Below are 44,836 nucleotides of genomic sequence, written 5' to 3'. Positions count from 1 at the left end.
CTCCCAGTTGCGCTGCGGCTCCAGACGCAGCCGCGCCCCGTTGGCGCCACCGCGCTTGTCGGTGTTGCGGTAGCTGCCCGCCGCCGACCAGGCCGTCTTCACCAGTTGCGGAACCGACAGCCCCGACTCGAGCACCTTGCCCTTCAGCGCCGCGATGTCCTGCTCGTCGACCAGTTCGTGGTCGACCGCCGGCACCGGGTCCTGCCACAGCTGCGGCTCGGCAACCCAGGGTCCGAGGTAGCGGCTGATCGGGCCCATGTCGCGATGCAGGAGCTTGTACCAGGCCTTGGCGAACGCCTCGGTCAGCTCCTCCGGGTGGTCCAGCCAGCGCCGCGTGATGTCGCGATAGATCGGCGACTCGCGCATCGAGATGTCGGTGACCAGCATCGTCGGGGCGCGGCCGGGCCCGCCGAACGGGTCGGGAATGGTGCCCGCGCCCGCGCCGTCCTTGGCGACGAACTGCCACGCATCGCCGGGGCTCTTCTGGAGCTCCCACTCGTAGCCGTACAGCGTCTCGAGGAAGGTGTTGTCCCACTTCGTCGGGGTGGGCGTCCAGACCACCTCCAGGCCGCTGGTGATGGCGTCCTTGCCGACCCCGGTGCCGTACGAGCTCTTCCAGCCCAGCCCCTGCTGTTCGATCGGGGCGGCCTCCGGCTCGGGGCCGACCAAGTCACCGCTGCCGGCGCCGTGGGTCTTGCCGAAGCTGTGCCCACCGACAATCAGCGCGGCGGTCTCCTCGTCGTTCATCGCCATGCGGCCGAACGTCTCCCGGATGTCGATCGCCGCGGCGATCGGGTCCGGCTTGCCCTCGGGGCCCTCGGGGTTCACGTAGATCAGCCCCATGGTGGTCGCCCCGTAGGGCTGGGCGAGGTCACGCTCGCCGGAGTAGCGCTTGTCGGTGCCCAGCCAGGTGTCCTCCTCGCCCCACAGGATCTCCTCGGGCTCCCAGACGTCCTCGCGGCCGAAGGCGAAGCCAAACGTCTTGAATCCCATGGACTCCAGCGCGCAGTTACCGGCGAAGATGATCAGGTCGGCCCAGGAGATCTTGTTGCCGTACTTCTTCTTGACCGGCCACAGCAGCCGGCGCGCCTTGTCCAGGCTCACGTTGTCCGGCCAGCTGTTCAGCGGGGCGAACCGCTGCATGCCCTGGCCGCCGCCACCCCGGCCGTCGAAGATGCGGTAGGTGCCGGCCGCGTGCCAGCTCATCCGGATGAACAGGCCGCCGTAGTGGCCGTAGTCGGCGGGCCACCAGTCCTGCGAGGTCGTCATCACGTCGATGACGTCTCGCTTGAGCGCCTCGACGTCGAGCTTGGCGAACTCCTCGGCGTAGTTCCAGTCTGCGCCGTACGGGGTCGATTTCGGATTGTGCGGCTGCAGCATCGAGGGGTCGACCTGGTCGGGCCACCAGTCCCGGTTCGTCAGGGGCGCATTCGATTTCGGTGTCGGCGCCGAGATTGTGGGGTTTTCGCTTTCGCTCACAGCGTTCCTTTCGGGGTGGTGGATAAATGGGGCTGCGATCTAGGAACCAGCAGTCGAACAATCGGGGCACACGCCCCAGTAGATGACCTCGGCCTCGTCCAGGACGAAGCCGTCGAGGACGTTGTCTACGTCCGCCGGGGTGAGGCAGGGCGCCTCGCCGACCGCGCAGTCGATGTCGGCGATCACTCCGCAGGATCGGCAGACGACGTGGTGGTGGTTGTCGCCGACGCGTGACTCGTAGCGGGCGACCGAACCCGAAGGCTGGATGCGGCGGATCAATCCGACCGTGCTCAGCGCATTGAGGACGTCGTATACGGCCTGGCGGGAGACATCGGGCAGGCCGACGCGCACCGCCGAGAAGATGGTTTCCGTGTCGGAATGCGGGTGGGCGTCCACCGCCTCCAGCACCGCGACCCTGGGACGGGTCACCCGGAGATCGGCCATCCGCAATCGTTCCGCGTAATCGGCCGTCGATGACACCGCACCAATATGACGCACTTATCTGGAACGAGTCAAGACTTTACTGTGAAGTGGGGCACAACTTCCGCCGACGAATGAGCTGCGTCACGTCGGCTTCAGGGCGCTGCCCTTGCGCCAGTCGTCCCAGCTGAGCGTCCAGTCGCCGTTCTGCGCCAGCGTCAGCGGCGGGCCGCCGCTGTTGCGGACCTCGACCACGTCGCCGGGCACCGAGAAGTCGTAGAACCATTTCGCGTTGTCGGCGTTGAGGTTCAGGCAGCCGTGCGACGTGTCCTGATGCCCCTGGGCCCACACCGTGGCGTCCAGCTCGTGCAGGTAGATGCCGTCGGTGCTGATCTTGGTGGCCCAGTTGATCGTCTCCCGATACCCGAGGCGCGAATTTTTGGGCAACCCGAACGTCGAAGAATCCATCACCACCGGGTTGCCCTTGTCCAGGACGGTGTAGACGCCCGGTGGCGTCCACAGCGAGATGCTCTTGCCGCCGACGTTCTCGGTGCCGCCCATCCCCATCGAGGTCGGCATCGTGCGCACCAGGGCGCCGTTGTTGAAGACGCTCACTTGATGGGTCGCGTCGTCCGCGATCGAGACGTGCGCGTCGCCGATCCGGAACGACACCTTGGCGTCGTCTTGGCCGAATAGGCCGTCGCCCAACGCGATTCCGTAGATCTTGGCTTCGGCGGTGACGGTGGTGCCGGGCGCGTAGTAGTGCTCCGGCCGCCAGTGGGCGGTTTGGCCGTCCACCCAGTACCACGACCCCTGCACCTTGGGGTCGGTGGTCACCGCCAGGTGCCGCTCGGCCTCGGCCCGGTCGGCGATCTGCTCGTCGAAGTGGGCCACGACCACCGTGCCGACGCCGTAGGTGCCGCCGTCTTTGAGGGCGGCCTCCGCCGTGGTGGTGAACGAAACCTTGGTCTGGTTGGACGGCTTCAGCGTCGAGAACGACGAAACTTGCGTCGCCGCAACACCGTTGGGGCCGCGGCTGGTGACCGTCAGGGTATACGTGCGGCCGTAGCCCAGGGGGACCGTGGGCTTCCATACGGTGTTGTCCGGGGTCATGACGCCCTGCACGGGCTTGCCGCTCTCGTTGACCATGCGGACCTCGGTCAACGTCCCCGTGTCGGCCTTGACCATGACGTGGGCTACCGGATCGATGTCACGCGCGTCGGGGCCGGGCGTGATGGTGACGTGCGCGGGCCCCGGGGTGTTTGACGAGGCACTGCGGTGACCGCAGCCGGCAAGCGATGCCGCGACGACGACGACCGCCAGCACGGCGAGCAGTATCCGGCGGGCGCTGCGGTCCCGGAAGATCCGGCGGACGGGCCGATCGCTGGTCGTGGGCATCATTGAGCTGACGGATCCTTGCGTTCTGTTAGCTGCCGGGGCGCGGTCGCCGCCGGCGGGACGATGTTGTCCATCAGGTGCCACGGACGTGCGGTTTCTAAACCGACGGGCCACGGCGCGGGGATCATGGCCTCATGGCCGACGACGAACTCGACAGTCTGTATTGGGCGGCGCCGAAGGATTTCACCGGGGAGCGCACCCGATTGGCCGCCGCGGCCAAGCGCCGCGGGGACGACGCCGCCGCCAAGCGGATCTCCGCGGCCAACAAGCCGACCACCGCGGCATGGGTCGTCAACCGGCTCGCCCTCGCGCGCGGGGACACCCGACAACGGCTCGCGGACCTGGGCGACGAACTGCGCGCCGCACACGCGGCGATGGACGGCGCGCGCATTCGGGACTTGTCCGCCGAGCAGCATCGGCTCATCGGGGAGCTCACGCGGGCAGCGCTCGAGGCGGCCGACATCAGCCGGCCGTCCGCGGCGGTGCGCGACGACATCACCAGCACGCTGCAAGCGGCGATCGCCGACCCCGATGTCCGGCGGCGACTCGGCCGGCTGGCCCGGCCCGAGCAGTGGTCGGGTTTCGGCGATTTCGGGGGCGCGGCCCCGGTGTCGGCGGGCCGGGTCCGGACCGCGAAGGCGACGGCGCCGGCGCCGGCGGCGAAACCGGGGGCACAACCCGCCAAGCCGTCCGCGCGCGACGCGGCCGCGCGGCGGCGGCTCGAAAAGCTGACCGCCGCCGTGGCCGCCGCCGAGCGCAACAAGGCCGACGCCGACGCCGAGCTGTCGGAGCGTCAGGCCGAGCGTGACACGGCTCGCCAGCGCCGTGACGACGCGCTCGCGGCCCTGCGCACGGCCGAACGCGACGCCGACCGCGCCGAGGCGAGGTACGACAAGGCCCAGCAAGCCAGCCGCGCCGCCGCGGATTTGGTTGCGGAGGCGAAAGCGCAGTTGAAGCGGGCGTGACGGCGGCCACCGCGCCGCCGCGGTGTTTCCCCGGGTTCGGGAGGGGTATTAGCCCACGCGTGACGTCTTTATGGTTGGCCAATCGGGCCGAACAGCCTTGGGCCGCAAGCCAGCTTGACGAGGGCTCCCATTCCGCGGACGTGATCGTCGTCGGCGCCGGCATCACCGGGCTGATGACGGCGGTCCTGTTGGCCCGCGCGGGCAAGGATGTGTTGGTGCTCGAGGCGCGCACCGTCGGGGCCTGCGCCACCGGCAACACCACCGCGAAGATCAGCCTGCTGCAAAGCACCCACCTGTCGAAGATCCTGCCCAGGCATGGCCGGGAATTGGCGCGCGCCTATGTGGACGGGAACCGCGAGGGCCAGGACTGGGTCATCGATTACTGCGAGTCCCATGACATACCGGTGCAGCGCGAGGACGCCTACACCTATGCCCAATCCGCCAAGGGAGTGCCGTCCACGCGCCTGGAACTCAAGGCGTGCCAAGCGGTCGGGCTGCCCGCCGTCTGGGAGGACGAGGCCGCCGTGCCGTTCCCGTACCACGGCGGGGTCCGGCTCGGCGACCAGGCGCAGTTCGATCCGATGCCGTTCCTGGATGCGCTGGCCAAGGAACTGCTCGACCGGGGCGGCCGACTGGTCGAGCACACGCGGGTCCGGCGGGTGTCCAGCCGGGGCGGACGGGTGCGCGTGCACGCCAACGACGCGGCGCAGCAAGACGTCGAGCTGCAAGCCGGGCAACTGGTGCTCGCCACCGGTATCCCGATCCTGGATCGCGGCGGGTATTTCGCACGCGTGAAGCCGAGCCGGTCCTACTGCATGGCCTTCAAGGTTCCCGGCGACATCACCAGGCCGATGATGATCTCCAGCGACTCGCCGACCCGTTCGGTGCGCTACGCCCCCGTCGCGGACGGGGAGCTGCTGATCGTCGGCGGGGGCGGCCACACCGTGGGCCGCAAGAAGAGCCCGACCAAGGCGCTCGAGGAACTGGCGTCATGGACCCGCAAGCACTACCCGGGTGCCAAGCAGACGCATTTCTGGTCCGCACAGGACTACACGCCGATCGATCAGCTGCCCTACGTCGGGCCCATCCTGCCGAACACCGAAACCATCTTCGTTGCAACGGGATTCAACAAGTGGGGGATGACCAACGGCGCGGCCGCCGCGTTGGCGCTGTCGAGCCGCATCCTGGGTGGCCGGATGGACTGGGCCAGAGCGTTCGCCAGCTGGAGCCCCCACGAGTTGACGGGGCTGCCGACGGCCATGCAAGCCAACCTCGAAGTGGGCTTCGATCTGGCCAAGGGCTGGATCACCCCGCTGCTGCGCACCGGCAAGCGGAGCCCCGGCCCCGACGAGGGCGGCGTGGTGAGCGGGCCGCCGTGGCGGCTGGAGGCGCGCTGCCGTGTCGACGGCACGGAGCACCGCGTCTCGCCGGTGTGCCCGCATCTCGGCGGGATCGTGAACTGGAACGACGCCGACAAGGCGTGGGAGTGCCCACTGCACGGGTCGCGCTTCGCGCCGGACGGCACCCTGCTGGAGGGGCCGGCCACCCGCGATCTGACGGCCTGAGGCGGTCAGCCGGCCTTTCGGTAGACGAGCCAGCGCAACTCGATCGGCGAGTGCTCGCGTTGCACGTCGAACACGTCGAGGCCGCTGGCCCACCCCTCGAACCAACCCGTGGGTGGCCAGGCGCCCTCGGGCAGGTGCGCCTTCTCGTATTCGTACGCCGAATCGTCGGCGACCAGCTCGAGCGGCAGCCCGGACACCGCGCTCGCCAGCTGATCGCGCGTGTAGATCATCGTGTTGCACTGCTGGCCGAGTTCCACCGCGGACGCGTCGGGCACGTAGCCTTCCCGGGGCAGGAAGGCGTTGAACACCAGGCGGCCCCCGGCGGCCAGGCAGTCGGCGGCAAGTTCGAACACGCCCCGCAACTCGTGGGTGGTCCGAAAGTCGGGCACGACTTCGGCGAGCACCATCAGCTGGTATTCGTCGTGGACGCTTTCCATCGCGGTGAAGACATCGCTCTGGATCACGCGCACGCCCAGCGATTCGCTCTGGGCCTCCGAGCGCATGATGTCGGCGAGCTTCGCCGCCATCTCGACCGCGTCCACCGGGTGGCCGCGGCGGGCCAGGGCCAGGGCGTTGCGTCCGGTTCCCGCTCCGACGTCCAACACCCGGTGGGCCGTCGGGTCGGCCGCCTCGGCGGCCAACGCCAGCACCCGCGCGTCGGGCTCGGTGCCGAACAGCGGCGGCGGACGCACGGCCACCCATTCGTCGTAGTCGGCCTCGACCGTGCGCCATTCGGCTTTGACGCGGATGTTCACGCTCGTCCCGAAGGAGGAGTTGAACGAGATGAGGATGTCCGAACGGGGAGAGGCCTTGAAACCCTTCGCCAGCTCCGCCGCCAGCGCGGTCCTGAGCTGGGCGGACTGTTCCGGCGTGTGCCAGACGCCCAGGGTGGCGCAGATGTTGCCGCACAACAGGACGTACTCGTCGAGCATGCTGGGCACGGCCGGCACCCGGATGTGACCCTCGGACGACGAACGGCGATACAACCGCCTGACCATCGCTTCATGCAGCATCGACGGATCGAAAGGGCTGGGCGGCGGATCTTGCACCAGAACCTTCTACCCGACCCGGCCGCTTTGCACCACCGCGTCTTCCAGAAGATCGGCGGCCCTGCCGACGCTTTCGGCGGGTTTGGTCAGCTGCGCGGCCACCTCGCGGGCCCGGACGGCACATTCCGGAGCAAGGACCGAGCGCAGGTCGGTGACGAGTGAATCGTAGGTCGATTCCGAAAACGCCCTGGCGATACCGACTTTCAGCCGGCTGACGGCGGAGGCCCAGATCGGCTGATCGAGCCAGAGCCAGAGCACCAACATGGGGACTCCGGCCCGCATGCCCGCCGCGGTGGTGCCCGAACCGCCGTGGTGCACGATCGCGCGGCAGGCCGGAAAAATGGCCGCATGGTTGACCGCGTCCACGATCTTCGTATGGTCCGCCCGCGCCACCTCGGAAAAGTCGTTGAGGCCGCTGCAAATCAGCGCCCGTGCGCCCAACTGCTCACACGCCCCGCTGATCACCGCGACCGTCTCGGCGGGCGAGGTGACCGGCGTGCTGCCGAAACCGAAGTAGATGGGCGGCGGCGCTTCGGCGATCCACGACAACACCTCGTCGTCGACGTCGGTCGGCATTTCCAGGGTCAGCGACCCGACGAACGGCCGCCGAAGCCCGGACCCCGCCCACTCGGCGGCCAGCTCCGGGACACACAGCTCCTCGTAGGCCTGGATCTCCAACGCCGGCGAGGCCGGTGAGCCGCCGGCCGCCGGCAAACCCAGCGTCAGCCGCTGGGTGCCTTCGGCGGCGTTCGTCACGTGCGCCTGGAGCCCGCCCAGTTCGAGCGCCTTGGCGGGGAAAAAGTGCAGGGCGGCGAACGGCAGGCCGTAGGCCTCCGCGACGTTGGCGGCCAGCCGCTGTTCGTTCATGCCGGCCACCAGCAGGTCGGCGTCCTGCGCCAACGACGACAGCGTCGTGGTCTTCTCCGCCCACACGCCGGTGACCCGCTCCGCGATCTGCGGTAGCGCACCGATCGGATCCTGGACGCGCTGAACGAAACTCGTTGCGGCGGCTATCTGTTCACGCGTGTCCGGCCCGTAGGCGACCGCGGTGAGCCCGGCCGATTCGACCAAGCGCAGCCGATCGGGGGGGACCGCCAAGCGCACGTCGTGACCCCGGCCGAGCAACTCGCGGCCGACAGCCGCGCACGGCTCGACGTCGCCCCGGCTTCCGTAGGCGGCCAGCACAATCTTCATCAAGACCTAACTCGCGGTGGTGATACCGATCCAAGCAGACCGGCCGTTGATCGCCCGGTCCGCTTATACCGCATGCGGGGCGAGGCCGCCCGCGCCGTTGCCGGGCTCCGCGGGAACCCCGGGGTTGCTTATCGGTGATCGGCGCCACTCACCGTCGTTGCATCGCTGGTCACCGGCCCCACTCGCGCCTCTGCGCCGCCTCGCGCGCCGTCCGGCGGCAGGACTCGGTTTCAAGTCATGGTGAAATCTTTATTGCGGGAAGGATCTAGATTTGTTCGCTGTCCGTTGGGCAATCCCACTACGGCCAGCTACGAACCGTTAAGACTGTGGCCACCTACCGTCCGGAGGAGACGACCATGGATTTCGCAGCGCTGCCTCCGGAAATCAATTCCGCGCGGATGTACACCGGGCCGGGGGCGGCACCGCTGCTCGGCGCGGCCATCGCCTGGGACGCGCTGGCCGTCGCGCTGCATGCCGCGGCGACGTCTTACCAGTCCGAGATCACGGCCCTGACCGGTGGGCCCTGGATGGGTCCGTCGGCGGAGGCGATGGCGGCCGCCGCGGCTCCCTATGTGAGCTGGACCCGAACGGCCGCCGCACAGGCCGAAGAGACCGCCAACCAGGCCAAAGCGGCCGCCGCCGCGTACGAGGCGGCGTTCGCGGAAACGGTGCCGCCGCCGGTCATCGCGGCCAACCGCAGCCAGCTGATGTCCCTGATCGCGACGAACGTCTTCGGGCAGAACACCCCGGCGATCGCGACCACCGAGGCGCAGTACTCCGAGATGTGGGCCCAGGACGCCGGGGCCATGTACGGCTACGCGGCGTCCGCGGCGGCGGCGACCAGGCTGACGCCCTTCACCCCGCCACAGCAGAGCACCGATTCGGGCGGCTCGGTGCGGCAGGCGGCTGCCCTCAACCAGGCCGCGGCCACGTCGGCCGGAAAGGTGCAGAGCGCGGTCACCTCGACGCAGCAGGCCCTGGCCGCGACGCCCGACGCACTGAACAACCTCGCGGGCCCGCTCCTCCCGGGCTTCGGCGGGCGGGACCTGTTGGGCCTGGCGGCGGACCTCAGCGCGGTCTTCGTCGACCCGGAGATCGGCGCGGCGGGCCTCGCCGCCGCCGTCGTGGCCCTTCCCTACGACGTTTCCGGTGCTTTGACCGGTTTCCACACCGATGACATCGTCAGCGGCTGGGCCGGGGTGCAGTCCTGGCCGGGCTTCGCCCCGGTTCCCCCGACGCCCTTCCCGGTGATCACCAACCTGGCGGGCGGGTCGGCCGCGACGGCGGGTCTGGCCCAGGCGAACACCGTCGGCGGTCTGTCGGTCCCGCCGGCCTGGACCGCGGCCGCCCCGGAGATACGGCCGGCCGCCCTGGCGCTGCCCGCCACCAGCGTGGGCGCCGCGCCGGCCTCGTCCGGCACCTCCGGCAGCCTGTTCGGTGAGATGGCCGCGGCGGGCATGGCCGGGCGCGCCATGGCCGGCACGGGCGGCGCGGGCCGCGCCGAAAGGGTCAGGGGGGCAACGCAAAAGCCGACGAAGGACGGCACGACGGCACCTCAGGTGCCGGCTGGCGGGCCGATCACCAGCATCGCCGCCGAGTTGCGCGAGCTCGCTTCCCTGCGCGATGCGGGGATCATCACCGAGGACGAGTTCCTCGAGCAAAAGCAGCGCCTGCTCCCGCACTGACCTCGCGCGCGCCGACATGGGCCGCATTTTCCATAACCGGCGCCCAATACCGCCAGATGGCTCGGGCAATTGCTACCGGGGTCAATGAATTCCCGGGTGGCCTCGCCGTGTCGCCGGCCGACCGGCAAACCTGATAGCAGTCGATCGCCGTTTGCGCAACTCCGGGCGCAGCGCAGCCATCCGGGCGACTGAGCCGGTGCAACCACGGCTCGCACCAAGCCCGCAGAAATGTTGTCACCGCGGTTACCGAAGGGCCGCAGCAATTTTCTTATTTTTAATATTGGCCGGCATCCCTCGCTCATATACTTGCCCCACCTCGATACCGACAACAAAAGAAGGGCACAAAATGCTTACATCGCGTTGGCTGGCCAAACTGACAATTCCCGTCATGGTTGGCGCTGCCCTCACCGCAACGACCGCGATTGCGTCGGCCGACAGCACCGACGACGCATACCTGGCGAAATTGCACAACCTCGGATTCACGTGGCCCTCGTCGAGTGACTCCGACATGATCGCGCTGGGGCACGCGGTCTGCGCGGACCGGATGGCCGGCAAGACGCCGGACGCCATCGCCGCCGACCTGCATTCCGGCATGAGCGCGAAGGGCTTCAGCTTCGCCGACATGACCGGCTGGGTGAGCGCGGCGGAGTCGACCTACTGCCCGGGCTGATCGATTTCTGACCCCCCAGTGGGTTTGGCGTCCTGCCCGCATAGTCTGATCCGGACGGTGCGGGCAGGATCGCTGAGTGGGGACGGGCAGTGACGGAGCCGACGGGGTTTTCGGGTCAGGCCGCTGCTGAGCTGCGGGTCCAAACCCTGTTGCGCTATCCGGTGAAATCGATGCTCGGCGAAGCCGTGTCGCACCTGTTCGTCGACGAGCACGGCGCCCAGGGCGACCGGCGGCTGGCGCTGCTCGACGCCGACACCGGCCATGTGGCCAGCGCCAAGAATGCCCGGCTGTGGCGTGGTTTGTTGAAGTGCACCGCCAACGCAGACGCCGGCCGGGTGAGCATCGAACTGCCCGACGGATCCAGCGTGGCGGCCGACGACCCCGGCGTCGACGCTCTGCTCTCGCAGCTGTTGGGGCGGCCGGTCCGACTGATCGCCCAGCGCCCGCAGGGCGCCTCGTTGGTGCGCCCCGATCCGGAGAAGTTGCTGGAGCTGGGCCTGGATGCCGACGTCGGTGGCCGCATCCTTCAGATCGCCCAGGCGACGCCGGGTGACGCGTTCACCGATGAGGCGCCGCTGCATGCGATTACGACGGCCACGCTCGAACACATCGGTGTGGAGGCGCTTCGGTATCGACCCAACTTGGTGATCGAGACGCCGCCCGGCTACCCGCCGTACGCCGAAAACGATTGGGTCGGCCGCGACATCGCCGTCGGCGACGCACGACTGCGCGTCCTCACGGCCACATCCCGCTGCGTCGTACCGACGCTCGAACACGGTTCGCTGCCACGCGCCCCGCATGCTCTGCGCACACCGGCGGCTGAAAACCGTTGGGACACAGGCGGTCACGGCGCCCAGCCGTGCGCGGGCGTGTATCTCGCGGTGGCGGCGGAGGGCATCATCCGCGTCGGCGACCGCGTCACCATCGGCGGGTAGGGGGATTCACCCGGTGATCGCCGCGAAGTCCACCCAGAGCTGGCGGGGCCCGCGGAACACCTGATTGTGCCGGTAGGGCGGCGGGTCGACCACCAGCTTGGGAGATTCGAGGCGGCGGACGAAGATCTCCAGCGTCAGGTTGACCTCCAACCGCGCCAGCGGGCCGCCCATGCAGGTGTGAATGCCGCTGCCCCAACCGAAATGCTCGTTATCCGGGCGCAGCGGGTCGAAGCGGTCGGGATTGTCGAAGCGACGCGGATCCCGGTTGGCGGCGGCGTAGATCAGATACACGGCCGAGCCCGCGGGGATCAGCGTCCCGGCGATCTCGATGTCCGCGGTGGCGCTGCGGCTGGGGAAGAACTGAACCGCCGACTGCAGCCGCTGCACCTCTTCGATGACGCGCGGAATCAGCTCCGGACGCTGCCTGATCAAATCCCAGCTGCCGGGGTTGCGCAGCAGCGTCATCACGCAATTGCTGATGGTGTTGACCGTGGAATCGTGTCCGGCGACGAGAAGCAGCATGGCGTTGGACGTCGCCTCCTGCACCGACATCGGGCCGTCGGGGCCGTCGTCGTGCAGCAGCCTGGACAGCAGGCCCTCGCCGGGGGTTGCCGCGTATGCCTGCACCAGCTCACCCAGGTAGGCCAGCAGGGCAGCGGTTCCGGCGCGGCCCTTCTCCGCCAGGGCCCGCCCCTCCTCGGTGGCGCCCTCGGGCCCGAGATCCAGGCCCATCATGAAGTCGAAGATCCAGGCGTGAAACCTCGATTCGTCTTCGACGGGCACGCCGAGGATCTTGCAGATGACGGAGACGGGTATCGGATAGGCGAACTCCGCCACCACGTCCAGACGGCCGGTGCCGCGCGCCTTGATCTCGTCGAGCAGGTCGTTGGCCAGCCGGACCACCAGCGGTTCCATGCCGGGGATCACGTCGGGGGAGTGCGGCGGCCCGAAGTGGCGCATCACCTGGCGCCGCGCCCGGTCGTGCTCGGGCGGGTCGGAGACGATGATGCTCGGCTCCCGGCCGTAGGCCTGCAGGTGTCCGCTGCCGGGCTCGGGTTCGGGCTTATCGACACCGAAATCCGAAGGGCTGCGGCGAATGTCGGAGCTGATTCGCGGGTCGTGGGCCAGCGCGAGTAACTCCGGGTAGCCGGTGACGACGTAGGTCTTGTCGGCGACCTTGGCCACCGGTGTTTTGCGCAGCTCCTCGAAGAACGGGTAGGGGTTCGGCCGGTTATCGAACTTCATCGCTTCGGCCCAGGCGGTCGCGGCGTTCATGTCGTCTCCTGCCGTCAGCGGATCCGGGGTCGGAATTCGGCGCCACGCGAGGTCGGGTCGTGTCCGGTGAGCACGACGTCGGGAATGTCGGTGCGTTCGCGCGGGTCGGGGAATCGGGCCGGCATCGGCTCGAAGAGGAGGGGCCGGTCGTAGCCGGGCGGGGGCGGCGGGAACGGTGCGGACCGCTCGATCAGGGAAGCGTAGTACGGCAGCCATTTTCCGTGATTGAACGTGACCGCCCCGACGATGCGGCCCCGGTGTCCGTAGGCGGCCGCGAAGCGGCGCTGCTCGACCGAGCCCTGGGTGAAGACGATCTCGTCGCCGAACGAGCACACGCCGACGCTCTTGATGTTGACGCCGAATTGTCCTGACCAGAACGAGGGGAGCGGCAGGTGCGGCCGTCGTCCCGTCTCCACACTGATCATGTTGTTGGCCGCCACCTCGGCGCCGAAAACCGCATTGTCCCAATGTTCTTGCGACATGAACTGGTATTCGTAGAGGACGTGCGGGGCGCGCGCCACATCGCCGGCGACGAAGATGTTGTCGGTCACCACGCCGTTGATGTCGAACGCGCGGCAGCCGGCGTCACAGGCCACTCCCCAAAACCCGCTCGCCAGCCGGGCACCCTCGAGCCACTCCACGTTGCGGATCGAGCCCAGCGAGGCCACCACGACGTCGACCTCGAGCACGGTGCCGTCCGACAGGTGGGCCGCGCGGACCTTGCCGCCGGCGTCGCCTTCGAGCCGATCGACCGCCACGCCGGTGCGCAGATCGACCCCGGCCTCGATCTGCATTTGCGCGGCGATGTCACCGATCACCCCGCCCAGCGCACCGGTCAGCGGCGCCTTGCCCCGCTCGGCGACGGTCACCGGAAGGTCGAGATCGCGGCACACCGAGGCGATCTCCGATCCCACGAACCCCGAGCCGACGATCAGCACCCGGCGGGGCCGTGCCTTGAGCGCCGCGGCCAGCTTGGCCGCGTCGTCGCATGTGCGCACGCTGAACAGCCCCGCCAGAGCCGCCTCTTCGGGGTTGAACCAGGGGCGCGCCCTGGTGCCCGTGGCGATCAGCAGCCGGTCGTAGTCCACCTTCTCGCCGTTGGCGAGCAGCACCTGGCGGTTGGGCCGGTCCAGGCCCACCGCCGCGACACCCAGCCGCCATTGCGCGTTCACGGGTCGCAGGCGGGGGAGTTTGGTGTGGTCGGCGGGCACCCAGCCCTTCAAGACCTGCTTGGACAGTGGTGGCCGGTCGTAGGGTTCATGGGGCTCGTCGCCAATGATGGTAAGCGGGCCCTGAAACCCTTTCTCGCGCAGCGCTTCCGCCGCGCGCAAACCGGCCAGGGACGCGCCGACGATGACGATTCGGCCCTGGGCTCTGAAGGTGTCGACCAGCTGGCTGACCAACGACCGCGTGGTCATGGGGCGTGCCGGTCGGTCGGTGGGTCCACTTCGAGGATGATCGCCTGGACGGGGCAGGAAGCCGCGGCGCGCAACACCCGCTGTCGCTGGGAGTCGTCAGGATTGGGATCGTAGGCCAGCGCTTCTTCGCCGACGAGTTGCAGCACGTCGGGCGCCAGCGGGACGCATTGCGCATAGCCCTGGCACTTGTTGAGATCCACGACCAGCCGCATGTTCCGACCTTCCGCCCGGCGATTAGCCCCTTAGCGGGCAGATTACTTCGCCGCGGTCGCCCGCTACAGGGTTCGCGAGGATTCGCGCACCCGGGGGGTAGGTCAGGCGCCCAGATTGCGGAATGCCGTGTCGAGTTCCTCGGCCTGCTCGGCCAGTTCGCGTTCCGAGAGCTGCGCACCGCCGGTGCGCTGCAGCACCTCCTGGCGCGTGGCGATCTGCAGGGCGCCGCGGTAATCCGGGCTTTCCAACTGCGCCGGCGAAGCGACGTCGATGCGGCCCTCGATCGCGACCAGCGCGGCCTGCTCGTCCGGGCAGTCCAACAACCGCCGGATATCGTCGGCGTTCACGGTCGAAGAGAATCCGGCCATGTTAGTGCGCCCCAACCATTTTCATGACGAGTAGCACCGCCACCGCGAGGAACACCACGGCGAAGACGCACACGGCGATCACCGTGAGCATTGAGCTGGGGGTGAATCGCCGGGTCGCGGGTGGTTGATGCCCTGCCACGCCCGAGGTCTGCGCCGCGGCGGGGGGAGTGGTCCCCGGCGCGGTGCCACCACCCGGCTCGAGCCCGGGCGTTCGTAGGGGGTCCGGATTGGGGGGTTGCGCGGTCATCGTCGGCACCGGTCCTTTCGTGGGCTTCCGGGCGGCAGCGGCGCTTTCCACCGAGCCGCATCGCCACTCGGTCCGTTGCGGCTGCATTCCCGCCCAGCACGCGCCCAAACGGACCGCCGCAAATCGCGCACCGGCGATCGCGTCGCCAATCGGCAGGGCGGTGCGGGGACGGGCGCCCTACGCTTCGGCCTGCGGGGTGGGGCTTTGCGCAGATTCCCACTTCGACGCGAGCGCCCTCGTGACCGTGGTGCCCGCGGCCAGGTCGAGCTGGAAGGTCTCCCCGCCGTCACCTTCGAACGTGATGCGGTAGCCGCCGTCGGTGGCGTCTTTGAACACCACCTTGTAGGGCCGGTCACCAGAGCCGCGGTTCACGCTGATGATGTCGCCCGGGGCGACGTCGTCGATCGGGTCGTTACCGGAGACTTTGGACATACCGTCGACGGTAGCCGATCGGGCTCCGCACGCCCCACACGCCGTCGGCCGTGATGCCGTCTCGGTTGCGATCGGTGACTTCCCTTGCAGCTGTTGATAATTCACCAACCGACGGCCTCATCGCGGCGCACCAGAAGCGGGTGACGCAGATCACACGCGTGTTTGATCGGCCGCATCGGTGGAACCACTGACCGTGACACCAACGAACGAACGCAATTCTTGGCTAACGCCGCAAGGAGACTTTCGATGAGCGAGCACAACAAAGCCGACGAAGCGCGACGGGGCCTGATCGATTCGGTCAAGGGCAAAGCCAAAGAGGTCTTCGGGGCCGTCACCGGCAACGAATCACTGACCGCCGAGGGGCAACTCGAACAGACCCAGGCGCACGAGCGCAAGGAAGCCAACGCCATGGAGGCCGTCGCCGAGGCCCAGGCCGAACGCGCGCAAGACGATGCGGCCCAGGCCAAGGCGGAAGGCGCCCGGCAGCGGGTCGCCGCCAACGCGCAAGCCGTCACGGCCGAGGAATCGATCGAAGCCCAAGCGGCGGCTTCCGAGCGCGCCGCCGAGCAGGCCGCGCGGCAGCGCGCGACCGCCGAGAAGACCCGGGCCGAGCTGGACGCGCAGCACGAGATGCAGCGGGCGAAGGCCGAGGAGCGGGCCGAAATCCGCGACGCGTCCGAGGACATCGTCGACGCCGCCGCCGAGCACCAGAGCTCCGTGCAGGTCGCCCGGAACGAGGAGTCGGAGGCCGACCGTCTTCGACGCCAGGCCCAGAACGTGACCAACGACGCCGACCTGCCCTGACGGCGGCCCACAGACAGGAGAAGTTGATGAAGATATCCGAAGTCCCGTTGGCCGTTCTGCGGTTTCACTACCAACTGGCCCGTTTCCCGTTGCAGGTCATCGAGGACCGGGTGGTCACCCGGATCCCCAGCGAGGCGTCCGCGCGCCTGATCTTCGAGCGCTCGCTTGGCCTGCTGGACACCACCGTCGGCAATGCGCTCGACGACCCGCAGCTCGTCGAGCGGGGGACCGCGCTCGTCCAGCGCAGCGACGCGCTGGGCCGCGCCGCCCAACTGGACGCGAAGGCCGCGGCCCGCCGCGAGCAGGCCGACGCGAAGCTGCGGGGCGCCCGAGACCAGGCGATCGAGGACCGCCAGGAGGCTCAGGCGGCGACGCAACAGGAGATCAAAGAGGCGCGCACCACCGCCGAGCAACGCAAACGCGAAGCGGCGCAGGCGGCCAACCAGCAGAGCGCCGCGGCGAAGCGGCGCGCCGACGAGGCGGCTGACCGGCAAAAGCAGACGGTCGAATCAGCCAAGCGCCAGGTGGAGACCCGGACCAAGGCGGCCGAGAAGGCCGCCGCCAAGGCCGCGGCCGCGGAAATCGACGAGGCCGAGGACAAGCTGGGCGACGCCGCCGAGAGGCGCTCCGAAGCGGACCGGGTCGCCCAACTGGCGGCCGCCGAGAAGCAACAGCGGCAGGACGACTGACGCGTCAGGCGCGCGGCGCCGCGGCCTGGTTGACCTTGTTGGCCGCGAACGTCGCCGCCTGCGCGGTCATTCCCGCGTCGATGTAGGAGACGTGCGCCATGATGTTGCCGCCCGGGGAGCAGATCGGATCGTCCGGGGCGCACAGGCTGATCACCTTGGAACCATAGGCCGGGCTGATGGTCGGTAGCGGTTGACCGCCCCACAGCATGGACGAAAACCCGCTGCTGGGCTCGCCGAAGAGGGCGACGGCGGCGACGTGATCGGCGACCGACGGAGGCATCGCGTTGGTCGCCAAGTCGATCACCGTCGAGCCCTGGGAGTATCCGCCGAGCACGATCCTCGAGTTCGGGCAGCTGGCGACGGTGTCTTGGATGTGAGTGCTCGCGTCGTTCGACCCGGCGTTCGCGCTGTTGTGGTAGTCGTCGTTGGCCGGGTAGTTGACCGCATAGACGTCGACGGACTTCCCGCCGAGTTGCGAGGTGAGCGAGTCCACGAAGGCCTGGCCGATGTTGCCCAGCCCGGGCTCCTGGTGGGTGCCGCGGGCGAAGACCACCGACACGTCGGCGCAGGCATCGGCGCCGGCGGTGGGCAGGGCCGACGCCCCCCAGAGCGGGCTGCTCAAGGCCGCCCACGTCGTCGCCACCGAAACACCCACAATGCGAGCAAGTCTGCGTGAACTCATGCCGAAATCCTGTCACATCACCGGCCACGCCCGTCCCGGCGGGCAGGTACCCGTGCGGGCACGGCCGAGTCGGCTTGCCGCACAGGTCAATCCGAGGTGGTTCGGATGCGGATGGGTCCGGCCCACTCAGCGTCGGGGTCGACGACGGCGCCGCGCTGCGTGATGTGGACGTCGCCCGCGTTGGCCAGGTCCCGGGCGACCTGCCGGGCGTCGGCCATCAACGCGCGCCAGTCGTCGCCGCCCACAGCCCGGGCGGCGTCCGACGGGCAGATGCTGCTGCGCCGGCCGCGCTGCCCGGCCAGCGCACGGATCGCCGATTCCAGCCGCTGCCCGACCGGCCCGTCCCCGAGGGCGCGCGCGGCGTGGTCGGCCCCGCGCCCGCCGCCGTCAAGGATCCGCGCCAGCTCGGCCCGCAATCGCTCACCCGCCCGACCGGTCAAGGCCACCGCGCAACTAACGGCCGCGCCACTGCGGCTTGCGCTTTTCGGCCCACGCCCGTAGCCCCTCGCCGACGTCCTCGGTCGCGCCGGCCACCTTGCGCATGGTCTCGCCGAAGCGGACCGACTCGATCCAGCCCATGTCCGCGGTTCGCCACGCCACCTCCTTGGTGGCCCGTTGGGCCAAGGGGGCCGCCTCGGTGAGCGTGCGGGCCCACGCCTTGGCCTCGGCCTGCAGCTGATCGGGTTCCACCAGCCGCCACACCAGACCGACCTCCTTTGCCCGCTCGGCACTCATCGGCTTGCCGGTCAGGAGCAGCTCCATAGCGTTCGCCCAGCCCACCCGCTGCGGAAGCCGGATGGCCCCGACGATGGTCGGCACCCCGATCGCGACCTCGGGAAAGCAGAACGTGGCCTCGGTGCTGGCGATGACGAAATCGCAGAACAGTACCCCGGTCACCCCGTAGCCGATGCAGGGCCCGTGCACGGCGGCGATGGTCGGCTTGAACAGCTCCATCCCGGATTCGAAGGAGTTGATCGTCGGCTTCTCCCAGAACGTGCCGCCGAAGGTGCCGACCGAGCCCTCGCCGTCCTTGAGGTCACCGCCGGCGCAGAAGACGCTGCCGTTGGCCGTCAGGATCCCGACCCAAGCGTCCAGGTCGTCGCGGAAGCGATCCCAGGCCGCGTTCAGATCCTGGCGCAGGGCGCCGTTGATGGCGTTGCGAGCCTCGGGGCGGTTGAGGGTGATGGTGGCGACGTGGTCGTCCAGCTCATAGGTGACGAGGCTCATGGGTTCACCCTAGGGCGGCGGACGTCGTCGACGGCACGCCTATCCTGGCCAAAGTGCCCAAACTGTCCGTCGCGGATCTGCGCAGCCGCCTTGACGGTCTGACCATCCGCGACGCGTCCCGCCTCGGCAGGCGCCTGAAAAACCTCCGCGGCGCGAAACCAGACCAACTGCGCCAGCTCGCGGAGCAGATCGCGAGGGCCGAAGCGCTCGTCGCCGCGCGGCACGCCGCCGTGCCGGCCATCGCCTACCCCGACCTGCCGGTGAGCGAGCGGCGCCAGGAGATCGCCGACGCCGTGCGGGCCAACCAGGTCGTCGTCGTCGCCGGCGAAACCGGTTCGGGGAAAACCACCCAACTGCCCAAGATCTGTCTCGACGCCGGCCGGGGCGTCCGCGGAACCATCGGGCACACCCAGCCCCGGCGGCTGGCCGCACGCACGGTCGCGCAGCGCATCGCCGACGAATTGGGTGGCCCCCTCGGTGAAACCGTCGGCTACAGTGTCCGTTTCACCGATCAGGTCAGCGACCGCACGCTGATCAAGCTGATGACCGACGGCATCCTGCTCGCCGAGATTCAGCGCGACCGCCGCCTGCTGCGCTACGACACGCTGATCCTCGACGAGGCGCACGAGCGCAGCCTGAACATCGACTTCTTGCTGGGCTACCTGCGCGAACTGCTGCCGCGCCGCCCCGAGCTGAAGGTGATCATCACCTCGGCAACCATCGAGCCGCAACGGTTCTCGGACCACTTCGGCGGCGCGCCGATCATCGAGGTGTCCGGGCGGACGTACCCGGTGCAGATCCGCTACCGGCCGTTGGAACTTCCCGTCGTGAGCGGTGCCGAGGAGGACCCCGACGACCCCGACCACGAGATCGTCCGCACCGAAACCCGCGACGAGGTCGAGGCGATCGTCGACGCGATCGCAGAACTCGAGGCCGAGCCGCCCGGGGACGTGCTGGTGTTCCTCTCCGGAGAACGCGAAATCCGGGACACCGCAGAGGCTTTGAATTTCTTGACGGCCGGACCAGGCTACACCGAGGTGCTTCCGCTGTACGCCCGGTTGCCGACCGCCGAGCAGCAGAAAGTGTTCGCACCGCACACCGGGCGCCGGGTGGTGCTGGCGACGAACGTCGCCGAGACGTCGCTGACGGTGCCCGGCATTCGCTACGTCGTCGACCCCGGCAACGCCCGCATCTCGCGTTACAGCCGCCGTTTGAAGGTGCAGCGGTTGCCGATCGAACCGATCTCGCAGGCGTCCGCCGCGCAACGCGCGGGCCGCTGCGGCCGGGTCGCCGCCGGTGTGTGCATTCGCCTGTACTCCGAGCAGGATTTCGCGGCCCGCCCGCGCTACACCGAGCCCGAGATCCTGCGGACCAACCTCGCCGCCGTGCTGTTGCAGATGGCGGCGCTGCGGCTGGGCGAGGTGGAGAACTTCCCATTCCTCGACCCGCCGGACCGGCGCAGCATCCGCGACGGGGTGCAGTTGCTGCAGGAGCTGGGGGCGTTCGATGCCCACGGGGCGATCACCGAGCTCGGCCGCCACCTGGCGCGGCTGCCGGTCGACCCCCGGCTGGGCCGGATGATCCTGGCAGCCGAAACCGAGGGCTGCGTGCGGGAGGTCCTGGTGCTGGCCGCAGCGCTGACCATCCACGACCCGCGGGAACGGCCGGCCGACCGCGAGGAGGCCGCTCGTCAGAAGCACGCCCGATTCGCCGATGAGAACTCCGACTTCCTGTCGTATCTCAACCTCTGGCGCTACCTGCGGGAGCAACGCAACAGGCTGTCGGGCAACGGCTTTCGACGGATGTGCCGGGAGGAGTTCCTGCACTATCTTCGCATCCGCGAGTGGCAGGACCTGGTCGGGCAGCTGCGCAGCATCGCGCGCGACCTGGGCGCGATCGAGTCCGACGAACCGGCCGATCCGGCCCGCGTGCACGCGGCGCTGCTGGCTGGGTTGCTGTCGCATGTGGGCATGCGCCGCGAGGACGGCCGCGAGTATCTGGGCGCCCGTAACTCCCGCTTCGTGCTGGCGCCGGGCTCGGTGCTGACCAAGCGGCCGCCGCGGTGGGTGGTCGTGGCCGAGCTGGTCGAAACCAGCCGCCTGTTCGGGCGCAGCGCCGCGCGTATCCAGCCGGAGGTTGTCGAACGGGTCGCGGGCGACCTGGTGCAGCGCACCCACAGCGAACCGCATTGGGACGCCAAGCGCGGCGAGGTGATGGCCTACGAGCGGGTGACGCTGTACGGGCTGCCACTGGTGGCGCGCCGCCGCGTCGGATACGCCGGGGTGGAGCCGGCGGTGGCGCGCGAACTGTTCATCCGGCACGCGCTGGGGGAGGGAGACTGGCAGACCCGCCATCACTTCTTCCGCGACAACGCGCGGCTGCGGGCAGAGCTCGAGGAACTTCAGGAGCGGGCCCGCCGCCGCGACCTGCTCGTCGGCGACGACGAGGTGTACGCGTTCTACGACGCGCGCATCCCCGGAGATGTCGTCTCCGCGCGGCACTTCGACGCGTGGTGGCGCAAGCAGCGGCACAAGACCCCGCAACTGCTGACGTTCACCCGCGACGACCTGTTGCGCACCGGCGACACAGCCGACGCCGAGCGGCCGACGGCCTGGCATTCCGGCGATGTCACCCTGCCCCTGACCTACCGGTTCGAGCCGGGCGCCGCCGACGACGGTGTCACGGTGCACGTGCCGATCGACGTGCTCGCGCGGCTGGGTGGCGACGAGTTCGCCTGGCAGGTGCCGGCGCTGCGCGAGGAGCTGGTGACCGCCCTCATCCGCTCACTGCCAAAGGACTTGCGCCGCAACTTCGTTCCCGCCCCCGACGCCGCCCGCGCCGTGCTGGGTGGGATCGATCCGGCGGGTGAGCCGCTGCTGCCGGCGCTGCAGCGCGAATTGCGCCGTCGCAGCGGCATATTGGTGCCCGTCGACGCCTTCGACCTGGAGAAGCTGCCGGCGCATCTGCGGGTGACCTTCGCGGTCGAATCCGGCGACGGCACCGAGGTCGCGCGCGGCAAGGACCTGGCGGCGCTCCAGCAACGGCTGGCCGGCCCGGCTCGCCGGGCCGTCGCGCGGGCGGTCGCCGCCGAACTGGAGCGGACGGGCCTGCGCGCCTGGCCCGACGAGCTGGACGCGCTGCCGCGCACCGTCGAGCGGACGGTCGACGGACGCGCGGTGCGCGGCTTTCCCGGTCTCGTCGACGCGGGCGGCGCGGTCGACCTTCGGGTATTTGCGACGTCGGAAGAGCGGGACGCCCTGTCGGGGCCCGGCATTCGCCGATTGGTGCGGCTGAGCGTGGCGTCACCGGTCAAATCGATTGAGCGACAACTGAGCCCACGTTCGCGGCTGGCGCTCGGCGCCAACCCCGACGGCTCCCTGACCGCGCTGCTCGAAGACTGCGCCGACGCCGCGACCGACGCGTTGATGACCGGACCCGTGTGGACCCGCGACGAGTTCAGGGCGTTGTGCGACCGGGTCGGCAAGGCGTTGGTGTCGACGACCGTCGACATCGTGGGCCGCGTGGAGCGGGTGCTGGCCGCGGCGCAGCAGGTGCACCTGCTGCTACCGGGACAGCCGCCGCCCGCGCAGGCCGACGCGATCGCCGACATCCGCGCCCAGCTGGAGCGGCTTTTGCCGCCGGGGTTCGTCACCGTCACCGGGCGCCCGCGCCTGGCCGACCTCACCCGCTACCTGACCGCCATCCGGCAGCGCCTTGACCGGCTTCCGCACGCGATAGCGGCCGACCGCGACCGGATGCAGCGGGTCCACGCGGTGCAGCGGGCCTACGACGAACTGGCGGCCACGCCGCCACCGGCGGCGAACGACATCCGCGACATCGCCTGGCAGATCGAGGAATTGCGGGTGAGCCTGTGGGCCCAGCAATTGGGCACCCCACGGCCGGTGAGCGAACAGCGGATCTACCGCGCCATCGACGCGCTGCGGGACCGCTAAGCGAATTATTGCCCTCCCACTCTCAACCTATAGCGCACCGGGGGGCTTGCCGCAAGGGCGGGGTGATGCCGCACAATCGCTGGCCGAAGCCGATTTTCGCACTTGTCTGGGGGTTGAAGAGTTGTCAAGCAGGAACGTCGACCATGCGGTGCTGGTTGCAGGAGGGGGCCCGACGGGGCTGATGCTGGCCGGTGAACTGGCCTTGGCGGGCGCCGACGTGGCCGTCGTCGAACGGCGCGTCGACCAAAGCCTGGTCGGCGCCCGCGCGGGGGGTCTGCACGCGCGCACCATCGAGGTCCTGGATCAGCGCGGGATCGCCGACCGGTTTCTCGCCCGGGGCCAGGTCGCCCAGGTCGCCGGGTTCTCGCAGATCCGTCTGGACATCAGCGACTTTCCCACCCGGCACCCCTACGGTCTGGCGTTGTGGCAGAACGAGATCGAGCGCATACTCGCCGACTGGGTGAGCGAGCTCGGGGTGCGGTTCTATCGCGGGCATGAGGTGACGGGCGTCGCCCAATCCGGCGCAGGCGTGGACGTCGCGTTGTCCGATGGCCGCTCGCTGCGTGCGGGATACCTCGTCGGCTGCGACGGCGGGCGCAGCGTGGTCCGCAAAGCCGCCGGCATCGATTTCCCCGGATGGGAGCCCACCACCAGCTACCTGCTCGCCGAGGTCGAAATGGATTTAGGGGCAGACGATTCCCCGAGGTGGGGAATCCACCACGACGCGCTCGGCGTGCATTCCATGGCCGCCCCCGAGGACGGCGGGGCTGTGCGCGTCATGGTCACCGAGCGCAGCCTCGGTCCCAGCAGCGAACCGACGCTGCGCGAGCTGCGTGCGGCGCTTGTCGCCGTCTACGGAACCGACTACGGGATTCACAGTCCCGCTTGGCTTTCCAGGTTCACCGACGCGGCGCGGCAGGCCGCGGCCTACCGCGATGGGCGCATCCTGCTGGCCGGTGACGCCGCCCATGTCCATCACCCGGTGGGCGGGCAGGGTCTGAACACAGGTGTTCAGGACGCGGTCAACCTGGGATGGAAGCTGGGCCAGGTGGTCAACGGGCTCTCGCCCGACGGCCTGCTCGACACCTATCACACCGAGCGCCACCCGGTCGCCGCGCGCGTGCTGCGCAACGCCGTCGCGCAGATGGCGCTGCTACGCCCGGACGACCGCACCAAGGCCCTGCGCGACACCGTGACCGAGCTGCTGGCCATGGAGGAACCGCGCAAGCGGTTCGCCGCGATGATGTCGGGACTGGACATCCGCTACGACCTTGGCGACGGGCACCCGCTGCTCGGACGCCGCATACCCGACCTCGACCTGGTGACCGCCGACGGCCCGCGGCGCGTCTACGTGCTCCTGCACCAGGCCCGCCCGGTGCTGCTCAACCTCGGCGAACCGGGTCGATTCGACATCACGCCCTGGGCACAGCGGCTCGCGCTGATCGACGCGAAATGTGCCGGTGGTTGGGAACTTCCGGCTGTTGGTGCGGTCGCGGCTCCCGATGCCGTGTTGATCCGGCCGGACGGACATGTGGCCTGGGTGGAAGACTCCGGCGACTCCGGCCTTCGCAGCGCCCTCACCGCGTGGTTCGGCGGTTAACTCCTAGTCGGGCGGTTCGTCGCCGGTGCCGCGGGTGGGGGTGCGTTCCCGGTCGCTGGGCTTGCCGGCCACCCCTTCAGCCTCCCGGTCGTCGGCGACCTTTTCCTCGAGCTGGTCGACGATGTCCTCCAGCTCCTGAGAGTGCCCGCGTAGGTCTTTGTCGGGATTCGTCATATCGCTTTCCATCGACTCTGGTTGGGTACCGCCCCGTCGGTACCCAGTACCCCGTCAGCCGCGCGGTAACCGAAATCGTTGGTTGGTGGCGGCAAAGGGCCAAGTTGTCCGAGCTAGACGTGACGGACGCGACATTGCGCCGCGTCGGTGGAAGTATCGCAAGAGTGGCAGACAAGAAACCGCAGACCATCTCTTACCCGGCGCCGGATCAACGGCGGCGCCGCCACGACACCGACCCGCTGGACCCCCATGTCATCGTCCTGTTCGGCGCGACGGGAGATCTGGCGAAACGCAAGTTGCTCCCCGGGCTGGCGTACCTGGACCAGTCCGAACTCGCGCCCGACATCCAGATCGTCGCGACGTCGCTGGAAGACCTGAGTGACGACGACTTCCGCGAGATCGCTAAGGACGCGATCGATTCGTTCGGCAGCCACAAGCTCACGTCCGAGCAGTGGGCCAACTTCGCCAAGATCATCACCTACGTTCCGCAGGGCGAGGGACCGGAGGCGCTGGCCGAGGCGGTTTCCGAAGCCGAAGCCAACCTGGGTCCCAACGTCAGGCGGTTGCATTACCTGTCGGTGCCGCCGAAGGCCGCGCGCGAAGTCATCACCATGCTGCGGGACGCCAAGCTCGTCGAGCGCTCGCGCGTGGTGATGGAGAAGCCGTTCGGAACCGACCTGGCCAGCGCGGTGGCGCTCAACGACTTCGTGCACGAAACCTTCGAGGAATCCCAGATTTTCCGCATCGACCACTTCCTGGGCAAGGAGGCCGCGCAGAACATCCTGGCGTTCCGCTTCGCCAACGGCCTGTTCGAGCCGATCTGGAACCGCAACTTCATCGACCACATTCAGATCGACATCCCCGAGGCGCTGGGCCTGGATGAGCGGGCGAACTTCTACGAGGAAACGGGCGCCTACAAGGACATGGTGGTGACCCACCTGTTCCAGGTGATGGCGTTCGTCGTCATGGAGCCACCGACGGCGCTCGAGCCCTTCGCGATCAGTGAAGAAAAGAACAAGGTGTTCCGGTCGATGCTGCCGGTGAAGCCCTCGAACGTGGTGCGCGGGCAGTACATCGGCTACCGCGACGAGAAGGGCGTGGCGAAGGATTCCGACACCGAGACGTTCATCGCTCTCAAGGTCGGCATCGACAACTGGCGGTGGGCGGGCGTGCCCATCTACCTTCGCACCGGCAAGAAGATGGCCGAGGGCATCCGCATCATCTCGATCGCCTTCAAAGAGGCCCCGCGGACGATGTTTCCGCCCGGCTCGGGGGTGGGCACCCAGGGGCCCGACCACCTCACCTTCGACCTCGCCGACAACTCGAAAGTCTCGTTGTCCTTCTACGGCAAGCGGCCCGGACCGGGCATGAAGCTGGACAAGCTGTCCATGCAGTTCTCCTCGCAGGAGATCGACACCGTGGTGGACGTGCTGGAGGCGTACGAGCGGCTCATCCTCGATGCGATGCGCGGCGATCACACCCTGTTCAACACCGCGGAGGGCATCGAATCGCTATGGGAGCGTTCGCAGGACCTGCTCGACGACCCGCCGCCGGCGAAGCTGTATCAGCCGGGCACCTGGGGACCCAACGCCATTCATCAGTTGATCGCCCCCAACGCGTGGCGGTTGCCGTTCGAGCGGGAGTGGCGCGAGGCCAAACCCAACGACGGCTGAGGGCGCGCTCAGCCGAGTTTGGCGCTGACGTAGGTGATGGCGTGCCGGAACTGCCGAAGAATCTCGTTGTCGGGGACGACGAAGCCGTAATCGGCGTATAGCTCCTCGGTGGGGTAGCGGGTGACGGCCCACCCGGTGGCGGCCAGGTGCTCTCCGGCGGGCTGGCGTTCCCCCTGCCACACCAGTTCGGCGACATCGATGTCGAGTCCGTGCTTGCGCCACGCCGTGCGCATCGCCCGCGCGCGCTCGTCGCTGAACACGCCCATGTCGGTGATGTTCTCGGTGGCCAGCCGGCTGCCCGGCGCGCTGAGCGCGGTAATGCTGTCCAGCAGCCGGTCCTGGGCCTGCGGCGGCAGGTAGGGCAACAGGCCTTCGGCGATCCACGCCGTGGGCGCTGCGGTATCAAAGCCCTTGTCCCGCAATGCGGTTGGCCAATCCTCACGCAGGTCTATGCCCACGGTCCGGCGTTCGGCGGTCGGTTCGGCACCCATCCGGGCCAGTGTGTCGCCCTTGAAGGCGATGACCTCGGGCTGATCCACCTCGTAAACCACCGTGCCCGCGGTCCAGTCCAACCGGTAGGCCCGGGCGTCAAGGCCGGCGGCCAAGATGACAGCCTGGCGGATCCCGGTGCTGGTCGCGGACGTGAGGAAGTCGTCGAAAAACTTGGTGCGCACGGCGATCTGCTCGCGGCGTTGCTGCACGGTCAGGGGCATGTCGTCGCTGTCGAGCGGGATCTGGCCGTCCAGCATGCGGACGAAGAAGGGGTGCCCGACCGCGCGAACCAACGGCTCGGCGAACCGGTCGTCGAGCAGCGGGTCCGGCCCGCGGGAGGCCAGCGCTCGGGACGCGGCGACCATGGTCGCGGTCGCCCCCACGCTGGACGCCAAATCCCAGCTGTCGCCCTCGGTGCGCGCAGAACCAAGTGATGACACTTTCTCGCTCCCTCCTGTTTCGCCGCCGATCGCCTGCGCGACCACACCGCCAAGACCGAAGGGTACTTTCTGCCTATGCCGCGCACCACGCGCCCGCTCTGCTAGACGACAGGAAGCGATTCACTTGGCACCGACCCTGCGCCCGCGACGCTCCGCCCTCTACCTGCCCGGCAACAAGCCGCGAGCGTTGGAGAAGGGAAAGTCGTTGCCCGCGGACGTGGTGATTCTCGACCTCGAGGATGCGGTCGGGCCCGACGCCAAAGCCGACGCCAGGGCCGCCGTCTGCGACGCGATCGCGGCGGATGGCTACCGGCCCCGCGAGGTCGTGGTGCGCATCAACGGCCTGGACACCGAGTGGCACGACGCGGACTTGGCGGCGGTGGCCGGTTCGGCCGCCCACGGAGTGTTGGTCCCGAAAGTCGAGTCGGGCGAGCAGGTTCGGGCCCTGGCCGCCGCGCTCGACGGGCTCGGTGCGCCGGAGTCGTTGCGGGTGTGGGTGATGATCGAAACGCCGAGGTCCTTCCTGAGGGCCGAGGAGATCGCCTCGGCCAGTGACCGGTTGGCCGCGTTGGTGGTCGGCACCAACGACCTGGTGAACGACCTGCACGGTTTACACGTGCCTGGCCGAGCGCCGGTGCTGGCCGCGTTGTCGTTGGCGGTGCTGGGGGCCAGGGCAGCCGGCAAGGTGATCCTGGACGGGGTCTTCAACGACATCACAGACAAAGACGGCTTCCAGGCGGAAGCGCGGCAGGGCCGCGAAATGGGTTTCGACGGCAAGACTTTGATCCATCCATCCCAGATCGGCCCGGCCAACGACCTGTTCGGTCCGTCGCAGCAAGACGTCGCCGACGCCCGCAAGGTGGTCGCGGCCTACGAAGAGGCCCGCGCCGCGGGGACCAGCGTCATCACGGTGGACGGTCGCATGATCGAAAGCCTGCACGTCCGCAACGCGGAACGGATCCTCGCCCTCGCGGATCTCATCGCGGAATTGGCGTCCGCCTCCTAGGCGATATCGCTCACTGCTTGTCGACTCTGCCGGCGAGCTGACCGGCGAGCTTGACGGCGGAGTCCGTCGGGTCCTTGCGGAGCGCGCTGACATCGATCGCAACGTTGTTGCGCACCGTCAGCGCCCGCTGGGCGGTAATCGTGAGCAGCACGTTGCCGTTGTCGCGCATCGTCATGGTCAGGGTGGTGCTCAACGTTCCGTTTGAGTTGGTGACCGGTCCCACCTGCCAACCCGTCTCGGGGGTGTCCTGCCCGGCCGGCGTGGTGAATTGCCGGTTGGCGCAGGCGGGCCAGCGCTGGGCCGACTGGGCGAAGAAGGCGCCGGCCTCCTTCGCGGTCGGGAACAACACCAGCACCTGTTCGACCTCGGGGTCCGGTTCGTTCGAATTGGGGGGCAGGGAAGCGACCTCGTCGTCACCGCTGACCGCGGTATAGCCGCTGCCGGCATACACGGGAGCCTGCCCCGGGCCGAACGCGTAGACGCAGTCGTCGGGGAATTTCCAGCCCGCGGGCCACGGCTGCTTGGCGGCGTCGTCCTTGAGCTTGTCGCTCTTTTCCTTGCTCTTCGATCCGGTCACGCCCAGCGCGGCGTCGAGGTCGGCCGAGCTGAGCAGCAAGCCCGACAGGGCGGCCTGCGCGACCGGGGGCGCCGTCGAGGTCGTCGACGAGCCGGAGCCGCTTTCTTTGCCGCCCCCGCATGCGGCGACTAGGACGGCGATGGAGGCGACGGCGACTGGTAATTGGCGCATGTTGCTCACCCTTCGTGATTGCATCCGCTGCCGGAAGCCGGACGGAAGCATAACCGCTGTGGCAGCAAATCGCGCGGTTCACCGCGAAGTTTTGCAGCAACCGTCGGGTGAGCCGCGCGGTTGGGGGAAGCCGGCGACTCGCCGAGTGGCCCACGACACCCGTGCGATGCCCGGCAATCGTGAAACATTCGCAGATCAAGGGTTTCCCAGGGCAACAAAAGCGGGCGGTACGCGACCGCGAACAGAGCCGCCGCACGCCGCTCGATGCGGATTCGGACTGTTCGCAGGGCGGCGCGAGGCAAGTTGCCGATAAGGTGCATGCAGCAAACACCACCTGAAGAAGCAGAGGAGCTTCCGATGAGGCTAGACCGAATCACGAGTGCAGGGATCGTCGCCATCGCGATCGTCACGGCGGGTTGCTCGAACGGCGCATCGTCCTCGGATTCATCGTCCAGCCCGTCGCCGACCTCGAGTTCGCAGTCCCCACCGCCGCCGTCGACGACGACGCCGTCGCCGTCCGCCGCGCAAGGCGGTCCGTTGGATCAGTCCACCTGCCTGGACATTTCGTTCGCCAAAGACAACTTGATGGTGGCCAATAACCCCGAGAAGGCACGCAAGTACGCCGACACGCTGGAGAAGTACGGCCCGCCCGACAACGTGAAGGCCGCGATCGAGCACTTCGTCACCACCGGCGGTGCGCGGCCCGACGATCCCGACCTGAACGCCAACAGGGACCAGATCACCGGTTGGATCAAACAGGTCTGCCCCAACGTGAATCCCTGAGCACGCGGGCATTTGGCCCGGGCGGGTGGATCAACGGTGGCCACGCGGTAGGTTGGTCCGGTCCCTGGTGATTCGAGAGGAGGGACCGTGCGCACAAGCGCGGCCATGTCCGAAGCCGACCGCACATGGATGGTCGACACGCTGCTCGCGCTGCTCCAAACGCCGAGTCCGGCGGGGCGGACGGACGCGGTGATGCAGCTCATCGGCGACATCTTTGATGGCTTCGGCGTGCCGTTCGAGCTGACTCGGCGCGGGGCGCTGACCGCCGAACTCCCCGGAGAGTCGGCGGCCATCGACCGCGCGATCGTGGTGCACGCCGACACGATCGGTTGCATGGTGCGCCGGCTCAAGGACAACGGCCGCCTCGAGGTGATTCCGGTCGGCACCTTCTCGGCGCGGTTCGCCGCCGGCGCCCGCGTGCGCATCTTCTCCGACGACCCCGACGAATTCATCACGGGCACCGTCCTGCCGCTTAAGGCGAGCGGGCACGCATTCGGCGACGAGATCGACCTGCAGCCCACCGACTGGGAACACGTCGAGGTCCGCGTCGACCGCAAGGTGTCCTCGCGGGAGGACCTGATCCGCCTCGGCCTACAGGTCGGCGACTTCGTCGCGTTCATCGCCAGCCCGGAACTCACCGCCGACGGCTACATCGTCTCCCGGCACCTTGATGGAAAGGCCGGCGTCGCAATCGCGCTCGCGCTCGCCAAGAACTTCGCCGAGCAGAAAATCGTGCTGCCGCACCGCACCATGGTCATGATCACCATCACCGAGGAGGTTGGCCACGGCGCCAGCCACGGATTGCCCGCCGACGTCGCGGAGTTGGTCTCGGTGGACAACGCGGTGTGCGCACCGGGCCAGCACTCCATCGAGGACGGCGTGACCATCCCGATGGCCGATCTGCACGGGCCGTTCGACTATCACCTGACCCGGAAGCTGTGCAAGCTCGCCGAGGAGCAGGGCGTCCCGTGCGCGCGAGATGTGTTCCGGTTCTACCGCTCCGACGCCGCCGCGGCGATCGAGGCGGGCGCGGGAACACGCGCAGCGCTTGTCGGGTTTGGGCTCGACGGCAGCCACGGCTGGGAGCGCACCCACCTGGATTCGCTGCAGGCGGCGTACTGCCTGCTGCACGCCTGGCTGCAGACTCCGCTGACGTTCGCCAAATGGGATGCCAAGCCGTCGGGCAAGCTGCGGGACTTCCCGTCGTCCAAGCAGCCCGCGCCCAGCGAGCGGTGGGTGCCTTTGGCCCGTGGGGAACACGATTCGCCCGGCGAGGCCTCGCCGGGTTCGGTCTGGCCGCCGTCGGAGGGTCCGCAGTCCTGAGCGGCTAACGCCTACCGGCCGCCGCGGGGCATCCGGTCTGCGCGCCAGCACCGGGACTTCATCGGGACGTCGATCGCTTCCGCACCGGAAAAGCGCTCGGTCAACGCGGCGCGGGCATTGGCCAGTCGGGCGGCGCGCTCGTCCGGGGACGCGATGATCACCCTGCTGTACGTGCCGACCATCGCGACGACATCGTCGATGGTCATGGCCCGCACAAACGTGAACGTCTCGCGGGAAACGTTGTGGAATATCTGCGGGTCGGGAAGCACGACGTTCTCGTGGCGCCGGCGGAAGCGGTCGGGGGATTCCGCATCGGGCGTGTCTTCGCCCGGAAGCAGGTCCAGTTCGCGGACCCAATCCACCTCACGGTCTCGACTGGTCCAAATCAGGCCGAACCGCCCGTTGTCGCGCAGCACCCGGCCGATCTCGGGGACGGCGCGCTCAGGATCCATCCAGTGCCAGGCGGAGGAGACGAACACCGCGTCGACGGCCGCGTCCTCGAGCGGGATCGACTCACCCGTGCCCTCGACGGCCCGCACCTCGGGCGACCGCCCGGTGAACACCGCACGCATGCGCGCGTCGGGTTCCACGGCGATCACCTCGGTCGCCCTGCCGAGCAGCGCCCGGGTGAACAGCCCGGTGCCCGCACCCAGGTCGACTGCCACCTCGCACCGGGTCGGCAGCAGCCAATCCACCGCGTCTTGTGGAGGCCTCGGGCGGAAACCGTCGTAGTCCTCCGCAATCGAGCCGAAGGACAGCGCGCGTTCGTGGCGATCGGTCATATCCGCCAAGGTAATCCGGTTCGCTGGGCAAGACGTGAGAAAGGGTTGTGCCTCACCACAGCGCGCTGTGATTGACCAGCGCATCGGCCATCAGCCCGATTCCGAAGACCAGGAAAAGCAGCCGCACGGATATCGGGCCGTAGCGGGTGAGGGCGCGGACCAGCCGACGCTGAATGCGCTTGGCTCGCATGGTCTTCCTCATCGAGAGGGCAAGGATCAATAGCGGCGGGGAAAGCGCGATCGCCCAATAGACGACGATGACCAATGGCCACAGCGGCGGCCGCGGATGCAGGGCGGCGAGCATGGCCAAGCCGGTGAGATAGGGAATCGCCGTGGGCGCCTGGCCACTACCGACCGCCAGCCCGAGGAAACCGAGCAGCCAGGGACGCTCGCGCATCGCCGCCAATGCCCAACCGGGAGCCGCTGATTGGGCGGTCAACGGAAAGTAGGCCAGGCAGGTCAGCACCAGGCCGAGCACCAGCTCGCCCCAGAAACGGATGGCCGGTGTCACGTGAAACCCGACGACATGGGTCAAGAAGCTGAGACCCAGCACGGTGCAAAGCCCGAAGGTGGTCGTCACGGCGAACACGCCCGCGACGTAGCTCAGCGCGCCCGGAATCGGTGATCGCCGGCTCAACCGGCTGTCGAAGATGACCGCGGATACCACGCCCACATTGAGCACGTTCAACGAATCGAGCAACGCCAGGCCGGCAAGCGCCACCAAAAGAGCACCCACGCGCCCCGACCCCGCCTACCGCGTGAACTCGCCGAGAGTGGACGTGGATGCGGCGACCATGCTGCAGACAATACGAGGCGGAACGTGGCGTGTCTGTTCGAGGCGTCGACGTGTCCCGCGGAGCGCATCACCGCGGCGGCTCGTATCGGTTTCGATCCGGTCACAGGGCATGGGGCACCGCGGGTTTCGTTGTCGCCCGTTTGACAATGCGGACATGAGGCAGACGCGGGAGCCCGGCGATGGCGCGTGAGATGTCCCGCCAGACGTTCCTGCGGGGCGCCGCCGGAGCCTTGGCCGCCGGCACCGTGTTCGACTCGGCGCGGGCCACCGCCGCCCCCAACCCCACCGGCTGGGAGGGGCTGTCCACCGCGATCGGCGGGCAGGTGCTGCTGCCCGACAACGGCGGTTACGGTTCGGCCAAGCAGGTGTTCAACACCAACTTCAACGGCTCGACGCCCGCCGCGATCGTCACCCCGACGTCGCCCGCGGACGTGCAGAAGGCCATGGCGTTCGCCGCCGCCCACAACCTGAAGGTGGCGCCGCGCAGCGGCGGGCACTCCTACATCGGCGCCTCGACCGCGAACGGCGTCATGGTGCTCGACCTCCGCCAGCTGCCGGGGGGCATCAATTACGACGCCGCCACCGGAAACATCACCGTGGCGCCCGCGACCAGCTTGTATGCGATGCATCAGACGCTGGCCGGCGCGGGCCGGGGCATCCCGACGGGCACCTGCCCGTCGGTCGGCGCGTCAGGGCACGCGCTGGGCGGGGGATTGGGGGCCAACTCCCGCCACGCGGGCCTGCTCTGTGACCAACTGGTGTCGGCTTCGGTCGTGCTGCCCGGCGGGCAGGCGGTGACCGCCTCCAACGCCAGCAACCCGGACCTGTTCTGGGCGTTGCGCGGTGGCGGCGGCGGAAACTTCGGCGTGACCACCTCGCTGACCTTCGCCACGTTCCCGACCACCGATCTCGACGTGGTGAACCTCAATTTCCCGCCGGAGGCGTTGGCGCAGGTGTTGGTTGGCTGGCAGAACTGGTTGCGCACCGCCGACCGGAACAGCTGGGCGTTGGCGGACGCCACCGTGGAGCCGATGGGAACGCACTGCCGCATCATGGCCACCTGCCCGGTCGGGTCGGGCGCCAGCGTAGGGGCCAACATCACCAAAGCCGTTGGCGTGCAACCGACGGGGACCGAGAACCACACGTTCAACTACCTGGACCTGGTGCGGTATCTGGCCGTGGGGAACCTCAACCCGGCACCGCTCGGATACGTCGGCGGGTCCGACGTGCTGCCCGTCGTCGACGCGGCCACCGCGCAGGGGATCGCCCAGGCCGTCAACGCCTTTCCCCGTGGAGCGGGCCGCATGCTGGCGATCATGCATGCGCTCGACGGCGCCCTCGCCGATGTGGCGCCGGGGGCGACCGCCTTCCCGTGGCGCCGGCAGTATGCGTTGGTGCAGTGGTACGTGGAGACCGGTGACGCGGGGGCGGCGACGAACTGGCTCAACACCGCGCACCAGGCCGTGCAAGGGCACTCGGTGGGGGGATACGTGAACTACATCGAGGCGAACCAACCCGCCTCGAGGTATTTCAGCTCGAACCTGTCGCGGCTGGCCGCCGTGCGGCAGAAGTACGATCCCAGCCGAATCATGTTCTCCGGGCTGAATCTGTAGTGAATGGCGCCTGCGTCTGACGTCGGGACATAATCCCGACCATGACGAACCCGATAAAGGTGACGCTCAATCGCAGCAGCGTCGCGATGGGCGACGACGTCGAGTCCCATCGAGAGTTTTGGGTCTTCCCCGATTCGGCCACCGTCGACGACCTGCTGGTTGAAATTACCCACTACGTTCCCGGAATCGCCGGAGCGGCCGGCTGGGTTGCGGACGTCAACACCGAAGACGTAGCCCGCCGACGCGACCTCGGCGCGATCTACACGCGCGACGACCTGAACCAAGAACCGCACATCTGCAGGCTAATGCCCGGTAAGACAACATTGGGCGAGCTGGCCCGCTGGGCGAAGGTACCGGACCTTGAGGTGTATGTCCGCTACCTGACCTGGGACATGGCACGCCCACTGACGCGCAGCGAAGTGATCGCCGGGCCCACTTACACCGGCGCCCACCCGACCAAGCTGCAATCCGAAGCCGCCGCAGAGGCCAACACGGACTGGACCCTGGTGCACGAGCTGAATCGACGGGCGGGCGCGATCGCGACAGCCCGGCGGGACTGGATTCGCACCAATGTCCTCGCGCGGACCGCGCCACCGCCCGGGACCGAGATCTTCATCGCCCGGAACTTCCACTACTTGGCCGATCGGCACTGCCCCGCCAGCCTGGATGTGGCCGCCCAGCTGTTGATGACCGATGAGGCGCGATACGAAAACTTAGAATCTTCAGGTGATTTCGACGCCCGACCGGCCATGGTGACCCTGGCCATGGTGCTCGCCGCGTTTGAGTGGAACGCCGTCCACGGCAACTGGCGAGCTGGGGACCGCCCCTACCTCAAGCCGTACTTCGAGTACCTCGAAGGCTGCGGCTACCGGCTCGCACCCATCGAACAAGTCATGGCCGGCCGCATCACCGCCGAGCAATTGACATTTTCGGCAACCGACACCGCCAAGCTGGACCGCATCCGCCAATTGCGGGATCTGCAATACCAGCTGCGCATGAACCGCTACTACAACAAAACGCTGACTGATGACCAATATCGCGCGGCCATCGGTTCAGTCCACGCGGAACTGACCGAACTCGGCGAGCTGCCGGGGCCCATCTAGGCCGCCGCCGCGCGAGTGACCAAGAGTCAAGGCGACGTCGGGATGTGGCCTTCGAGTTCGTCGAGTAACGCGCGATTGAAGCCGAAGGCCAATTTGACCTCGTCGACTATCCGCTCGATGTCGTCCGCGCCGGTGGGCAGCGCATCGATCCGCGCCCGGTAGGCGTCCTTGTACGGCTTGGGCCGCACGGGAAATTCGTAGAACGCGAGCCCGGCGCCGCGCAGGTCAAACGTGCGATCTAGCGCCTTGCGGATGATCCGCCCGCCGGACAGGTCGCCGAGATAGCGCGTGTAGTGGTGGGCCAGCAGCGCGCCACCCCACGTCAGGGCGGCGATCCGGTCCCGGTATGCCGTGGCCGCTGGCGAGTCGACCTCCCGCGGGGCGCCGGGTCGCCAGTGCTCCAGGTCGGCGTCGATCGCGGCCGAACGCTGCAAAGTCGGGTCGTACACGGCGGCGACCATGGGATCCTCGCGGCGGGCCCGGATGGCGTCCTCGAGCGCGGCGTAGACCACACGCAGGCGCAGCAAGTATTCGGAGTAGCCGCGAGCGGTGACGCGGCCGGCGAGTAGTTCGGCGACGAACGCGCTCTGTTCGGCGGCGGTGTGCTCCGCCGCCGACCCCGCCTTCATCGCGGCCGACAAGCGGCGGCGGGTTGCGGCTGCGGTTGGGGGCATGTCCTGGTCAGATTACATGGGCCCGCGCTAAGCGATTCGTATATCGGCGCCTATTCCAACGGCGGCCATCTACAGTTCGACGAATAGCGAACCGCAATGACCTTCGAAGGACGACCAGATGGCGAAAAGCGTTGCAACCAAGAACGACAACGAAAAGATCGTCGTCGATTTTATCCATTCCGCTTACGGCGAGAGCATGGATATCGACGCGATGACGGCGCTCATGGCCGACGACTTCGTTTGGCAGCTCCACGTGCCGCTTTCACCCGTCGTTCGCGGGCGCGACGCGGCGCGCGCGGAACTCGAGAAGCACAACACGCTTTCGACGGGGATGGTCGAGGGCAGCGAGATCCGCACCATCGTTTCCGACGGTGACACCGTCGTCGTCGAGCGCGTCGACGTGAACGCCATGAACGGCGTCGCCGTGACGTTCTACGTCACGGCGTTCTTCGGAGTGCGCGACGGCGCGATCAGTTACTGGCGCGAGTATTGGGACGCGTCCCACGTCGCACAGCAACTCGGGATCGACCCCGCGCTGATGTTTGCGCCGCTGAACGGTTGAGCGACAAGCGATTTGGCGCCTTCCGGCTAGCTCGACGCGCTGAGGATCTTGATCGCGAACACGAGCGAGTCACCCGGCCGGATCCCAGCGCTCGGCTGACCGTTGGGGTAGCCGTCCGCGGAAGTCATCGCGACGCCGACGGTCGATCCGACGTTTTGTCCCGCGATGGCCTTCTGGAAGCCCGGCACGACTCCGGTGAGCGGGAAGTCGACGGGGGCGCCGCGTTCGTAGCTGTTGTCGAACACCGACCCGTCACGCCCATTGACACCCATGTAGCAGACCGAGACCCGGGCCGCGGCGGGAACCACCGGCCCGTTCCCGGCGTGCAGCGTATGCACCTGCGTCTGGGTCACGCCGAACGGCGCGGTGACGTCGACGCGCGGAGCCGTCGTATCCGTGGACCCGGTGACCGCGACGCTGCCGGTGGTGCCGGCCAACGTCCAGTCGGGCGTGCCACCGGCCGGGGCCTGCGCGGTCGGGCACGAGCCGGCTGCGGTTGCGTTGCTCGACGCGGCGATAGCCAGGACGGTCGCCGCAACGCAGGCGGCGACGGAGGAATACACCAGGGAGGACTTCACGGCCGTCACGCTACAGCCAAACCGCACCCCCGCCATCGGCTGGCCCTTGGCCGCCGCGGGGAGCGCAATCCGATTACCGCGAGCCGACGCCGAGGACTTTGGCTATTCTTCGACGTGGTTGAGTCCGCAAGAAATTGGGGGGCATCGCAGAAAGGGAGTGAATCGCATGCCTTCACCTCGTTGGCTGGCGGCACTTACCGCACCCATGATCGCCGGCGCCGGCTTGGTCAGTAGCGCGGCCATTGCCGCCGCCACGCCCCAAGACGACGCATACCTCGCTCAACTGCGCGCCGTCGGCCTCAGCTGGCCGCCGCAGACGCAAGAGGCGCTCATCGGGGAGGCGCACCTCATCTGCTACGACCTGACCTGGGGTTGGACGCCACAACAGATCGCCGACGACGTTCACGCGCACCTGAACGCGCGGGGCGTCACGTTGTTGGACGTCGGAACCATGGTCGACGCCGCGCACTCGATCTACTGCCCCGGCAACGTGTGCGACGCCCCTTCGCTGTGCACGTGACATCCCGGCACTCGCCCGATGGCGCTGTGTCGGCGCGCCGCTGCATCGAATGCACCGCAGGTGCAACGCAATTAGACCCATTGCGGGGCCCAGTCGCTCCCTGAGGCGGTGCAGCATTCGGCGCGACCAGAAAACTCATGGCGACCGAGAAACGGCTGAGTAAATTCTCTCAACTACCTTGCTGCGTGCCTTATCCTGCTTGCGGGCCGCACCCGACAGATTAAGGGAAATTGTTGTCACTGACACGAAGCCGACAAGTGGTGGTCGTGTTGGCAACCGTCGGTCTCGTCGCGTTCGCGGTGGCGTTGTTGGGCTGGAAGGCTGCCCCGGGCCGCGCGGTACTCGCGCCGGCGGGCTCTCTGCTTGCCGGCGTGTTCGCCACCACGTGTTCGGTCTATGCCGCCCGCGGGTCGCGGGGGCGGCAACGCCTCGCGTGGACCGTCCTGTCCACCGGTTTGGTCGGCTGGACTGCGGGCCAAGCGGTGTGGTGTTACGTCGCGCTGGCAGGCGAACTTCCGGTATCGGACCTCTCGGCGGCGAACTTGGGGTTCCTCATTTTGCCGCTCTGCGCGTTGGCCACCGCGGCCGCGATTCCCAGTAGGGACGACGCCCGGTTCGGGATCGGCCTGCTCGTTGACGGCCTCCTCATCACCGCGTCCCTGTTGGTCGTACTCATTCTTCTGCCGCTGGATCCCGCGGCGCAGGCATCGCAGACGACGCTGACCGTTCCGCGGGTGTTGTTGGCCACCGCCGCGGGCGTGTACGTCGGACTCGTTGCGTTGACATTCATCGTTGTCAAAAAGGCCGAGGCGGGCCGCAAGCTCTCCCCGACGCTGATGATGTTGGGCTGGGGCCTCATTGCGCTGGCCGGCCTGGTGCACGTCGCCAGGGATTCCGTCGACCGGGGGCCCAATGACCTCGTCGTCCTCGGGTGGGCCGGTGGCATGTACTTCGTCGCGCTGTCCGGAATCACTTCTCGGCCGGGGCCCGAACCCGATCTGGGATTTTCGCGGCCCTCGTCCAGGGCGTCGCTGTGGCTGCCCTATCTTCCGGTGATGCTGGCGATTGTCGTTGGCACCGTGCACTTTTGGCCAGCTTACCGGGGTGAGGCGTTCGTCTTCTCGGTTTGTGTGGTGCTGTTCGTCACCACCCTGGTCCGCCACATACTGCTGCTGGAGCGAAAGCAACGGCTACTTGCCGCGGTATCCGATGCCAGCCTGCGCGACCCGCTGACCGGGTTGGCGAATCACCGGCTTTTCGACGATCGGTTGGCGCACGCCCTGCGCCTACACGTTCAGCACAGCGTGCCGGTCAACGTACTCACGGTGAGCGTCGACGATTTCAAGCTCGTCAACGACACGCTCGGTTATGACGTGGGCGACGAACTGCTCCGCGGCGTCGGCGAGCGGATCCAGCACAACGTCGATGACAGCCACACCATTGCGCGGATGAGCGGTGACGAATTCGCCATCTTGGTCGAAGACCGTCCGGACGTGGCGATACAGGTCGCCAACGGGGTGGCGCGATCGTTCGAGGAGCCCGTCGACATCGACCATCATCGCCTGGACGTACGCCTGAGCATCGGCATGGCCTCGGCCGAATCAGATCTCCCGCCGCTGACACCCGGCGATCTACTCAAGCAGGCGGATGCGGCGCGCTCCTGGGCCCGCCTGGGGAGCGCGACCAATGTGCAGACGTTCACACCCGAGATGGGCGCTCAGCTTGGCAACACGCCCACATCCGACCGGGCCATCGCCCGATTGCAACTGCTGGGCGAACTGCGACGCGCCATCGAGAACGGCACGCTGACCCTGTTGTACCAGCCGAAATTCAGCACGTTGACCGGCTCCGTGAGCGGAGTAGAGGCGCTGGTGCGCTGGCAGCATCCGCGGTTTGGCGTGCTGGGCCCCGATGAGTTCTTACCCCTGGTGCGCGCGCACGGGTTGATGCATGCGCTCACCGATCTGGTGCTTTCCCGGGCCGTGGCGGACGCCGCCGCGTGGCACGAGGCCGGCGCGGCGATCGCCGTCGCGATCAATCTCGCGGCGCCCTCCCTCGACGAGGACGCGCTGCCGGACCGCATCATGTCCGTGCTCGGCCAGTTCGCCATGTCTCCCAGCTCGCTCACCATCGAGATCACCGAGGATTTGGTGGTGGCCGACCTGGTGCAGGCCCGCGCAGTGCTGAACCGGTTACGTGACAACGGCATTCGGGTAGCGATTGACGACTTCGGCAGCGGCTACGCCACTTTGACGTATCTGCGCGAGTTGCCGGCTGATGAAGTCAAGCTCGGCCATGATTTCATCGCGCCGATCCTGCACGACGACCGCGCCGCCACCATTGCACGCTCGGTGATCGAGTTGGCATCCGCGTTCGGCATCGCCAGCGTGGCCGAAGGCGTCGAAGACCTCGCAACGGCCCAACGGCTCAGGGACTACGGTTGCGACGCCGTGCAAGGGAACTTCTTCTGTCCGCCATTACCCGCAGCCGAGATCCCGCGAGTCCCCGCGAACTCGGCGCTCGCGGCGGGAGATGGGTTGCGGTGACTGGGTTTTGACCGATCAGCTTGCGACCGATCGCTCGAGCGCAGCCAGCGACGCGTCGAGGTAGTCCTCACCGAAGATGGGCATCTGGCCAACGCGGTCGCGGAAGTCCTGCGACGTGCCGCTCCAGTCGTAAGTCAGGGTGACGTCCGTGCGGTCGCCATTCGGGGCGAGGTCGTAACGCCAGAACCAGCCGCCGGGGGTGTGGTTGCCCGCGTCGTCCAGGATGCCCGGCATCCAACCGATGGCACGGTCCTTCTCGAAGACGTTGACCAGATTGTGCGTGACGTAGTCGCCGCCGGCCGCAGGGAGATACATGTTCATCGCGAACGTCTGTCCCGCCCCGGTGATCGGCGCGCCGTCAACCGCTTCGCGGACCCAGTCGGTGGGTTCGGTGTTCTGGTGACGCGACGGGTTGGCGAGGACGGCGAAGATCTCGGCCGGCGTCGCGGCGATGGTGCGGGTGACGGCGTAACGCTCGGCGGTGACGCTCATGTGTTGTCCTCGGGTCCGTAGGCGGCTGCGATGGCGGGGGAGTCGAGCCACCCTGAGTATGTGGGGCGCGACGGCCAGCCTTCAGGCGAATCGAGCCATTCCTCCTGGCGGCCCCACGGCAGGATGTCGATGAGCCCGAACGAGTGGCTGAGTTGCTCGGTGCCCCGCCCGTTCGTATGCCACGTGCGGTACACGGTGTCGCCGTCGCGCAGGAACACGTTGACCCCGAAGCCGCCGCCGGGCGGTGCGTCCATGTCGGCGCCGAATGGGCTTTGCGATGACGAGTACCAGTCCATGCGGTTGCCGACCTTGTGCTTGTAGGCGAGGGCTTCCTCGATCGGCCCGTTGGTGACGATGACGAAGCGGGCGTCGTAGTTGTCCAGGAACTCCAAGCGGGTGAATTGCGACGTGAAACCCGTGCAGCCGGGGCACTGCCACTCCGCGCCGTCGGACCACATGTGGTGGTAGACGATGAGCTGCGAACGTCCGTCGAACACGTCGACGAGGCGGATGGGCCCGTCGGCGCCGATGAGGACGTAGTCCGGCAACTTCACCATCGGCAGGCGTCGGCGCTGGGCGGCGATGGCATCGAGTTCACGGGTGGCGGCCTTCTCGCGCTTGCGCAGCTCGTCGAGCGCGGCGCGCCAGGTTTGGAGATCGACGATCGGCGGCTGGGCCGTCTGTTCGGGGGACATGGCATCCACCTTTCCTCTCGATTTGTCCGTCTGGAAGGTCTGACTCGCGAAGTGCCCGGAATTCATCGCAGACATGACGACGAATACGGTTGCGGCCTTGACCTGCATGTCCGGAATCGGTTTCGATTGATGGATAGCGCGACGGGAGGTCCACAATGAGGACGTTCATTCGGCATCTTGTAGTCGTCGTCATGGTGGCGTTCGCCTCGATGGCGGCCGTGACGATCGCGATTCCGGCCGTAAGCAAGGCGGATTGCGCGGAGGGGGAGTGGTGGGATCCGACGGGCAAGGTCTGCCGGCCTCTCGGCGTGGGGCCGCAACCGTTGGCATGCGACCCGGGCCAGTGGTGGGACCCGACCGCCAACGTATGCCGGCCTCTCGGCGTGGGGCCGCAACCGCTGGCATGCGACAACGGCTGGTGGTGGGATCCGGGCGCCAACGTGTGCCGTCCACCGGCCGGCCAGTAGCGGCCCACTTCTAATCGCCAAGCGGCCCGGTCGAATTGGTCACCGGCGTGGGCGCCGGCGGCTGAAATGTTGCCCGCGTGGGGGTGCCCACGGCACACGGGCTCATGCGGTCCAAGTTTGGCCGCACGATACACGCGGAATTGATTCCGATTCCGGAAACTCGGAACTGATGACCGCTGCCCAAATTGTCTTTTCGGCGACCGCGCTAATAAGGCCCGCCCGCGGGCTTACGATGTCGCCGTGGCGGATGTCACGGTGGCGATATTTACCTTTACCAGGAACGAAGCGACCGCGGTAACGGAGTTGCTCGCACGCCTCTACGTCGACCTGCCGGCGTTCGGAGCAACGGTGTGGACGCCGGTGAAACACGGGGACGAATCGTTGGAGGGCCGCCTGTCCGACGGGCGAACCGCCAGGCTGGAGCACCATCCGCTGAGCGCCCAGGGCAATGTCGTCGCGGCGGCCGCGCTCAGCAGATCGACCCGCGAAAACCGGGCCGACTACTACGTCTTCTACGGCTGCTGTGGAACGGTCGACTCCAAGCTCGTTGGTCAGGTCTTTCGAGCCGAACGGGTGTCATACCTGTCATTGGGCGTGGTAGTCGCCTCGCCCGACGGCGAGGTCGTCAAGCTGAAGAACAAGTGGATCGTCCGGACGCACCCCGACGAGCAGGCACCGCTCGCCGCCATTGAGCTGCGGGCCGGGTCCGCGGGCGCCCCAGGTTCCGTGTCGGGGTTCGACCTTCCCGATGCCCACATTCTCGCCACCGACAAGGTGATCAAGGTCTCGCCGGGGATCGCACCGGTGCCGATGGAGACACTGTCCAGCGGTCCGGTCTACGCGCGGGAGGACTGGACATACGCCCTGGCGCTTGCCCTTTACTCCGGAATGACTACCCAGCCTGTACTCATCGACATGGAATCCTTCGGTATCGCGTCGGCAATGCGGGCGTTGGGTTTATGTGAGCGCGTCGTCGTGCTGCGCGTTGCCACAGATTCGTTGAGCGACAAAGCCAATCAAAGCGAGCAGGACCAACTCGACTTCCTCAGGGACGGCTTGGCCGAACTAGCCGCCGCCATCGCGACCATCCTGGGAATGGAGACGGCACCGGAGCGGAAACCGCGGTCGCTCGAGGACGAGGTGCGCAGGTTGCGCTGCGGCATCGTGGCGGCCGGGCCTTTGGCGCAGGACGCACGGGAATCGGAAATGGTTCGTGTCGTGTCGGCGGCGGCCCTGGCCTGGGACGGTCAGTTGGACCGGGTCGATCGCTTCTCTCGTCCGCTACTGCCATCGGGCGGCCGGACCGGGGAGCGCGCCAATCCCGCGATGACCGCACGGCTTTTCTTGGAACAGGTGGCTTCCGACTACCGCCGCGTGGCGTCACTCGAACTTGACCTGCGCGAGGTGGAAGCGCAGCGGAACTCCGACACGGGCGTGGCCGCCCTGGCGCGGGCCGGCGTCGTGAGCCGCCCAGTGGCGCCGCTGGCCGTCGGGCAATATCTCGCGTCTCAGGAACGCGCCGCGGATGGGGACCTGGCGAGCGTTTTGAAGCCATGGATGGTGTCCGCCGACAGCGAGGATCGCGAATCGCAATACGCCGCAACGTTCGGCGAGGTTCTCGGCCCCCTGCTTCAAGTCGCGTCGGACAACTCGGGTGTCCGCCCGTCGGCTCCTGGAGGTTGGTCTGGCCGGGTGGGGCAGACATGGTCCGAGGATTTCCTCATAGCCGGCGCCGAGATTCTCAAAGACCCTGGTCTGCTCGGCATGCCGCACTCCGAAGGGGAAGTGACCGCCCCGTCTCGCGCAGGTTCAAGCGATGCTCGGGACGCGATCAACAAAGTTGTCGCGCTCGCGGAGGCGCTCCGCCCGGTGGAAGACGTCAGGGTCAGTACCGCTGGGAACAAACCCAAGATCGACCTCGTCCTGTCGGGGGAGAACCTCGGCCCGGACGAGCTCGACTTGTTCATGAGCAGCCTGCGGGACATCCCGGCCGAGGTAATGATCCTGCCGAAGCAATGACCAAGTCGCCGTTGCTGATTCGCAACTAGACGCGCGGTCAGACCTGGGGCGCTACCCGGCTGCGACCCCTACGGGTGGTCCAACACTGGCCGAGGGAAGGCAGCCCGAAGCTGTTACGGCGGTAAGGGCGAGGATCGCCGCGACGACGATCTTTGCGGTTAGACGTGACATGACCGCTCCGTTCTTCCGGCCCCCCAACAGGAATATAGGGGAAGCGGGGCCACTATTTCAATGGTTATTGAAATATTCTCGATTCGCGGGCATAGTCACACGCGGAGCGTTCGAGTGCTCGCGTGGACGAGTACCTTTGGCGAGTTGGCGTGTACGCACTCTGCGGCGATATCAACGAGAAGGGGTAGTGACGTGACGTCTAAGGTCCCGCCGGTCAAGATCGCGCGAGCCGTCGAGCAAGCCCGCCACTACCTATCGCGGCTGCGCCAGCGCTCCGCGCCGCCTCCGGCGGTGATGATGGAATTCATCCTGAATGCGTGGGTCGCCCAGGCGATCGCGTCCGCAGCGGATCTCGGCGTGGCGGACGCCCTGGCCGATGGACCCCTATCCGGCGAGCAGTTGGCAAGCCGGGTCGGCGCCAACGCCGATGCGCTGGGGCGGCTCTTGCGGGCGCTGATCGGCGTCGGCATTTTCCGCCAGCTCAGCGACGGGCGTTATGCGCTTACCCCGCTTGCGGAAACGCTGCGCACCGATGCGCCGGTTTCGATGGCCGGGATGGCCCGCTGGGTCGGTTCACCTCAGCATCGGGAGCATTGGAGCCACCTGACCGACGCGATCCGGACCGGCAAAGCGGTGGTCCCCGAGCTTCGCGGCAAACCGGCTTTCGAGTACCTGGCCGGGGAAGCCGAACTCGGTGGAATCTTCAACTCCGCCATGACCAATGTGTCCGAGTTCGCGAACGTGCCCCTCACCGCGGCCTACGATTTCAACGCGTTCGACACGATCGTCGATGTCGGGGGCGGCCACGGTCGGCTGTTGGCGGCGATCCTCGAGACGGCCCCGAAGTCGCGCGGCGTGCTGTTCGATCTTCCGGAGGTCGTGGCGGGCGCGCCGGAGCTGTTGCGGAAATA

44 protein-coding genes (1 of these 44 running past the window's edge) are annotated in these 44,836 nt (G+C 68.1%); 21 read left to right on the top strand and 23 right to left on the bottom strand.

The genetic code is table 11. From position 1 onward, the window contains the following. From WU80_RS02430 to WU80_RS02420, 3 genes are all read right to left on the bottom strand, one after another. A partial coding sequence (locus WU80_RS02430) for a peroxidase family protein (protein ID WP_304437991.1) occupies window positions 1-1,422 on the bottom strand: 1,422 nt, incomplete at its 3' end. A gap of 96 nt (window positions 1,423-1,518) precedes the next feature. Then, window positions 1,519-1,959, bottom strand: coding sequence for a Fur family transcriptional regulator (locus WU80_RS02425; protein ID WP_055399182.1), 441 nt, complete (start codon window positions 1,957-1,959; stop codon window positions 1,519-1,521). Between the two features lie 84 nt (window positions 1,960-2,043). Then, window positions 2,044-3,300, bottom strand: a complete 1,257-nt coding sequence (locus tag WU80_RS02420; protein WP_055399184.1) for an Ig-like domain-containing protein — start codon at window positions 3,298-3,300, stop codon at window positions 2,044-2,046. 131 nt (window positions 3,301-3,431) lie between these two features. On the opposite strand from WU80_RS02420, the gene WU80_RS02415 reads away from it, so the two are divergent. After that, complete coding sequence (locus WU80_RS02415; RefSeq protein ID WP_055399186.1) at window positions 3,432-4,262, top strand: hypothetical protein; 831 nt, start codon at window positions 3,432-3,434, stop codon at window positions 4,260-4,262. A 59-nt stretch (window positions 4,263-4,321) separates the two neighbouring features. Further along, the gene (locus WU80_RS02410; protein WP_055405723.1) at window positions 4,322-5,827 is read left to right on the top strand and encodes an FAD-dependent oxidoreductase; all 1,506 of its coding nucleotides are present in this window, start codon (window positions 4,322-4,324) and stop codon (window positions 5,825-5,827) included. 5 nt (window positions 5,828-5,832) lie between these two features. Here the strand turns inward: WU80_RS02410 and WU80_RS02405 are convergent, their stop codons facing one another. Both WU80_RS02405 and WU80_RS02400 read right to left on the bottom strand, forming a co-directional pair. After that, window positions 5,833-6,840: a class I SAM-dependent methyltransferase gene (locus tag WU80_RS02405; RefSeq protein ID WP_156349394.1), complete on the bottom strand. Its 1,008-nt coding sequence runs from the start codon at window positions 6,838-6,840 to the stop codon at window positions 5,833-5,835. Between the two features lie 45 nt (window positions 6,841-6,885). After that, complete coding sequence (locus WU80_RS02400; protein WP_055399192.1) at window positions 6,886-8,070, bottom strand: glycosyltransferase; 1,185 nt, start codon at window positions 8,068-8,070, stop codon at window positions 6,886-6,888. Between the two features lie 356 nt (window positions 8,071-8,426). Here WU80_RS02400 and WU80_RS02395 point away from each other — a divergent pair, with 356 nt between their 5' ends. The 3 genes from WU80_RS02395 (at window position 8,427) to WU80_RS02385 (ending at window position 11,360) form a co-directional block, all read left to right on the top strand. Then, the gene (locus tag WU80_RS02395) at window positions 8,427-9,755 is read left to right on the top strand and encodes a PPE domain-containing protein (RefSeq protein ID WP_055399336.1); all 1,329 of its coding nucleotides are present in this window, start codon (window positions 8,427-8,429) and stop codon (window positions 9,753-9,755) included. A gap of 388 nt (window positions 9,756-10,143) precedes the next feature. After that, entirely contained in the window at window positions 10,144-10,425 is a 282-nt protein-coding gene (locus tag WU80_RS02390; protein ID WP_156349395.1) for a DUF732 domain-containing protein, read from the top strand. Between the two features lie 89 nt (window positions 10,426-10,514). Continuing rightward, entirely contained in the window at window positions 10,515-11,360 is an 846-nt protein-coding gene (locus tag WU80_RS02385; RefSeq protein WP_055399196.1) for an MOSC domain-containing protein, read from the top strand. 6 nt (window positions 11,361-11,366) lie between these two features. On the opposite strand, the gene WU80_RS02380 is transcribed toward WU80_RS02385, so the two are convergent. The 6 genes from WU80_RS02380 to WU80_RS02360 form a co-directional block, all read right to left on the bottom strand. Then, entirely contained in the window at window positions 11,367-12,635 is a 1,269-nt protein-coding gene (locus WU80_RS02380) for a cytochrome P450 (protein WP_055399198.1), read from the bottom strand. A gap of 14 nt (window positions 12,636-12,649) precedes the next feature. Further along, window positions 12,650-14,053, bottom strand: coding sequence for an NAD(P)/FAD-dependent oxidoreductase (locus tag WU80_RS02375; protein ID WP_055399200.1), 1,404 nt, complete (start codon window positions 14,051-14,053; stop codon window positions 12,650-12,652). Next, window positions 14,050-14,265 (bottom strand): ferredoxin, encoded by a 216-nt coding sequence (locus WU80_RS02370; RefSeq protein ID WP_055399202.1) that lies wholly within the window; start codon window positions 14,263-14,265, stop codon window positions 14,050-14,052. The genes WU80_RS02375 and WU80_RS02370 overlap by 4 nt, the downstream gene beginning before the upstream one ends. 102 nt (window positions 14,266-14,367) lie before the next feature. Next, window positions 14,368-14,613 carry a hypothetical protein gene (locus WU80_RS02365; RefSeq protein ID WP_369808481.1) on the bottom strand — a complete coding sequence of 82 codons (246 nt, stop codon included), beginning with the start codon at window positions 14,611-14,613 and terminating at the stop codon, window positions 14,368-14,370. Window positions 14,614-14,635: 22 nt separating this feature from the next. Beyond that, the gene (locus WU80_RS25200) at window positions 14,636-14,881 is read right to left on the bottom strand and encodes a DUF6480 family protein (RefSeq protein WP_055399207.1); all 246 of its coding nucleotides are present in this window, start codon (window positions 14,879-14,881) and stop codon (window positions 14,636-14,638) included. A 177-nt stretch (window positions 14,882-15,058) separates the two neighbouring features. After that, complete coding sequence (locus WU80_RS02360; protein ID WP_055399210.1) at window positions 15,059-15,313, bottom strand: hypothetical protein; 255 nt, start codon at window positions 15,311-15,313, stop codon at window positions 15,059-15,061. A 246-nt stretch (window positions 15,314-15,559) separates the two neighbouring features. Here WU80_RS02360 and WU80_RS02355 point away from each other — a divergent pair, with 246 nt between their 5' ends. Beyond that, complete coding sequence (locus WU80_RS02355) at window positions 15,560-16,117, top strand: CsbD family protein (RefSeq protein ID WP_055399212.1); 558 nt, start codon at window positions 15,560-15,562, stop codon at window positions 16,115-16,117. A gap of 26 nt (window positions 16,118-16,143) precedes the next feature. Further along, complete coding sequence (locus WU80_RS02350) at window positions 16,144-16,806, top strand: hypothetical protein (protein WP_055399214.1); 663 nt, start codon at window positions 16,144-16,146, stop codon at window positions 16,804-16,806. A gap of 4 nt (window positions 16,807-16,810) precedes the next feature. Here the strand turns inward: WU80_RS02350 and WU80_RS02345 are convergent, their stop codons facing one another. The 3 genes from WU80_RS02345 to WU80_RS02335 all read right to left on the bottom strand — a co-directional run bounded on the left by WU80_RS02345 (window position 16,811) and on the right by WU80_RS02335 (window position 18,715). Continuing rightward, entirely contained in the window at window positions 16,811-17,488 is a 678-nt protein-coding gene (locus WU80_RS02345) for a cutinase family protein (protein ID WP_055399216.1), read from the bottom strand. 86 nt (window positions 17,489-17,574) lie between these two features. Next, window positions 17,575-17,934, bottom strand: a complete 360-nt coding sequence (locus WU80_RS02340; protein ID WP_231633720.1) for a DUF3253 domain-containing protein — start codon at window positions 17,932-17,934, stop codon at window positions 17,575-17,577. Window positions 17,935-17,941: 7 nt separating this feature from the next. Continuing rightward, window positions 17,942-18,715: an enoyl-CoA hydratase/isomerase family protein gene (locus WU80_RS02335; RefSeq protein ID WP_055399218.1), complete on the bottom strand. Its 774-nt coding sequence runs from the start codon at window positions 18,713-18,715 to the stop codon at window positions 17,942-17,944. Window positions 18,716-18,768: 53 nt separating this feature from the next. Here WU80_RS02335 and hrpA point away from each other — a divergent pair, with 53 nt between their 5' ends. Together hrpA and WU80_RS02325 are read left to right on the top strand one after the other, a co-directional pair. Then, window positions 18,769-22,668: an ATP-dependent RNA helicase HrpA gene (hrpA, locus tag WU80_RS02330; RefSeq protein ID WP_156371775.1), complete on the top strand. Its 3,900-nt coding sequence runs from the start codon at window positions 18,769-18,771 to the stop codon at window positions 22,666-22,668. Between the two features lie 121 nt (window positions 22,669-22,789). Next, complete coding sequence (locus tag WU80_RS02325) at window positions 22,790-24,268, top strand: FAD-dependent monooxygenase (protein WP_255353591.1); 1,479 nt, start codon at window positions 22,790-22,792, stop codon at window positions 24,266-24,268. Between the two features lie 3 nt (window positions 24,269-24,271). Here WU80_RS02325 and WU80_RS02320 read toward each other — a convergent pair whose 3' ends face one another. Then, on the bottom strand, window positions 24,272-24,454 hold the full coding sequence (locus WU80_RS02320; RefSeq protein ID WP_055399222.1) for a hypothetical protein: 183 nt from the start codon (window positions 24,452-24,454) through the stop codon (window positions 24,272-24,274). Window positions 24,455-24,606: 152 nt separating this feature from the next. On the opposite strand from WU80_RS02320, the gene zwf reads away from it, so the two are divergent. Beyond that, window positions 24,607-26,115, top strand: coding sequence for a glucose-6-phosphate dehydrogenase (zwf, locus tag WU80_RS02315; RefSeq protein ID WP_055399224.1), 1,509 nt, complete (start codon window positions 24,607-24,609; stop codon window positions 26,113-26,115). A gap of 8 nt (window positions 26,116-26,123) precedes the next feature. On the opposite strand, the gene WU80_RS02310 is transcribed toward zwf, so the two are convergent. Beyond that, on the bottom strand, window positions 26,124-27,047 hold the full coding sequence (locus WU80_RS02310; protein ID WP_055399342.1) for a class I SAM-dependent methyltransferase: 924 nt from the start codon (window positions 27,045-27,047) through the stop codon (window positions 26,124-26,126). Window positions 27,048-27,171: 124 nt separating this feature from the next. Here WU80_RS02310 and WU80_RS02305 point away from each other — a divergent pair, with 124 nt between their 5' ends. Further along, window positions 27,172-28,053, top strand: coding sequence for a CoA ester lyase (locus tag WU80_RS02305; RefSeq protein ID WP_055399226.1), 882 nt, complete (start codon window positions 27,172-27,174; stop codon window positions 28,051-28,053). A 10-nt stretch (window positions 28,054-28,063) separates the two neighbouring features. Here the strand turns inward: WU80_RS02305 and WU80_RS02300 are convergent, their stop codons facing one another. Then, window positions 28,064-28,801, bottom strand: a complete 738-nt coding sequence (locus WU80_RS02300) for a sensor domain-containing protein (protein WP_197281023.1) — start codon at window positions 28,799-28,801, stop codon at window positions 28,064-28,066. A 357-nt stretch (window positions 28,802-29,158) separates the two neighbouring features. Between WU80_RS02300 and WU80_RS25755 the strand changes: the two genes are divergently transcribed. Beyond that, window positions 29,159-29,584 (top strand): hypothetical protein, encoded by a 426-nt coding sequence (locus tag WU80_RS25755; protein WP_156349397.1) that lies wholly within the window; start codon window positions 29,159-29,161, stop codon window positions 29,582-29,584. Window positions 29,585-29,671: 87 nt separating this feature from the next. Continuing rightward, window positions 29,672-30,907 (top strand): osmoprotectant NAGGN system M42 family peptidase, encoded by a 1,236-nt coding sequence (locus WU80_RS02290; RefSeq protein WP_156349398.1) that lies wholly within the window; start codon window positions 29,672-29,674, stop codon window positions 30,905-30,907. Window positions 30,908-30,918: 11 nt separating this feature from the next. Here WU80_RS02290 and WU80_RS02285 read toward each other — a convergent pair whose 3' ends face one another. Both WU80_RS02285 and WU80_RS02280 read right to left on the bottom strand, forming a co-directional pair. Beyond that, complete coding sequence (locus WU80_RS02285) at window positions 30,919-31,689, bottom strand: class I SAM-dependent methyltransferase (RefSeq protein WP_055399234.1); 771 nt, start codon at window positions 31,687-31,689, stop codon at window positions 30,919-30,921. 52 nt (window positions 31,690-31,741) lie between these two features. Then, complete coding sequence (locus WU80_RS02280; RefSeq protein WP_055399236.1) at window positions 31,742-32,425, bottom strand: GAP family protein; 684 nt, start codon at window positions 32,423-32,425, stop codon at window positions 31,742-31,744. A 239-nt stretch (window positions 32,426-32,664) separates the two neighbouring features. Here WU80_RS02280 and WU80_RS02275 point away from each other — a divergent pair, with 239 nt between their 5' ends. Both WU80_RS02275 and WU80_RS02270 read left to right on the top strand, forming a co-directional pair. After that, window positions 32,665-34,098, top strand: coding sequence for an FAD-binding oxidoreductase (locus WU80_RS02275; RefSeq protein ID WP_055399238.1), 1,434 nt, complete (start codon window positions 32,665-32,667; stop codon window positions 34,096-34,098). Between the two features lie 59 nt (window positions 34,099-34,157). Beyond that, window positions 34,158-35,201, top strand: a complete 1,044-nt coding sequence (locus tag WU80_RS02270) for a hypothetical protein (protein ID WP_231633719.1) — start codon at window positions 34,158-34,160, stop codon at window positions 35,199-35,201. A 26-nt stretch (window positions 35,202-35,227) separates the two neighbouring features. On the opposite strand, the gene WU80_RS02265 is transcribed toward WU80_RS02270, so the two are convergent. After that, window positions 35,228-35,875 (bottom strand): heme oxygenase (biliverdin-producing), encoded by a 648-nt coding sequence (locus tag WU80_RS02265; RefSeq protein ID WP_055399242.1) that lies wholly within the window; start codon window positions 35,873-35,875, stop codon window positions 35,228-35,230. Window positions 35,876-35,993: 118 nt separating this feature from the next. On the opposite strand from WU80_RS02265, the gene WU80_RS02260 reads away from it, so the two are divergent. Then, on the top strand, window positions 35,994-36,437 hold the full coding sequence (locus tag WU80_RS02260) for a nuclear transport factor 2 family protein (RefSeq protein WP_055399243.1): 444 nt from the start codon (window positions 35,994-35,996) through the stop codon (window positions 36,435-36,437). 26 nt (window positions 36,438-36,463) lie between these two features. On the opposite strand, the gene WU80_RS02255 is transcribed toward WU80_RS02260, so the two are convergent. Beyond that, window positions 36,464-37,051 carry an FKBP-type peptidyl-prolyl cis-trans isomerase gene (locus WU80_RS02255; RefSeq protein WP_055399245.1) on the bottom strand — a complete coding sequence of 196 codons (588 nt, stop codon included), beginning with the start codon at window positions 37,049-37,051 and terminating at the stop codon, window positions 36,464-36,466. 172 nt (window positions 37,052-37,223) lie between these two features. On the opposite strand from WU80_RS02255, the gene WU80_RS02250 reads away from it, so the two are divergent. After that, complete coding sequence (locus WU80_RS02250; protein ID WP_055399344.1) at window positions 37,224-37,535, top strand: DUF732 domain-containing protein; 312 nt, start codon at window positions 37,224-37,226, stop codon at window positions 37,533-37,535. A gap of 269 nt (window positions 37,536-37,804) precedes the next feature. Then, complete coding sequence (locus tag WU80_RS02245) at window positions 37,805-40,081, top strand: bifunctional diguanylate cyclase/phosphodiesterase (protein ID WP_156349399.1); 2,277 nt, start codon at window positions 37,805-37,807, stop codon at window positions 40,079-40,081. A gap of 15 nt (window positions 40,082-40,096) precedes the next feature. On the opposite strand, the gene WU80_RS02240 is transcribed toward WU80_RS02245, so the two are convergent. Both WU80_RS02240 and WU80_RS02235 read right to left on the bottom strand, forming a co-directional pair. Next, the gene (locus tag WU80_RS02240; RefSeq protein ID WP_055399249.1) at window positions 40,097-40,573 is read right to left on the bottom strand and encodes an SRPBCC family protein; all 477 of its coding nucleotides are present in this window, start codon (window positions 40,571-40,573) and stop codon (window positions 40,097-40,099) included. Continuing rightward, window positions 40,570-41,268 (bottom strand): DUF899 family protein, encoded by a 699-nt coding sequence (locus WU80_RS02235; protein ID WP_055399346.1) that lies wholly within the window; start codon window positions 41,266-41,268, stop codon window positions 40,570-40,572. Before WU80_RS02235 ends, WU80_RS02240 begins: the two co-directional genes overlap by 4 nt. A gap of 155 nt (window positions 41,269-41,423) precedes the next feature. Between WU80_RS02235 and WU80_RS02230 the strand changes: the two genes are divergently transcribed. From WU80_RS02230 to WU80_RS02220, 3 genes are all read left to right on the top strand, one after another. Then, complete coding sequence (locus tag WU80_RS02230; RefSeq protein ID WP_055399251.1) at window positions 41,424-41,735, top strand: hypothetical protein; 312 nt, start codon at window positions 41,424-41,426, stop codon at window positions 41,733-41,735. Window positions 41,736-41,975: 240 nt separating this feature from the next. Next, window positions 41,976-43,754 carry a hypothetical protein gene (locus WU80_RS02225; RefSeq protein WP_055399253.1) on the top strand — a complete coding sequence of 593 codons (1,779 nt, stop codon included), beginning with the start codon at window positions 41,976-41,978 and terminating at the stop codon, window positions 43,752-43,754. 363 nt (window positions 43,755-44,117) lie between these two features. Then, a protein-coding gene (locus tag WU80_RS02220) for a methyltransferase (protein ID WP_055399255.1) crosses the window boundary here: on the top strand, window positions 44,118-44,836 show its 5' portion. Its footprint extends 367 nt past the window's final position; only the first 719 of its 1,086 coding nucleotides appear in the window; it begins with the start codon at window positions 44,118-44,120; the stop codon falls past the right edge of the window.

The sequence above is a fragment of the Mycobacterium sp. UM_11 genome (assembly GCF_001414075.1).
Classification (GTDB): domain Bacteria; phylum Actinomycetota; class Actinomycetes; order Mycobacteriales; family Mycobacteriaceae; genus Mycobacterium.
Note: the sequence above shows the minus strand (reverse complement) of the source record. Positions and strands in the feature narration are given on the sequence as shown.

Bases quoted from the DNA above. Each gene is read 5' to 3' on its own strand.
- WU80_RS02390 (WP_156349395.1), top strand. From the start codon at position 10,144: ATGGTTGGCGCTGCCCTCACCGCAACGACCGCGATTGCGTCGGCCGAC.
- WU80_RS02370 (WP_055399202.1), bottom strand. From the start codon at position 14,265: ATGCGGCTGGTCGTGGATCTCAACAAGTGCCAGGGCTATGCGCAATGC.
- WU80_RS02345 (WP_055399216.1), bottom strand. From the start codon at position 17,488: ATGAGTTCACGCAGACTTGCTCGCATTGTGGGTGTTTCGGTGGCGACG.
- WU80_RS02275 (WP_055399238.1), top strand. From the start codon at position 32,665: ATGGCGCGTGAGATGTCCCGCCAGACGTTCCTGCGGGGCGCCGCCGGA.
- WU80_RS02395 (WP_055399336.1), top strand. From the start codon at position 8,427: ATGGATTTCGCAGCGCTGCCTCCGGAAATCAATTCCGCGCGGATGTAC.
- WU80_RS02320 (WP_055399222.1), bottom strand. From the start codon at position 24,454: ATGGAAAGCGATATGACGAATCCCGACAAAGACCTACGCGGGCACTCT.
- WU80_RS02235 (WP_055399346.1), bottom strand. From the start codon at position 41,268: ATGTCCCCCGAACAGACGGCCCAGCCGCCGATCGTCGATCTCCAAACC.
- WU80_RS25755 (WP_156349397.1), top strand. From the start codon at position 29,159: ATGAGGCTAGACCGAATCACGAGTGCAGGGATCGTCGCCATCGCGATC.
- WU80_RS02350 (WP_055399214.1), top strand. From the start codon at position 16,144: ATGAAGATATCCGAAGTCCCGTTGGCCGTTCTGCGGTTTCACTACCAA.
- WU80_RS02260 (WP_055399243.1), top strand. From the start codon at position 35,994: ATGGCGAAAAGCGTTGCAACCAAGAACGACAACGAAAAGATCGTCGTC.
- WU80_RS02300 (WP_197281023.1), bottom strand. From the start codon at position 28,801: ATGCGCCAATTACCAGTCGCCGTCGCCTCCATCGCCGTCCTAGTCGCC.
- WU80_RS02265 (WP_055399242.1), bottom strand. From the start codon at position 35,875: ATGCCCCCAACCGCAGCCGCAACCCGCCGCCGCTTGTCGGCCGCGATG.
- WU80_RS02240 (WP_055399249.1), bottom strand. From the start codon at position 40,573: ATGAGCGTCACCGCCGAGCGTTACGCCGTCACCCGCACCATCGCCGCG.
- WU80_RS02420 (WP_055399184.1), bottom strand. From the start codon at position 3,300: ATGATGCCCACGACCAGCGATCGGCCCGTCCGCCGGATCTTCCGGGAC.
- WU80_RS02335 (WP_055399218.1), bottom strand. From the start codon at position 18,715: ATGAGCCTCGTCACCTATGAGCTGGACGACCACGTCGCCACCATCACC.
- WU80_RS02360 (WP_055399210.1), bottom strand. From the start codon at position 15,313: ATGTCCAAAGTCTCCGGTAACGACCCGATCGACGACGTCGCCCCGGGC.
- WU80_RS02255 (WP_055399245.1), bottom strand. From the start codon at position 37,051: ATGGCGGGGGTGCGGTTTGGCTGTAGCGTGACGGCCGTGAAGTCCTCC.
- WU80_RS02405 (WP_156349394.1), bottom strand. From the start codon at position 6,840: ATGCTGCATGAAGCGATGGTCAGGCGGTTGTATCGCCGTTCGTCGTCC.
- WU80_RS02400 (WP_055399192.1), bottom strand. From the start codon at position 8,070: ATGAAGATTGTGCTGGCCGCCTACGGAAGCCGGGGCGACGTCGAGCCG.
- WU80_RS25200 (WP_055399207.1), bottom strand. From the start codon at position 14,881: ATGACCGCGCAACCCCCCAATCCGGACCCCCTACGAACGCCCGGGCTC.
- WU80_RS02375 (WP_055399200.1), bottom strand. From the start codon at position 14,053: ATGACCACGCGGTCGTTGGTCAGCCAGCTGGTCGACACCTTCAGAGCC.
- WU80_RS02230 (WP_055399251.1), top strand. From the start codon at position 41,424: ATGAGGACGTTCATTCGGCATCTTGTAGTCGTCGTCATGGTGGCGTTC.
- WU80_RS02380 (WP_055399198.1), bottom strand. From the start codon at position 12,635: ATGAACGCCGCGACCGCCTGGGCCGAAGCGATGAAGTTCGATAACCGG.
- WU80_RS02355 (WP_055399212.1), top strand. From the start codon at position 15,560: ATGAGCGAGCACAACAAAGCCGACGAAGCGCGACGGGGCCTGATCGAT.
- WU80_RS02415 (WP_055399186.1), top strand. From the start codon at position 3,432: ATGGCCGACGACGAACTCGACAGTCTGTATTGGGCGGCGCCGAAGGAT.
- WU80_RS02285 (WP_055399234.1), bottom strand. From the start codon at position 31,689: ATGACCGATCGCCACGAACGCGCGCTGTCCTTCGGCTCGATTGCGGAG.